This is a genomic window from Acidaminococcus sp. BV3L6 (assembly GCF_000468835.1).
GTDB lineage: Bacteria > Bacillota > Negativicutes > Acidaminococcales > Acidaminococcaceae > Acidaminococcus > Acidaminococcus intestini.
Map to the genome: position 1 here is coordinate 1 of NZ_AWUR01000009.1, position 49,599 is coordinate 49,599.

The 49,599-nt window shown below is 50.5% G+C and carries 48 protein-coding genes and 2 riboswitches; of the genes, 3 read left to right on the top strand and 45 right to left on the bottom strand.

Annotated elements, in window-relative coordinates; all coding sequences use genetic code 11:
- Positions 1–701: 701 nt before the first annotated feature.
- From hcp to udp, 4 genes are all read right to left on the bottom strand, one after another.
- Positions 702–2,324 carry a hydroxylamine reductase gene (gene hcp, locus HMPREF1246_RS02595; RefSeq protein ID WP_035224212.1) on the bottom strand — a complete coding sequence of 541 codons (1,623 nt, stop codon included), beginning with the start codon at positions 2,322–2,324 and terminating at the stop codon, positions 702–704.
- A gap of 159 nt (positions 2,325–2,483) precedes the next feature.
- Positions 2,484–3,089 (bottom strand): hypothetical protein, encoded by a 606-nt coding sequence (locus HMPREF1246_RS02600; RefSeq protein WP_009015868.1) that lies wholly within the window; start codon positions 3,087–3,089, stop codon positions 2,484–2,486.
- Positions 3,076–4,296: a phosphopentomutase gene (locus tag HMPREF1246_RS02605; protein WP_009015869.1), complete on the bottom strand. Its 1,221-nt coding sequence runs from the start codon at positions 4,294–4,296 to the stop codon at positions 3,076–3,078. Before HMPREF1246_RS02605 ends, HMPREF1246_RS02600 begins: the two co-directional genes overlap by 14 nt.
- Before the next feature lie 5 nt (positions 4,297–4,301).
- A complete protein-coding gene (udp, locus tag HMPREF1246_RS02610; protein ID WP_021736613.1) occupies positions 4,302–5,090 on the bottom strand; it encodes a uridine phosphorylase in 789 nt (262 codons plus the stop codon).
- A gap of 232 nt (positions 5,091–5,322) precedes the next feature.
- Between udp and HMPREF1246_RS02615 the strand changes: the two genes are divergently transcribed.
- Positions 5,323–5,889, top strand: coding sequence for an ECF transporter S component (locus HMPREF1246_RS02615; protein ID WP_009015871.1), 567 nt, complete (start codon positions 5,323–5,325; stop codon positions 5,887–5,889).
- Between the two features lie 70 nt (positions 5,890–5,959).
- Here HMPREF1246_RS02615 and HMPREF1246_RS02620 read toward each other — a convergent pair whose 3' ends face one another.
- The 34 genes from HMPREF1246_RS02620 to HMPREF1246_RS02785 form a co-directional block, all read right to left on the bottom strand.
- On the bottom strand, positions 5,960–6,544 hold the full coding sequence (locus HMPREF1246_RS02620) for a hydrolase (protein ID WP_009015872.1): 585 nt from the start codon (positions 6,542–6,544) through the stop codon (positions 5,960–5,962).
- Positions 6,545–7,234: 690 nt separating this feature from the next.
- Complete coding sequence (gene rny / locus HMPREF1246_RS02625; RefSeq protein WP_071586257.1) at positions 7,235–8,764, bottom strand: ribonuclease Y; 1,530 nt, start codon at positions 8,762–8,764, stop codon at positions 7,235–7,237.
- Between the two features lie 199 nt (positions 8,765–8,963).
- Entirely contained in the window at positions 8,964–9,497 is a 534-nt protein-coding gene (locus HMPREF1246_RS02635) for a regulatory protein RecX (protein WP_016459968.1), read from the bottom strand.
- On the bottom strand, positions 9,487–10,551 hold the full coding sequence (recA, locus tag HMPREF1246_RS02640) for a recombinase RecA (RefSeq protein WP_014128112.1): 1,065 nt from the start codon (positions 10,549–10,551) through the stop codon (positions 9,487–9,489). The genes HMPREF1246_RS02635 and recA overlap by 11 nt, the downstream gene beginning before the upstream one ends.
- A 45-nt stretch (positions 10,552–10,596) precedes the next feature.
- Positions 10,597–11,484, bottom strand: coding sequence for an Hsp33 family molecular chaperone HslO (gene hslO / locus HMPREF1246_RS02645; RefSeq protein ID WP_021736614.1), 888 nt, complete (start codon positions 11,482–11,484; stop codon positions 10,597–10,599).
- Between the two features lies 1 nt (position 11,485).
- Complete coding sequence (gene ribE, locus HMPREF1246_RS02650; RefSeq protein ID WP_009015877.1) at positions 11,486–11,947, bottom strand: 6,7-dimethyl-8-ribityllumazine synthase; 462 nt, start codon at positions 11,945–11,947, stop codon at positions 11,486–11,488.
- Positions 11,944–13,176, bottom strand: a complete 1,233-nt coding sequence (locus tag HMPREF1246_RS02655) for a bifunctional 3,4-dihydroxy-2-butanone-4-phosphate synthase/GTP cyclohydrolase II (RefSeq protein ID WP_009015878.1) — start codon at positions 13,174–13,176, stop codon at positions 11,944–11,946. Before HMPREF1246_RS02655 ends, ribE begins: the two co-directional genes overlap by 4 nt.
- 13 nt (positions 13,177–13,189) lie before the next feature.
- On the bottom strand, positions 13,190–13,828 hold the full coding sequence (locus HMPREF1246_RS02660; RefSeq protein ID WP_021736627.1) for a riboflavin synthase: 639 nt from the start codon (positions 13,826–13,828) through the stop codon (positions 13,190–13,192).
- Positions 13,829–13,831: 3 nt separating this feature from the next.
- Complete coding sequence (ribD, locus tag HMPREF1246_RS02665; RefSeq protein ID WP_009015880.1) at positions 13,832–14,932, bottom strand: bifunctional diaminohydroxyphosphoribosylaminopyrimidine deaminase/5-amino-6-(5-phosphoribosylamino)uracil reductase RibD; 1,101 nt, start codon at positions 14,930–14,932, stop codon at positions 13,832–13,834.
- A 75-nt stretch (positions 14,933–15,007) separates the two neighbouring features.
- Positions 15,008–15,122: riboswitch (FMN riboswitch) on the bottom strand.
- 91 nt (positions 15,123–15,213) lie between these two features.
- The gene (locus HMPREF1246_RS02670; RefSeq protein ID WP_009015881.1) at positions 15,214–16,545 is read right to left on the bottom strand and encodes a hypothetical protein; all 1,332 of its coding nucleotides are present in this window, start codon (positions 16,543–16,545) and stop codon (positions 15,214–15,216) included.
- A 2-nt stretch (positions 16,546–16,547) separates the two neighbouring features.
- Positions 16,548–17,189, bottom strand: a complete 642-nt coding sequence (gene rpe, locus HMPREF1246_RS02675) for a ribulose-phosphate 3-epimerase (RefSeq protein WP_021736628.1) — start codon at positions 17,187–17,189, stop codon at positions 16,548–16,550.
- Entirely contained in the window at positions 17,186–18,073 is an 888-nt protein-coding gene (gene rsgA / locus HMPREF1246_RS02680) for a ribosome small subunit-dependent GTPase A (protein ID WP_009015883.1), read from the bottom strand. The genes rpe and rsgA overlap by 4 nt, the downstream gene beginning before the upstream one ends.
- Entirely contained in the window at positions 18,070–20,019 is a 1,950-nt protein-coding gene (gene pknB, locus HMPREF1246_RS02685; protein WP_009015884.1) for a Stk1 family PASTA domain-containing Ser/Thr kinase, read from the bottom strand. Before pknB ends, rsgA begins: the two co-directional genes overlap by 4 nt.
- Positions 20,004–20,735 carry a Stp1/IreP family PP2C-type Ser/Thr phosphatase gene (locus HMPREF1246_RS02690; protein ID WP_009015885.1) on the bottom strand — a complete coding sequence of 244 codons (732 nt, stop codon included), beginning with the start codon at positions 20,733–20,735 and terminating at the stop codon, positions 20,004–20,006. The genes pknB and HMPREF1246_RS02690 overlap by 16 nt, the downstream gene beginning before the upstream one ends.
- The gene (gene rlmN / locus HMPREF1246_RS02695; RefSeq protein ID WP_009015886.1) at positions 20,732–21,790 is read right to left on the bottom strand and encodes a 23S rRNA (adenine(2503)-C(2))-methyltransferase RlmN; all 1,059 of its coding nucleotides are present in this window, start codon (positions 21,788–21,790) and stop codon (positions 20,732–20,734) included. The genes HMPREF1246_RS02690 and rlmN overlap by 4 nt, the downstream gene beginning before the upstream one ends.
- A gap of 1 nt (position 21,791) precedes the next feature.
- Positions 21,792–23,129: a 16S rRNA (cytosine(967)-C(5))-methyltransferase RsmB gene (rsmB, locus tag HMPREF1246_RS02700; RefSeq protein WP_009015887.1), complete on the bottom strand. Its 1,338-nt coding sequence runs from the start codon at positions 23,127–23,129 to the stop codon at positions 21,792–21,794.
- On the bottom strand, positions 23,122–23,901 hold the full coding sequence (locus HMPREF1246_RS02705) for a DUF116 domain-containing protein (protein ID WP_009015888.1): 780 nt from the start codon (positions 23,899–23,901) through the stop codon (positions 23,122–23,124). The genes rsmB and HMPREF1246_RS02705 overlap by 8 nt, the downstream gene beginning before the upstream one ends.
- Positions 23,902–23,904: 3 nt before the next feature.
- Complete coding sequence (gene fmt / locus HMPREF1246_RS02710) at positions 23,905–24,843, bottom strand: methionyl-tRNA formyltransferase (protein WP_021736612.1); 939 nt, start codon at positions 24,841–24,843, stop codon at positions 23,905–23,907.
- 3 nt (positions 24,844–24,846) lie between these two features.
- A complete protein-coding gene (def, locus tag HMPREF1246_RS02715) occupies positions 24,847–25,317 on the bottom strand; it encodes a peptide deformylase (RefSeq protein WP_016459963.1) in 471 nt (156 codons plus the stop codon).
- 174 nt (positions 25,318–25,491) lie between these two features.
- Entirely contained in the window at positions 25,492–27,390 is a 1,899-nt protein-coding gene (gene priA, locus HMPREF1246_RS02720; protein ID WP_021736616.1) for a primosomal protein N', read from the bottom strand.
- A gap of 20 nt (positions 27,391–27,410) precedes the next feature.
- A complete protein-coding gene (locus HMPREF1246_RS10730; protein WP_021736629.1) occupies positions 27,411–27,887 on the bottom strand; it encodes a hypothetical protein in 477 nt (158 codons plus the stop codon).
- A gap of 1 nt (position 27,888) precedes the next feature.
- Complete coding sequence (gene metK, locus HMPREF1246_RS02725) at positions 27,889–29,070, bottom strand: methionine adenosyltransferase (protein ID WP_367281724.1); 1,182 nt, start codon at positions 29,068–29,070, stop codon at positions 27,889–27,891.
- A gap of 49 nt (positions 29,071–29,119) precedes the next feature.
- Positions 29,120–29,224, bottom strand: a riboswitch (SAM riboswitch).
- Between the two features lie 344 nt (positions 29,225–29,568).
- Positions 29,569–30,621 carry a [citrate (pro-3S)-lyase] ligase gene (citC, locus tag HMPREF1246_RS02730; RefSeq protein WP_021736620.1) on the bottom strand — a complete coding sequence of 351 codons (1,053 nt, stop codon included), beginning with the start codon at positions 30,619–30,621 and terminating at the stop codon, positions 29,569–29,571.
- Positions 30,622–30,630: 9 nt separating this feature from the next.
- Positions 30,631–31,758, bottom strand: a complete 1,128-nt coding sequence (locus HMPREF1246_RS02735) for a DUF362 domain-containing protein (RefSeq protein WP_021736623.1) — start codon at positions 31,756–31,758, stop codon at positions 30,631–30,633.
- A gap of 98 nt (positions 31,759–31,856) precedes the next feature.
- The gene (locus tag HMPREF1246_RS02740) at positions 31,857–32,669 is read right to left on the bottom strand and encodes a PHP domain-containing protein (protein WP_021736617.1); all 813 of its coding nucleotides are present in this window, start codon (positions 32,667–32,669) and stop codon (positions 31,857–31,859) included.
- Positions 32,670–32,681: 12 nt separating this feature from the next.
- A complete protein-coding gene (rlmH, locus tag HMPREF1246_RS02745) occupies positions 32,682–33,164 on the bottom strand; it encodes a 23S rRNA (pseudouridine(1915)-N(3))-methyltransferase RlmH (RefSeq protein WP_009016268.1) in 483 nt (160 codons plus the stop codon).
- Entirely contained in the window at positions 33,161–34,303 is a 1,143-nt protein-coding gene (locus HMPREF1246_RS02750; RefSeq protein ID WP_009016269.1) for a S1C family serine protease, read from the bottom strand. Before HMPREF1246_RS02750 ends, rlmH begins: the two co-directional genes overlap by 4 nt.
- Before the next feature lie 21 nt (positions 34,304–34,324).
- A complete protein-coding gene (locus HMPREF1246_RS02755; protein ID WP_021736625.1) occupies positions 34,325–35,047 on the bottom strand; it encodes a hypothetical protein in 723 nt (240 codons plus the stop codon).
- A gap of 9 nt (positions 35,048–35,056) precedes the next feature.
- Complete coding sequence (locus tag HMPREF1246_RS02760; RefSeq protein ID WP_009016271.1) at positions 35,057–35,845, bottom strand: MBL fold metallo-hydrolase; 789 nt, start codon at positions 35,843–35,845, stop codon at positions 35,057–35,059.
- A gap of 183 nt (positions 35,846–36,028) precedes the next feature.
- Complete coding sequence (locus tag HMPREF1246_RS02765; protein ID WP_009016272.1) at positions 36,029–36,451, bottom strand: Fur family transcriptional regulator; 423 nt, start codon at positions 36,449–36,451, stop codon at positions 36,029–36,031.
- A 220-nt stretch (positions 36,452–36,671) separates the two neighbouring features.
- Entirely contained in the window at positions 36,672–38,045 is a 1,374-nt protein-coding gene (locus tag HMPREF1246_RS02770; protein WP_014128104.1) for an MATE family efflux transporter, read from the bottom strand.
- An 83-nt stretch (positions 38,046–38,128) separates the two neighbouring features.
- A complete protein-coding gene (locus HMPREF1246_RS02775; RefSeq protein ID WP_021736615.1) occupies positions 38,129–38,803 on the bottom strand; it encodes a L,D-transpeptidase in 675 nt (224 codons plus the stop codon).
- A gap of 17 nt (positions 38,804–38,820) precedes the next feature.
- The gene (locus HMPREF1246_RS02780) at positions 38,821–39,285 is read right to left on the bottom strand and encodes a DUF441 domain-containing protein (protein ID WP_009016275.1); all 465 of its coding nucleotides are present in this window, start codon (positions 39,283–39,285) and stop codon (positions 38,821–38,823) included.
- 13 nt (positions 39,286–39,298) lie between these two features.
- Positions 39,299–40,084, bottom strand: coding sequence for an HAD hydrolase family protein (locus tag HMPREF1246_RS02785; RefSeq protein WP_009016276.1), 786 nt, complete (start codon positions 40,082–40,084; stop codon positions 39,299–39,301).
- Between the two features lie 283 nt (positions 40,085–40,367).
- On the opposite strand from HMPREF1246_RS02785, the gene HMPREF1246_RS02790 reads away from it, so the two are divergent.
- Both HMPREF1246_RS02790 and HMPREF1246_RS02795 read left to right on the top strand, forming a co-directional pair.
- Positions 40,368–40,748 carry a hypothetical protein gene (locus tag HMPREF1246_RS02790; protein WP_009016277.1) on the top strand — a complete coding sequence of 127 codons (381 nt, stop codon included), beginning with the start codon at positions 40,368–40,370 and terminating at the stop codon, positions 40,746–40,748.
- Positions 40,749–40,781: 33 nt separating this feature from the next.
- On the top strand, positions 40,782–42,257 hold the full coding sequence (locus HMPREF1246_RS02795) for a sodium-dependent transporter (protein ID WP_021736621.1): 1,476 nt from the start codon (positions 40,782–40,784) through the stop codon (positions 42,255–42,257).
- Positions 42,258–42,307: 50 nt separating this feature from the next.
- Here HMPREF1246_RS02795 and HMPREF1246_RS02800 read toward each other — a convergent pair whose 3' ends face one another.
- The 7 genes from HMPREF1246_RS02800 to nrdD form a co-directional block, all read right to left on the bottom strand.
- The gene (locus HMPREF1246_RS02800) at positions 42,308–43,051 is read right to left on the bottom strand and encodes an EFR1 family ferrodoxin (protein WP_009016279.1); all 744 of its coding nucleotides are present in this window, start codon (positions 43,049–43,051) and stop codon (positions 42,308–42,310) included.
- The gene (locus HMPREF1246_RS02805; protein WP_021736611.1) at positions 43,048–43,440 is read right to left on the bottom strand and encodes an acyl-CoA thioesterase; all 393 of its coding nucleotides are present in this window, start codon (positions 43,438–43,440) and stop codon (positions 43,048–43,050) included. Before HMPREF1246_RS02805 ends, HMPREF1246_RS02800 begins: the two co-directional genes overlap by 4 nt.
- Positions 43,437–44,030 (bottom strand): GDSL-type esterase/lipase family protein, encoded by a 594-nt coding sequence (locus HMPREF1246_RS02810; RefSeq protein WP_009016281.1) that lies wholly within the window; start codon positions 44,028–44,030, stop codon positions 43,437–43,439. The genes HMPREF1246_RS02805 and HMPREF1246_RS02810 overlap by 4 nt, the downstream gene beginning before the upstream one ends.
- Entirely contained in the window at positions 44,027–44,959 is a 933-nt protein-coding gene (locus HMPREF1246_RS02815; RefSeq protein ID WP_227077598.1) for a ketopantoate reductase family protein, read from the bottom strand. The genes HMPREF1246_RS02810 and HMPREF1246_RS02815 overlap by 4 nt, the downstream gene beginning before the upstream one ends.
- 36 nt (positions 44,960–44,995) lie before the next feature.
- Positions 44,996–46,216 (bottom strand): M20 family metallopeptidase, encoded by a 1,221-nt coding sequence (locus HMPREF1246_RS02820; protein ID WP_021736622.1) that lies wholly within the window; start codon positions 46,214–46,216, stop codon positions 44,996–44,998.
- A gap of 171 nt (positions 46,217–46,387) precedes the next feature.
- Positions 46,388–46,921 carry an anaerobic ribonucleoside-triphosphate reductase activating protein gene (gene nrdG / locus HMPREF1246_RS02825; protein WP_021736626.1) on the bottom strand — a complete coding sequence of 178 codons (534 nt, stop codon included), beginning with the start codon at positions 46,919–46,921 and terminating at the stop codon, positions 46,388–46,390.
- Between the two features lie 12 nt (positions 46,922–46,933).
- Complete coding sequence (gene nrdD / locus HMPREF1246_RS02830; protein ID WP_026385659.1) at positions 46,934–49,060, bottom strand: anaerobic ribonucleoside-triphosphate reductase; 2,127 nt, start codon at positions 49,058–49,060, stop codon at positions 46,934–46,936.
- Positions 49,061–49,599: the final 539 nt, after the last annotated feature.

Genomic DNA, 49,599 nt, shown 5'->3' on the forward strand with positions numbered 1-49,599 from the left:
CAGTTCTCAAGGTTCGTTCCTCGCTGTCATCCTCATCGGTGACAGCTTATTCAGTTTATCACTTTTCGAACATCTTGTCAACACTTTTTTTCGTTGCTCCTAGAAGTTCTTTTTGTGAGCCTCACCCCTTCGGGAGAGTGCTTGATTATAATAGCACAGATGGGGCTTTTAGGCAAAACTCATATTATCCGTTTTATTTGGAATAATTAGGTTTATTTCGTAAAAATTTCTTCTATACTCTTGATTTTTCATTAATTTCCATCTTTTTACTCTTTATTCTTTGTATTTTGCATTATTGTTTTTTATGTTCGCTTTATCCCGAACTAATTTTTTTATTCTTTTATTTCCATCCGGTTACATCGAATTTTTTTCCTTCCTGGCTCCCTGTTTCTTTGGAATTTACTTTTTGAGGATAAGGGAATCGCGTATTATCCTTTCTTCCCAGCTGTACATAGCAGCCTTTAGATGGGAGCAGAGTTGGCGCTTAGGCATCGATGGACAGGAGGCACAGTCTATTTTCCTGATGGCTTCCAATGATCTTCTCACAGCCCTTACTGTGACTAAGGGTCCCCACTTTCTTTGATCAAGTCTTTCTCGCTGAGGCTTACAGCCTCATAGGAATACTCGATTTTTACCATGAAAAAAAACTCCCATCCAAATGCTAGGTTCAGATAGGAGCTTTCTTCTATTCTTTCTCGATTCTATTTCATCATGAGGGCCAAGTCATCTTCTACATTCGAGATGGTGCCAATGCCAAAGTTTTCAACAAGAACATTAGCAACATTCCTGCTGAGGAAGGCAGGCAGTGTGGGTCCCAGGTGAATATTCTTGACGCCTAGGCTCAGGAGGGCAAGCAGAACGATAACAGCCTTTTGTTCATACCAGGCAATGTTGTAGACAATAGGAAGCTTGTTTACGTCATCGAGGCCAAAGACTTCCTTCAGCTTCAGGGCAATGAGAGCCAAGGAGTAGGAGTCGTTGCATTGACCGGCATCAAGGACGCGGGGAATGCCGCCAATATCGCCGAGTTTCAGTTTATTGTAGCGATATTTTGCGCAGCCAGCCGTGAGGATAACCGTATCTTTCGGCAGTGCCTTGGCAAATTGGGTGTAATAATCGCGGGTCGTATGACGGCCATCACAACCTGCCATGACAATAAATTTCTTGATGGCGCCGTTCTTAACAGCGTCTACGACCTTATCAGCCAGAGCAAGGACCTGATTATGAGCAAATCCGCCGACGATCTTGCCGCTTTCAATCTCTGTCGGGGCACTGCAGGATTTAGCCTGCTCGATGATGGCACTGAAATCTTTCGATCCATCGGCAGCCCCTTCGATATGACGGCAGCCCGGATACTGGGCAGCCCCGGTCGTCCACAGACGCCCCTTGTAGCTGTCTTTCGGAGGTACGATGCAGTTTGTTGTCATCAGGATCGGACCATTGAAGCTTTCGAATTCATCGCGCTGCTTCCACCAAGCATTGCCATAGTTGCCGGCAAAATGCGGATACTTCTTGAAGAAGGGATAGTAATGGCCCGGCAGCATCTCACCATGGGTATAAACATCGACGCCCGTTCCAGCCGTCTGGTCCAGAAGCATTTCCAGGTCCTTCAGATCATGACCGGAAATAAGGATCCCCGGATTGCTGCGGGTACCAAGGTCCACTTCCGTGATTTCTGGCTGCCCGTAAGTATCCGTGTTAGCCGTATCAAGAAGAGCCATGCCCTGAACACCGTATTTACCCGTTTCAAGGGTCAGGGCGACAAGACCATCAACACTAATGTCTTTTTTCTGGATATCGGAAAGGGCACGCTGAATAAAAGCATCAACGTCTTCATCTTCATGATTCAGGACATTTGCATGATGAAGATAAGCAGCAAGACCTTTGAGGCCATAGGTGATGGTTTCCTTAAGAGAACGGATATCTTCATTGGATTCGGAAAGGACGCCGACTTCGGCAGCCTTTGCTGCATAGTCCGTTTCCGGTGCAGACCAGAGGGCCGCTTCAGAAAGCCCGGATACATCCTGCAGCTGTGCACGCAGTTCTGCCGTTTTCTTAAGGGTTTCCGTCACACGGGTGCGGATGGAGACCTCATCAAAGTTGGCATTCGTAATGGTCGTGAAAAGGTTCAGCGTGACCATATGGTTGACATCAATAGCCACGTCCTTTCCCTCTTTACGAAGAGCTGTCGTGACACTGCTCAACCCTTTGGTTGCATAGACCAAAAGATCCTGAAGCGCTGCAACTTCGGGGCGTTTCCCGCAGACACCGCTGACGGTGCAGCCTTTGCACCCTGCTGTTTCCTGGCACTGATAACAAAACATATTCAAATCCTCTCTTTCTGGGCCACAGCCCACTTATTTGAATGGAATGGTTCATCAATTGATGCTTTTATTGTAAGCGGAGAAGCTTCAGGAATCCGTTGTTTCAACAACATAAAGAAAAAACATCCCCACTTTTTTGCAGGGATGTCATGAACGATTTTAGATGAGCGGCAAGCCTTCGAAAGAACGGGCAAAATCGCTCAGGGCATACTGAATTTCCTTTTCCGGTGCAGTGGCAAGGGCTGCATCCTTAGTTTCCGCCTTGCGCAGGAATTTTTTCTTAAATTTTCCATCTTCCTTGCGATAAAGGTAAAAATCAGCAGCGGACAGGGTCCTCACATAGGTTTCAGGGCCATCTTCCCAAAAGGGGAACAGGGCCTCAACATAGTAAGATTCCATCGTATGGACAACCATGACAGCCACGACATCCGCTTCCGTTGCAGCAGTGACCCGTTCGAGATCACCTGCCGTGAGCTCATCGCCGCCTTGAATTAAGGAAAGGAGTCCAGCCCGCCCCTTTTGCAGGATGGTTGGGTCATCTAGGAAGGTATAGGAAACGCGCGGATACGCCTGCCGCACTTGCCGCTGCCATAGGTTCCTTAGGGACGGCGTCACTTTTCCCGTCCCGTCAAAGCAATAAAAAGCAATGACTTTGCGGGACAGAGCGTCTTTCGATGCTGAAGGTGCGGCAAAAGCAAGATTTCCGGCAAGCAAGGCCACAAGGAAAAAAAGAAGTGCCATAAGCGTTTTCTTAGCGTGCCTCATGATCCATCACCTCCTGAAAAGTTCCCCGCTTAAGCGTAAGTCCCAAATGATGGGCAAGGATCTGTCCTCCATCACTGTAGGTTTTCATCGGTGCCAAAGGCCCCGGTTTTACCCCCTTTCCAAAAAAGAGCATCGGAACATGTTCCCGTGTGTGGTCCGAACCTTTGAAAGTGGGATCACAGCCATGATCAGCTGTCACAAGAACGAGGTCGCCAGGGGTTAGGCGGGCTTCAAGTTCAGGGAGACGGCTGTCAATCAGCATCAGTCCTTTCCCGTACCCTTCTGCGTCACGACGGTGCCCATACGAAGAATCAAAATCAACAAAATTCGTGAAAATGAGGCTGCGGTCCCCAGCGTCTTCAAGGGCCTCCAAGGTCGCATCAAAAAGAGCGGATAGACCAGTGGCCTTGTATTGTTTTGTAATTCCACGATGAGCAAAGATATCTGCAATCTTGCCAATGGCATAGGTTCCACCGGCCTCTTCATAGGCCCGGTCCACCAAGGTCTTTTCCGGTGCAGCCACGGCATAGTCATGACGATTGCCGGTCCGGGTAAAGTTCTCCGGTGCCGTTCCCACAAAAGGACGGGCAATGACACGGGCAATATGATAGGGTCTTACCAAGTCAAATGCCTTTTCACAAAGGGTATAGAGCCGTTCGAGGCCAAAGGTCTCTTCATGAGCGGCAATCTGGAGAACACTATCAGCGGAGGTATAGATGATAGGTTTGCCCGTCCTCATATGTTCGCATCCCAGTTCCTTGATGATTTCCGTTCCTGACGCATGTTTTTCCCCCAATACACCGGGCAGGTTGCCTCCAGTAATAAGTCCATCAACGATATCTTTAGGAAAACAATGGGGAACATCGGGGAAATAACCCCAATCAAAATCAACAGGCACACCGGTCAGTTCCCAGTGTCCGCTCAGCGTATCCTTACCGCGGCTGATTTCCTTGGCATATGTATAAGCTCCTTTGATTGGTCCTGTTCCTATGGAATATGGCAAGGGATGACCTGTACTGAGGGTATGGGCATTAACAAGGCCAATACTTGTCAAATGAGGCAGATGAAAAGGAATGGAAGGACAATGCTTTCCGTACCATTCCACAATGTGGCCCAACGTATCGGCCCCGCTGTCGCCAAACGCGGCAGCGTCAGAAGCTGCCCCGATACCAAAGGAATCCATCATCAAGATGATGCAGCGTTTCATGATTCTCACTCCCTTTGCAGCAGTTCCTCAAGTCCTCGCTTAACAATTTTCTGGAAACGCACTTCTGCCCGATGGTAGATTTCAGGCGGAGCGATTTCCTCGCTTTCCGTTCTTTTGGCAACAACGCCGCAGATGCTCGCCGCCTTAAGGCCCAAGGCCTGACTGGTCACAAAAACAGCGGCCGTTTCCATTTCATAGTTGGTCACGCCCAGCTGCTGCCACTCTTTCATGCTCCCTTGGAAGCGCCGCAGGACGTAGCCGGTAAAACTATCATAGCGCTCCTGACCTGGCCAGAAGGTATCACTCGAAACGCAGATGCCCACTTCATAAGGAATATGTTCCATTTCAGCCGCATAGACCAAAAGCTGTGTCAAATCAAGATCAGCGACAGCGGGAAACTCAATAGGGGCATAATGGGTGCTTGTGCCTTCAAGACGGACAGCTCCCTTGATAATGACAACATCGCCCAGATCAAGAGAGTCCTTGATGGATCCTGTCGTTCCTACGCGAATGACCCGCTTAATGCCAAGACGGGCCAGTTCCTCAAGACAAATTGCCGTTGAAGGACCACCCATGCCTGTTGAAATAACAAGAATGGGCTGACTGGCCACTTGAGCCAAATAACTTGTATACTCCCGATGGCTCACGAGCTCCACAGCAGGTCCCATAGCCTCTGCCAATGATTGTACACGTCCAGGGTCACCTGGCAGAAGCGCAATTTTTGCGCCCATGAGCATGTTTTGGGAAAGGTGGGTATGATAGAGGATTTCCTCCGGTCTAGCATAGTAAGCCATAACAGTGCCTCCCTATATTTTCATCCGCCATTGCGGTCATGTTATTCTGTTCATATTATACCACAGCAAAGCGATCTTTTCGTGAATCAAGAGACAGGATTGTCTTGTTTTTTCTTGCCCATATGGAACGAACCGGTACACTTTTTCCTTATTTTTTCTCAAACCGTCCATTACATTTCAATCGCTTTCAACCTATAATGATTCCAATCATGTAATGAGGATGTGACCTTTTATGACCAAAGAACAAGTCCATAAGCTTACCTTGGCGGGTCTTTTTGCCGCCATGGCCTTTGCCTGTTTTTCCTACCTGCGCATTGAGATTCCCATGGGCATGGGTCTTACTGGAAAGATTTACGTGGGCCACGCCTTCATCATGGTTTCTGCCCTCCTCTTAGGCGCCAAATATGGGGCCCTTTCAGGAGCCGTGGGGCTCTTTCTTGCCGATGTCCTTGCGGGCTACACTACATCAGCACCGCCCACGTTCCTTGCAAAGTTTCTTCTGGGATGGGCGGTAGCCGAAGCAGGAAAACATCTATTTTCTGCTAAGCTAAATGCTTCTGCCACCTTGGGACGCGGCGTGCTCTTTGCCTGCCTGGTCGGATCCCTTGTGAACGTCGTGACAGAACCGGTCATCCGTTTTTCCTTCAAATACTTTATCCTTGGCGTTCCTTATGCCGTGAGCTATGCCTCTGCCATCAACTGCGCTGTCAGCATGGCTGTCAGCAACGTTGTTTCCAGTCTTCTTGCCGTAGTGCTCTGTAAGGCCACGGTGCCCATGATGGGATTCAAGAAAGCCTAAGAACAAGTGCATCAAAAAAGACCGATGAAGCAAAGGGACTTATCCCCTTCATCGGTCTTTTTTATTTTTCTTAGGCCTCAGCCTTTTTCATGGCCTCGGCCACAGCAGCTTCACAGCTTCTCATGGCAAGGATGGATTCCTCAAAAAGTTTATTGAGGTCCCAGCCCAGCATGTCAGCGCCTTCCTTAATAACGTCACGGCTGCAGCCCGCAGCAAAATGCTTGTCCTTGAACTTTTTCTTGAGGGATTTCACCTCCATGTCCTGGACACTCTTGGAAGGACGCATGAGAGCCGCAGCCCCAATAAGTCCAGAAAGTTCGTCCACGGCATAAAGGACCTTTTCCATCTCAAGTTCCGGCGCCACATCGCTGCAGCGAGGATAACCATGGCTGACGACAGCGTGGATGAGTTTTTCATCCCAGCCTTTTTTCCTGAGAATCTTGTCTTCTACGCGGCAATGTTCTTCCGGATATTTTTCATAGTCCAGATCATGGAGCAATCCTACAAGCCCCCAAAACTCCTCTTCATCCCCATAGCCCAAGGATTTTGCAAAATACCGCATGCAGCCTTCGACGGTCAGGGCATGCTGCCGATGAAAAGGTTCCTTATTGTATTCCTTGATGAGGTCCCATGCCTCTTGTCTTGTATTTGCCATCGTCTCTGCTCCTTCCTGGAAGTGTGGCTTCCTCACAATTCTACTTACCAGTATAGCACAGAAAGACCGTTTTACAGCCAAAAATGCCATACTGGATTATTGTTTCCTTTGTCCTATGTTCATCATTTTGCGTTCAATCAGAATCCAATCCTACGTTACTTCGTGGCCATGGACCACTACCTTACAGAGTTCATCATTTTGCGTTCAATCAGAATCCAATCCTACAGCTCCTCAATCGTTCAATTCCTCGTTCCTTAACTTTTCATAGTCAACATTAATGGTGCAGCTAAAAGAATTTTACTTATTTTGATGGCTTTCACTTTTAACTAGATGGAAATCGAATGAACAACCAAGATACGAAAATAGGCCATACGGAAAAAACACCGTGCTTTCAAAATACCCCTTAGCCAATAGTCCCACGACAGGACCGGAATTGCAAGAGGCTTAACAGGTGAACGGCATTAAGTAAGCGACCTGATTTACATCACCATGCCTTAAAAGGCTATAAAAATTGCTCCCTTGCCTTTCATATCCACCGCCAAACAATCCGTTTTCAATTCGAATATGTAAGCCCTTTTGTTTCGTTTCCTTGCCTTGGCAAGGCGAATTGACTCCATGAAGTGAATTCAGAGAGAAAAGACCAGACATAGAAAAGCCCGCATCCACAAAGGATGCAGGCTTCTTTTTTCGTTATTTGGCGTAATCGACGGCCCGGGTCTCGCGAACGATGACCACTTTGATCTGGCCAGGGTATTCCATATCCTCTTCGATACGTTTTGCCACATCGTGAGCGAGGATAACGGATGCATCATCATCAACCTTGTCCGGTTTGACCATGATACGGATTTCACGTCCGGCTTGGACAGCATAGCATTTTTCTACGCCATCGAAGGATTCTGCGATTTCTTCAAGCCGCGTCAAACGCTTGAGGTAAGTTTCCAGCGTTTCCCGACGGGCACCTGGACGGGCAGCGGAAATCGCATCCGCAGCCGAGACAAGGACGGCTTGGACAGAACTCGGTTCCACGTCTCCATGATGGCTCATGATGGTATTGATGACAATATCCGATTCATGGTAACGTTTGGCCACTTCTGCACCAAGATCGACATGAGAGCCTTCCACTTCGTGGTCAACAGCCTTGCCAATGTCATGGAGCAAACCAGCCCGTTTGGCTGAATTGACGTCAACGCCTAATTCAGCAGCCATGAGGCCAGCCAAATGCGCTACTTCCGTTGAATGTTTGAGGGCATTTTGACCGTAGCTCGTACGATACTTCATGCGTCCCAAGAGCTTGATCAGTTCAGGATGAAGGCCATGGACACCGGTCTCAAAGGTAGCCTGTTCGCCTGCTTCCTTGATTTTCTGATCCAGCTCCTTCTGAGCTTTTTCTACCATTTCCTCAATGCGGGCCGGATGGATACGACCATCATTGATGAGTTTTTCGAGGGCCACACGGGCCACTTCCCGACGAACAGGATCGAATCCGGAAATGATGACCGCTTCCGGCGTATCGTCGATGATGAGATCAATCCCAGTGAGGGTTTCCAACGTACGGATATTGCGGCCTTCGCGGCCAATGATCCGGCCTTTCATCTCATCGTTGGGGAGAGGAACAACAGTGACCGTCGTTTCAGCAACCTGATCGGCAGCACAGCGCTGGATAGCAAGGGAAATAATTTCCCGTGCCTTGGTCTCAGCTGTATCGCGGGCTTCTTGTTCCATGTCCTTGATGAGTTTGGCCTTATCGTGCTTGACTTCTTCTTGGACACTGTCAAGCAGTTCCTTTTTGGCTTCGTCACTGGTCAGTCCCGAAATTCGTTCGAGTTCCCCTACCTGTTTGGTATAAAGGGCATCGACACGTTCTTGGGATTCGCGCAGACGGTTGCTTTGTTCCAAAAGTTTTTCTTCCTTTTTCTCATAGGCATCCATCTTGCGGTCGACATTTTCTTCCTTTTGGACGAGGCGGCGTTCGCTCTTGGCCAGTTCTGCCCGGCGCTCCTTGTTTTCCCGTTCCATATCAGAACGCATGCGATGGATTTCTTCCTTGGCTTCAACAAGAAGTTCCTTCTTTTTGGCATCACCGGCTTTTTCTGCTTCTGCAACGATTTGGCGTGCCTGTTCTTCTGCTTTGCCGATTTTGGTTTCCGCAATGTTCTTACGTCCAAAATAACCGGCACCAGCACCGAGGACACAGGCAGCAATTACAATAAATACAGTAATGGGATCTATGATAGTACACCTCCTTTTTAGAGAATTTTCCTTCCATTTTTAAGACACAAACAAAGAAGGCAACCCTGAGGTTACCTCTTGACCCAATAATATGGATAGGAATATTTTATAGTATTTTGCAGGGAGTGTCAATCAAATGGCGTCTCCGGTCCCTTTTCCTTCTTGTAGCAGAAAAAGGAAGGGTCCCTATTTAAAAGGATCCTTCCTCTTCTTTATTTGGGATTTCCTCTTCCATCTCATCATAAACAGCAAGTGCCGCATAAAGACAGACCCCTGTAAAGCCACGGCTGGCAAGCTTTCTTGAAAGGGCCGCTTTGCCTTTGCGAGGTTCCGTTTGATATTTTTTTAGAAGCTTAGGAACTTCTTTCCGCGCAAACTCCTCCGCCCGCTCCCGTTCTTCCTCTTCGGAAACACCATCCAGCATATCTTTCACGACAGATGCCGGGATCTGCCGTTTTTCAAGCATGAGCCGAAGGTAATTTCGTCCATAGATGCCTTTTCTTCGCCAAGCATCAACGACATATCCGGCACAGCGAACATCATCAACAAAATGGCGCTCCCTAAGGGCCGCAAGGACCCTGTCCTGAAGCTCTTTATCACAGCCTCTTTCCGCAAGTTTATCCCGCAGTTCAAGGGAACTATGGTCCCGCATGGCAAGCCGGTCCAAGGCAAAATTATAGGCGTCGGCATAGGTGAGGAGCATTTTCTTGGGCTTAGCCCACACTGTCCGGATCTCCCTCCGGTTTTAAGATGTCTTCTGTTTGCGGGGCTGCTTCAAGGGCTGTCAGTCCGGCCGCTTCGCGGATACGATTTTCAATTTCAAAGGCCATTTCTGGGTGGTTCTTAAGAAACTCTTTCGTGTTTTCACGGCCCTGACCAATGCGTTCGTCCCCATAGGAGTACCACGCGCCGCTCTTACCAACGATGTTGTAAAGTACCCCCAAATCAACGAGGCATCCTTCGTGGGAAATCCCTTCTCCATACATGATATCGAATTCGGCCTGTTTGAAGGGAGGAGCTACCTTGTTCTTGACAACTTTGACACGGGTCCGGTTGCCGATGATGTCGTTGCCACTCTTGAGGCTCTCAATACGCCGTACATCCATACGAACCGTCGAATAGAACTTCAGGGCACGGCCACCCGTCGTTGTTTCCGGATTTCCGAACATGACACCCACTTTTTCACGGATCTGGTTGATAAAGACCGTCGCCGTACGGCTCTTGGAAATGATTCCCGTCAGTTTGCGCAGGGCCTGACTCATGAGACGAGCTTGAAGGCCAACGTGGGAATCGCCCATATCTCCCTCAATTTCCGCTTTTGGAACAAGGGCAGCAACGGAGTCGATGACAATGATGTCAATAGCGCCGCTGCGGACCAGGGCATCGCAAATTTCAAGGGCTTGTTCGCCCGTATCAGGCTGGGAAATCAAGAGGTTATCGATATCAACACCGAGATGGCGGGCATATTCCGGATCAAGGGCATGTTCAGCATCGATGAAGGCAGCGTAGCCTCCCCGTTTTTGCGCCTCAGCAATCATATGAAGGGCGACCGTCGTCTTACCAGAAGACTCTGGTCCATAGATTTCAATGATACGGCCACGGGGAATCCCGCCTACACCAAGGGCAATATCAAGGGACAACGCTCCTGTGGGAATGGTTTCAATATTCATCTTGGCACTGGCTGCCCCCAATTTCATGATGGAGCCTTTGCCAAAGTCCTTTTCAATTTGTTTGACTGCCGCGTCAAGGGCTTTGCCCTTTTCCGTTTCCATGCTCATTCCTTCATCTCCTTGTCAGTAATTACACATTCTATTATACAAACATTAGTTTGCGTCGTCAAGTTTTGCGTGTTTCCGGGGAAGAGCCTTCAGCTCTTCCGGCGTAAAGAGATATTTTTTACCACAGTAATGGCAGCGGACTTCGGTCTGGGGATCATCCAGCATGGAAGAAAACTCTGCTTCCGGCAGTCCTTCCAGCATGTGGGCGACCTTATCCCGACTGCAGCTGCAGTGAAAGGAAACAGGATGACAGTCAAGGATTTCCACGGCCATACCTTTTCCGATAAGCCGGATCATGTCTTCCGGACTGTGGCCAGAACGAAGCAGTTCTGTCACGTATGGCAAGGTAATGCAGTTATTTTCAAGCGTTTCGAGGAACTCATCGCTCGCGCTGGGAAGAGGCTGAACAAAATAACCTCCTGAAACGGCAATGGAGCCATCTTTATCGACAAGGACACCCAAAGCCACGACAGAAGGGGTCTGTTCCGAATCAAAGAGATACTTTGTCAGGTCTTCGGCAATCTCGCCGCTCTTTAAAAGGGCATAGCCGTTGAAGGGCATGCCCTTTTCCGGGCAGCGCGTCACAATAACGACGCCTTCATGACCTACACCGCCGCCAACATCAAGTTTGCCCTTTTTAAGGGGCAGCATGACTTCTGGATGTTCCACAAAGCCGCGAACCGTATAATTTGTGGCATCGGCCATGACCTCACCCAAGGGTCCATTGCCCTTGAAGCGGATGGTCACGCCTTCACCGTCCTTCATCGTGGCTGCAAGCAGCAGTGCGCCAGCTGCCGTGCGGCCCAGAGCGGCTGCGGCGACAGGACTCAGTCCGTGGATTTTATTCATATATTGTGTCAGGTGGGTTGTCGTCACGGCATAGACCCGGGCATCCCCGACAGTCGCCCGAATCAGGACATCTTCCTGGGTCATTTTAGAGCTGCCTCATAAGATTGATCATTTCAATCATGGATGCGGCCGTATCAGAGCCCTTGTTGCCGGCTTTGGTGCCAGCCCGTTCAACGGCTTGTTCGATATTTTCCGTGGTCAGGACGCCAAATCCGCAGGGAACACCCGTTTCCATATTGACAAGGGCAATTCCTTTGGAAACTTCATTGCAGACATAATCATAGTGACTTGTTGCGCCGCGGATAACAGCACCAAGGCAGATGATTCCATCATATTTACCGCTTTGGGCCATTTTCTTTGCGACCAGGGGAATCTCAAAAGCACCGGGCACCCAGGCAACCGTGATATCTTCCTCACGGGCCCCATGACGGACAAGGGTATCTTCTGCACCGGAAAGGAGCTTACTCGTAATGAATTCGTTGAAACGAGCGACGACAATCCCGAATTTGAGGCCTTGAGCCAGCAGTTTTCCTTCTACAATGTTCATTTCTTTTCTACCTCCACATCTTTTTCATGAAGCACATGGCCCATACGAACCTGCTTAGTGACCATATATTTATGATTGTAACAATTATCTTCCATAATGATTGGCACCGTTTCCGTAATGGTAATGCCGTACCCGGAAAGGCCGGCCCGTTTGGCGGGGTTATTCGTCATAAGACGGATGCTCGTCAGTCCCAGGTCGGAAAGGATCTGTGCACCGATACCATAGTCACGCTGATCCGGTTTAAAGCCCAGTTTTACATTGGCATCAACCGTATCAAGTCCCTGATCCTGCAAGGCATAGGCCCGGAGTTTATTGGCAAGCCCGATGCCTCGGCCTTCCTGACGCATATAAAGAACGACACCGCAGCCTTCTTTTTCAATCATGCGCAGAGCCGTACCCAGCTGGTCGCCGCAATCACAGCGCATGGAGCCCAAGGCATCCCCCGTAAGGCATTCGGAGTGGACACGGACAAGAACGTTCTTTTTGCCGGCCACATCGCCCTTGATAACAGCAACATGACACAGATCATCCAAATCGTTTTCGTAGCCAATGGCCCGGAAACTTCCGTACTTACTAGGCAGGGCGACATCTGCAATCCGGTGGACCATCTTTTCATTCTTTTTGCGATAGGCTACCAGATCAGCCACCGTGATGAACGTAAGGCCAAATCTTTCAGCAAAACGGGCCAGTTCTGGCGTACGGGCCATGGTTCCATCTTCGCTCATGATTTCGCAGCAGATTCCGGCTGGGGTAAGACCGGCAAGGCGGCACAGGTCCGTCGTGGTTTCTGTGTGCCCCGTACGGCGCATGACGCCGCCAATGACACTGCGCAGGGGGAAGACATGGCCAGGGCGTCGGAAGTCAGCCGGCAGGGCCTTAGGATCGGTTAATTTCTTGATGGTATAGGCCCGTTCTGCAGCCGAAATTCCTGTCGTGGTATCGACATGATCAATGGAAACCGTAAAGGCCGTTTCATGATTATCCGTGTTGTTGGCCACCATAGGTTCCAGTTGGAGGCGATCCAAAATCTTCCCGTCACAGGGGGCACAGATGAGGCCCTTGGCGTGGGTCGCCATGAAGTTGATGGCTTCCGGCGTCACAAAGTCAGCAGCCATGATCAGATCACCTTCATTTTCACGGTCTGGATCATCGGTCACAAGAACCATTTTACCGGCTTTGATGTCGGCAATGGCTTGTTCGATGGTCCCAAATTGATATTCTTTTTCCATATCCTTCATCTCCTTAGAGGAATCCATTTTCAAGAAGGGATGCCTTTGTAAGGCCCCCATCTAATTTATGATTAATGAGTTTTTCCACATATTTTCCGAGGATGTCCGTTTCCAGGTTCACCGCGTCACCAACCTTCTTTTTCCCCAAGGTCGTATCCTTAACAGTCAAAGGGATCAGGGACACGGAAAAGGCAGTTTCCGTCACATCCGTTAGCGTAAGACTGATGCCGTCAATGGCAATGGAGCCTTTTTTCACCATATAATGCAGGAGCTCCTTAGGTGCCGTTATGGTTGTCACCTTAGCAATCCCTTCAGGTACAATACGAGAAATTGTACCGACTCCGTCCACGTGGCCGAGAACCAGGTGTCCATCAAGGCCGGCTCCCAGTTTCAGGGTCTGTTCAAGATTGATGGGATCGCCTTTCTTTAACAAACCAATGGTCGTATGGCGGACCGTTTCAGGCATGACATCTACAGTAAAGCAGTGGGCATCATAATGGGTCACTGTCAGGCAAGCCCCATTGCAGCATACACTTTCACCAACAAAAAGGGTCAGCGGAATCTTTTTTGCTTCAATGGTCAGACGATAAGAACTGCCTTCCCGACGAAGGGCATCCACACGACCCATTTCAGCAATCAGACCGGTAAACATCTGTCACACCCCCTTACGGGTAAGGCCCGTAACCAAAAGATCAGGTTCAAGGGGCAAAGTGGTCACTTCCTGAAGCGTCACTTTCTGCTCCATCGTGCTCGCGCCTTGACCGCCAATGGCAGGACGGCTTTTATTCCCGCCAATGAGGCTCGGTGCAATGAAAGCATAGACCCGTTCAACCAAGCCTGCATCAAAGAAAGCTCCATGGATATCGCTGCCTCCTTCGACAAGGACGCTGGTCACATCTTTTTTGGCAAGTTGCTGCAGGAGGTCAGAAAGATCCACATGCCCGTCCCTTTCCGCAGCCGTGAGGACCGAAACACCCGGCAGGTCAGCAAAGGCCCTGACCTTTTCCTGAAGGGCCTGCGGCGTGACGACAAGAAGCGTGTCTGCCGCCCCATCCGTAAAGACCTTACGTTCCAAGGGAAGGGACGCCTTGCTGTCAAGGATGATACGCAGGGGATTTTTTCCTTCCACGAGACGTACGGTAAGGGATGGATCATCCTGGGCCACGGTTTCTCGGCCCACCAGGATGGCGTCATACCAGCTGCGCAGGCGATGCGCATACGTTCTTGCCTTGACCCCGGTAATCCACTTGGAATCGCCAGAAACCGTAGCAATCTTGCCATCAAGGGTCATGGCGTACTTTAGAGCCACAAACGGACGGCCCGTCTTCATATAATGCATGAAGATCTCGTTTTGCCTGTAGGCTTTGTCTGCAAGGACACCGCTTACGACCTCAACACCTGCTTCTTCAAGGCGGCGAAAGCCGCGCCCCGATACACGGGGATTGGGGTCTGTGGCCGCGGCAACAACTTTTTTGATACCGGCCTTGATCAAGGCCTCACAACAGGGACCCGTCCTGCCATAGTGGGAACAGGGCTCCAAAGTCACATAAGCCGTAGCGCCTGCAGTCTTCTCGCCTGCGTCGTCCATGGCATTGATTTCGGCATGGGGCTCACCGGCCTTGTGATGATACCCTTTTCCCACCACGTGTCCATCAGGACTTACAATGACACATCCGACGAGCGGATTGGGACTTGTCGCCCCGCGGGCCTTTTCAGCAAGATCCAGGGCCATCTGCATATATTCCTCATCAGTCAAATTTGTTCACCTTCCTTAAAAAAGGCCATGCCTTCTCCTCGGGGAGATAGCACGGCCTTTACGGTTCTGTGGCTACACTGTCTTTTCTCATCCAGACTCTACTGTCGGTATTGGAATCTCACCAATTCATGCCCGAAGGCTCGCGGACTGTACCGCCGGTTGGGAATCTCACCCTGCCCCAAAGACAATTCCTATGAAATTGCGTCCTTATTATAACACAAGTCCCGACGCAAGAAAAGGGGGGGCCGGAGAGGCAATGTGCCTCCGGTCCCCCGCTCCCATCAGGAAAACAAGCTGATCTTGGTGCGTGTTCCATTTTCTGATACATAATAGAGATCGCCCATGTGAAGCTTTCCATCCAGAAGCTCAAACTGAGGCGCCACAATATCGCCGGATACGGATTTAATGGTCACATCATCAAACTTCAGCCGCTTATATTGATTGGAAAAAGCGCCACTGATTGAATCAAACTTTACAAGGGCATAGATTCCCTTGCCTGAAGTGAAGGTCCCATAGGTCACCGTGGACCGATTGTCCCCGTTGCAGCTCATGGTCAGATCCAGCTGGACCAGGGTCCTGAAGAAGGGAACCCCAGCGGCATCTTCACTATGAAGGTCGTGACCTTTGACATAGACATCATAGGCCTTGGTATCGATATTAAAACCGCCCGAGGCATCACAGGTGCCCCCAAAAACGTCAGCCGTCACGTTTTGGGCTCCAATATAACCGTCCTTGTACTTGAAATCGCCTCTTACATTGGTAAATTTAAGACCGGGCAAGTTCAGATTCTTCATATACAGCTGACCGATAATGATGGGTTCAGGCAATTTCCCTGTGACGGCTGCACTGGCCGTCACAGTTTCATGGATGTTGAGTCCAGTCCCCAGACTCGACGGATTGAGTTCACGGATGCCAAGATTGAGGTCATAAGTCGATACGGCAGGTTTCAAATCCACCGATCCTTGAATATCGACACCGCCCCCTTCCAGGGTTCCGCCCAGTTCCCCCGTGGAAAAGTCAATATCGATGCGGTCCTTGCTGTCATAATGGATGGCTGCATTGACATCCTTGAAGGTATGGACACGTTCCTTATAATATGCGGTAACCCTACAATGATTAAGGATGAGGTCCACATCAAGATTCTTTACTTTGACATCAAAATTCGGTTTCTTTTTTCCCTTTCCCTTTTTTTCTTTCTTCGGTTCCACCATATGGAAGCCGCGTATATGCATCTTATTGTCAAAGGAGAGCTCGATGCTGGCTCCGTTCAGTTCTACATTTGTGATGGTCGATGTCGAAGGACGGCGCATGATCAGATCCAAGGGTTTTACATGGAAATGACCATCAGGAACCGTTACTTTCGTACCGCTTTCATCCAAGGTCCAGACAAGATCCTCAAAGTGAACATGACCCAAAGGGGTTGCCGTAAGGCGCCCTACGGTAATGGTGCCTTCCAAGAAGTGCTGACGGGCGGCAATCATATTAAAGATGGCAGCCGCCTGGAGACTCAAGGCGTAAGCCACGGCAAAAAGGCCCACGATAACAGCAAAGACAATCCCGAGCGTATACTTGACCTTCCTTTTATGGCAGGACCAAAATTCGTGTCTATTCATGATTAGCGCAGATAACTAATTGCCTTTTTCATGTCAGGGGAGCCAAAAATATAGGACCCAGCAACAAGGACATCCGCGCCAGCCTCCCGCACAGCCTTGCCGGTTTCCTTATTGATTCCCCCATCCACTTCAATCAGGGTCTTATAACCGCCTTGTTTGATGCGTTCTTTCAAGCGGTGAATCTTATCAATGCTCGTTTCAATGAACTTCTGTCCTCCAAAACCAGGATTCACGGACATAATAAGAACCATATCCGCATAAGGGAGGACTTCTTCCACAAAGCAAAGAGGAGAAGCAGGGTTCAGGGCGACACCAGCCTTGATGCCCTTGCCATGAATGGCTTCCAGGACACGATGAAGGTGTTTCGTTGCTTCGGTGTGGATGACAATCATGTCAGCGCCAGCAGCTGCAAAAGCATCCACATAATTTTCCGGCTGTTCCACCATGAGATGACAGTCAAAGAACATATCGGTCTTCTTACGCAGACATTTTACTACAGGCGCTCCAAAGGTCAGGTTGGGTACAAAGCGTCCGTCCATGACGTCAATATGGACCCAGTCGGCACCGGCCGCCTTGATGCGGGCCGTTTCGTCGGCAAGACAGGAAAAATCAGACGATAGGATGGAAGGTGCTATAAGCGTCATCGTTTTTTACCTCTTTTCTTTTGTTCCGCCAATTCCTGACGGATCATGATACTGGAATCATACCGACTTTGGGCAATCTTTCCTTCTTGAAGTGCGGCTTTGACGGCACAATCCGGTTCATGGGTGTGAGTGCAGCCCGTAAAGCGGCACTGTCCTGCATAAGGGGCCAATTCGCGAAAACCCGCTTCGACAGAAGGCAATTCTAATTCTCGCAGGTCAATATTGCCAAAACCCGGCGTATCGACAATGAAGCCCCCTGCAAAAGGAAGAAGCTGCGCAAAACGCGTTGTGTGACGGCCTCGGCCAATCTTTTCACTGACGGCGCCTGTTTCAAGCGTCAAAGACGGGTCCAAATGGTTGAGGAGGGTCGACTTTCCTGCCCCGGAAGGGCCGCCGAAAGCCGATGTGAGACCGGTCATCTTTGCTCGAATGGGGTCAAGACCCTTTCCCTTTCGAGCTTCGACAAAATAGACAGGATAGCCTAACGGTTCATAGATGGCTCGTATCTGTTCAAGAAAGCCTTCCGCTGCCAGATCACACTTATTGATAACAAGGGCGGCAGGGATGTCATAGGCTTCAGCCAGGGCCAGGAGCTTATCAATGAGAAGGAAACTTGGGGCAGGATCTTTAGCAGCAAAGACGGCAAAAAGCCAATCCAGGTTTGCAACCAAGGGGCGCTGAAGGAGGTTCCTGCGCGGCAGGATAGTTTCAATCATGCCTTCTTCGCCCCTTGTCTCCAAGGTCACCCAGTCTCCGGCGGCAAGAAGGAAGCGAGCTTTTTTGAGCCGCCCCCGAACCTTTGCGGTATAAGTAACACCGTCACGCCCCAGGACGTAATAGTATCCGTTATAGGTCTTGATGATTCTGCCTGTAATCTCACTCAAAGGGAACGATCCTCCACTAGCGCGCCATTGACATAGAACTGGACACTGGCATCCTGTCCCAACGTTACGGTTTCCCTAAGGCGGGTTCCTGGCGCAGCGGACCCCGAATAAAGGACGCGGGAACTTGTGGCATCACTGGCCACGATTTTCACCTGTTTGGCACTGCCGCTGCCAGGAACCGTAAAGGAAACGGTATAGGTCTTTGCGGCTTGGGAAGGAGTCCCACTAGTTTCCTTCTGTTTCTTTTCTTCTTTTTTACCGCCGGAAACAATGAGAGTAACCACACTGCCTTCGGAAAGAACTTTGCCAAATTCCGGTTCAGCTCCTATGACGGTACCCTTAGGGGCGCTGTCTTCCTTGGTCGTGACACTGCCTACCATAAGGCCCATGGAAGACAGCCGTTCCCGGGCATCCGAAAGGGTAAGGCCCTTAAGGTCCGGTACGACGCTCTGTCCCTTGGAGATATTGACCACCAAGTCCACTTTGGTTCCAGCAGCCACTTTCTTCCCGGCTTCGATATCCTGACTGAGTACGGCTCCTTGAGCAGCCCCCTCCTTGTATTGAACGGTCACTTTCCCAACAGCAAGCTTTGCTGCATGGAGCATTTCGGTTGCCTCGGCCAGGTTCTTGCCTTTTAGGTCGGGAACCACACCAGGTTCAGCTCCCTTGCTGACCGTCAGCTGGATCTTCCGGCCAGCTTTGACATGGCTTCCAGCACCAGGGCTCTGTTTGATGACTGTTCCGGTTGGCACCTTGGCATCAAATTCTTCCTTCAAGGTAAAATCAAGGTTATTGTCCTTAAGGATGGCTTCCGCTTCCACAAGGGTCTTTCCCTTGACGTCCGGCACGGCAATATCCCCGCTGGAATATCCGACAAGGCCATAAATAAGGGCCGACAGCAAAAAGATGGCGCCAATGAAAAGGCCCAGCATCTTCTTGGTTTTATTCTTCTTGGGCGGCTCCTTTTCACCCGCGGCAGCTCCGTTGTCTGGATTTTCATCCCGCAGCGGCGTTTTATGCAAAAGGCCGTCCCCCATTTCCTCGCTGCGAATAATGATGGTTTCGTCACTCACCCCTTTATGGTGAGGGGAAAGCGATTCTTCCGCAGCCGTTTCCGCCTTACGCAGACGCGTCTCCACGCGGCGAAGGTCACTTAGGAAATCATCATCCGTCTTATAGCGAAGCAGGGGATTTTTGGCAAGGGCCTTGGTTACAATAGCGTCTAGGTCATAGGGAATTTCCGGGTCATAGCGACGGGCCGAGGGCGTCGGTGAAGTCAGGTGCTGCCGCGCCACTTCAGCCGGCGTATCCCCGTCATAGGGAAGCTGCCCGGTAAGCATCTCAAAAAGGACGACGCCAAGGGAATAAAGATCTGACTGAGCCGTTACCGGTTTTCCTGCGGCCTGTTCCGGCGATAGATAATAGACGGAACCAATGACGCCCCGTTCTTCGGACTCTGAGGGCTGCCCAAAGGCACGGGCAATCCCAAAGTCAGTAATCTTGGCGACCCCTTTCGTATCAATGAGGATATTCTGGCTCTTGACGTCACAATGAACGATGGCATGGTCATGGGCCTGCTTCAGGGCTGATGCAATGCCAATGGCATATTTGACAGCCGTTTGGTAATCAAGGGCACCGCTATCGGTAATGACTTCCTTGAGGGTCCTGCCTACGACATATTCCATAACGATGTAGTTGATGTCGTGTTCACTGCCAAAATCATAGATATTGACAATATTGGGGTGAGAAAGACCGGCTGCATTGCAGGCTTCCTGCCGGAAACGAGCGACAAAGTCCTTGTCCTGAATGAACTGATCCCGCAGGATCTTGATGCCCACGTCACGATGAAGAACCGTATCATATCCATGGAACACTTCGGCCATACCGCCGCCGCCCACTTTATCAATGATTTCATAACGATGATTGAGGGTTATTCTTTCTTCCATTCCGCAGCCTCCAGATCAATGATGATAAAGGAAATATTATCGTCACCGCCGGCCGTCATGGCCCCATTCATAAGGCCATCAGCCAGCCGGTCAAGATTCCGGTCTCCCATGATCCGTTCAATCTCGGCTTCGGAAATCATATTGGTGAGTCCATCGGAACACAGGAGCAGCTTCTGGGCACTGCCCAAGAGGATTTCAAAGGTATCGACAGCCACAGTTGGCTCCACCCCCACAGCACGGGTAATGACGTGCTTCTGGGAAGAGGTCCGTGCCTCCTCAGCCGTAATTTTCTTATGGCGCAGGAGTTCTGCCACATAGCTGTGGTCGCTCGTGACCTGCCGGAGCAGTCCCTCTCCATAAAGATAGATTCGGCTGTCTCCTACATGGGCCACATAGGCCGTTTCCCGGTTCGGCAGGTAAAGGGCCGTCAAGGTAGTCCCCATACCGGAAAGTGCTTTTTTTTCACTGGCAAGGTCGAAAATCTTTTTATTGATCCGAATGATTGCCGTTTCCAGGGAGGAAAGAATGTTTGTACGGTCCACCTGGGAAAGATCGAGGCTTTCCAAAAGATGGACGGCCTCATAACTTGCTACTTCCCCGGCATCGGCCCCACCCATGCCATCGGCAATGGCAAAAAGGTCTGGTTCCCGGACAAGGACACTGTCCTCATTGTTATGACGCACAAGACCGCGATTGGTCCGGCTGACTGCAATCATGCTTGTTCCTCCTTCAACTGGCTGGCCCGGAGCTGTCCACAGGCGGCATTGATATCCTTGCCCATTTCCTTCCGGACCGTCACATTGATATGACGCTTCTTGAGGTACTGGAAAAAGCGGTCCACATCCCGGTCTTCTGGGCGTCTAAAGCCTTTTTCCGGGACGGGATTGGCCGGAATGAGATTGACAACGCATTCCTTGCCCGAAAGGGCCTCAGCAAGAGCCCGGGCGTCTTCCTCACGATCATTGATACCCGCAAGGAGGATATATTCATACATGACCTGACGGCCATTCATCTTTTCATAACGGCTGGCTGCGTCAATCACCTCAGGAAAAGGATACTTCCCGTTGATAGGCATAAGGCGGTCCCTCAAAGCGCCAGTTGCCGCATGGAGGGAAACCGCAAGATTGATGGTCCGTCCCTGCCGCGTCATTTCTTCAATGCCGGGAACAATACCGCAGGTCGAAATCGTCATATTGCGGTAGCTGATGCATTGTCCCTTGTCATGATGCATCAAGTCAAGAGCAGCCAACACATTGTCAAGGTTCAGCATGGGCTCTCCGCTCCCCATGATGACGATACGGCTGACACGTTCTCCCTTGGGGAGGAGAACATGATCGAAATAGTAAAGCTGGGCGAGGATTTCTCCAGCCGTAAGATTACGCATGAAACCATGAAGACCGCTGGCGCAGAAGGTACAGTTCATGGCGCAGCCCACTTGACTGGAAAGACACGCGCTGTAACCATAGTCATGATGCATAAGGACCGTCTCGACCGACGCCCCGTCAGAAAGACCAAGAAGGACCTTGTGAGTGAGCCTGTCCGCAGAATCATACGTGCGAAGAACTTTCACCGCGCCGGAAAGGATGCTATAGGTTCCTTCAAGAAGGGACCGATTCTCCTTGGAAAGGTTCGTCATTTCTTCAAAGGTCGTCGCCCCTTTTTCATAGATCCAACGGAAAACTTGCTCCGCCCGAAACTTCTTGAGTCCTAAAGCAAGGAATTCATCCTGCATCTGCTCAAGGGTAAGGCCCAAGATTTCTTTTTTTGTCATTTCATTCCACCTTCTCAAACAGGGCCAGATAGAACCCATCAATACCATCCCGCCAGGGAAGGATCTGGAGTTCTTCCACCCGCTCTCCCGTCACAGGATGGAGGAAGGCCTTGCTGCGAAATTCAGGATGGCTTTCCAGAAAGGCCGTGCGGACACGGCTGTTCTCATCCCGTTCCAAGGTACAGGTACTGTATAGGAGCCTGCCGCCGGGCTTCACACAAGCCGCGGCCTGGGCAAGGATCTTTTTCTGGAGGGGTGGGAACTGACTGAGGGTCCGTTCCTTTTTGGTCCAGCGCGCTTCTGCCCGACGGTTAAGGACACCGAGCCCCGAACAAGGCGCATCGACAAGAACCGCGTCAGCCCGATTTTCAAAACCAGGAAGGGGCTTTGTTCCATCATGAAGCAGGGCACGGATATTCGTGATCCCAAGACGAGTCGCATTTTCTTCAATAAGGGTAAGACGATGGTCATGGATATCCATGGCAATGATTTTCCCCTTGTTTTCCATCTTTTGCGCCAGATGGGTTGTCTTGCCGCCTGGGGCAGCACAAAAATCAAGGACCAAGTCCCCCGGTTTAGGGGCAAGCACATCTGCATCCAGCATGGAACTTTCATCTTGGATGTAAAGGAAGCGTCCCCATTCCTTCATGAGGGTTTCAAGGCTGGGTAAATGCCGGCAAACAATCCCGTCAGGTGACCATTTGGAAGGTTCCACCTCACAGCCATCAGCCTGGAGCCGCTCCAAGAGGGTCTTTCTGGATATGAAAAGGGTATTGACGCGCAGGCAAAGGGACGGAACTGCATTATCATAAGCACACATAGCCTCCGCTTCGGGAAGTCCAAAGCGGAACTTCCAGCGTCGCACGAGCCACTCAGGATGATAATAAGTAAGGGCCAGACGCAGTGTCGCGTCCTCTTCTTTCTGCGGGAACTGCCATGTAGCCTTGGTCCGTGACAGTTGGCGCAGGACCCCATTCACGAGCTTGACACTGTTTTCATTCACATAATAACGGGCCAGGTTGGCACACTCATTGACAGCGGCCGAATCTGGGATACGTTCGAGATAAAGGATCTGATAAGCCCCCATACGGAGGATGGTGCGCAGACGAGGTGCCATCTTCCGAAAGGGACGGTTGATGACCCTGCACAGGTACCAATCAAGGGTCCCCGTTGTCTTCACGGTTCCGTAGACAAGTTCCGTACACAGTTTACGGTCGAGCGAAGACAACCCATTTCCCCTCAGGGCCTTATTCAGAGCAAGATTTGCATAGGCACCGCGTTCATAGATCTCATCGAGGACAAGCAGGGCCAGTTCCCTTGGATTTTGGGCATCATGCATGGTCATTATCCTTTCCACTGATAAAGGTCTTGATTTCTTCTTCGATGGCATCAATATCTACACTGGTGTTGAAACAGGGCCCATTGGGACGCCGGTTCAAGACGCCAATGACGGGCATGGGAAAGACATCTTGAATACCGCTTGTAAGGTCGCGCTCACAGGCCACGGCTAGGATAGCCTTCGGACGCACCTTCTTTACGGCCTGCCGGGCAAGGGTTCCGCCGGTTACGATATAGACATGAACGCCATATTTCTGGGATAGATGAAGCAGGTCCCCAACGCCGCAGCGACCGCATTGATGACAGTTATGGATGTCCCGTGTAACCTTGTAGGGACAGGTATCCAGCTGCAGGCAGTGAGGCGTGAGAATCATGAGACGGTCCGCAGGCACTTTGATGTGCTGGCGCCGGACCAAATGGTTGCTCACTTCGATAAAAGACTGCTCTATCCGCATCTTTGAAATGTGCATCATCTCCCCAAGGAAGATAGCAATGGGGTAAATCAGGTTGATGACATTCCACGCCCAGAAATAAAAGAACCGGATCGTAGGGAATCCCAGAATGGCCAGGACAATCCCACCAATCCCCACAAAAAGGCTGAGGGCAAGAAAAAGAACTGCAAGACCCACAACAAGGGGCAAGGCGGGATGTAATGCGGCAAGACCGGGAACCATGATGTGCCACAGGCCATACGCTGCTCCGCCCATAAGAAGGGCGGCAAGGGAAATAAGCACAATAAAAAGCCGTTTCTTAGGTCTACTCACGATTATCATTCCTTACGAAAGGATCTCTCCAACTGCAATCTGCTGACCATTTACAAATGACTGGGCCGCCATTGCCCGTTTGCCTTCAGGCTGACATTCAAGGACAGCAAGGACGCCCGTGCCGCAGGCAATGTGAAAGCCCTTGCTGTCTGCCTCGAGGATCTGTCCTGGTTGAGCTTGCTCAGCCGATCCGGGAAGAACATGGCTCTTCCAAACCTTCAGTCGTTTGCCGTCCGGCAGAATCGTATACGTGCCCGGCCAGGGGTTAAAGGCACGAATCTGATTGTGAAGGGCATCTGCAGAAAGCGTCCAGTCAAGATGTTCCATATCCCGCGTGATCAGCGATGCGTACGTTGCTTTGGTCTCTTCTTGGGGTTCTGCGGTCACGGTCCCTGCTGATAGGTCATCAATGGTCTGAAGAAGCAGGGCAGCGCCCTTTTCCTTTAATTCATCATGAAGTTCACCCTGCGTCATTTCCGGCCCAATGGGCACGGAAACTTTTTCCAGCATGGCGCCTGTATCCATTCCGGTATCCATCTGCATAATGGTCACGCCAGCTTTTTTCTCGCCCTTTAAGATTGCATAATGAATAGGTGCGGCGCCGCGGTAGGCCGGCAGCAGGGAAGCATGGACATTGATGCAGCCAAAAGGCGGCAGGTCCAATAGAGCCTTGGGCAGGAACTGTCCAAAAGCCGCTACGACGATCAAATCAGGGGAAAGGCGCTTCATTTCTTCCATAAAGGCCGGATCTTTCACCCGTTCCGGTTGAAGGACCGGCAGATTCACGGCAAGGGCATATTCCTTGACCGCACTCATCATCAGCTTATGGCCCCGTCCCTTGGGACGGTCCGGCTGGGTCACAACAGCAAGAATCTCATGTTTTTGCTGTTTCACTAAGGCCCGGAGACTGGAGGCAGCAAATTCCGGGGTTCCCATAAATACAAGCTTCACGATTTATTCCGCCTTCCTTTTGGGGCTCAGGCTCAAGGCCCGATCAATGAAGAGGATCCCATCCAAATGATCACATTCATGCTGCAGGGCACGAGCTAGGAGCCCGCTTGCTGTAAGGCGCCAATGACCGCCTTTGCGGTCCTGGAACCGGACCGTCACTTCAGCCGCGCGTTTAACTTCCCCTTCATAATCATCCACGCTGAGGCATCCTTCCGTATCGATTTCCTCGCCTTTGAATTCAGAAAGGACAGGATTTACAAACTCCCGGATGCCTGCCCCATCGTCGGCATCAATGACAATCATACGCTTGGAAAGGCCAATTTGGGGAGCAGCCAGGCCGCAGCCGTTGTTGGCATACATGGATTCAGCCATGGCTTTCAGGGTCTTTTCCAATTTCTTATCAAAACGGGTAACGGCTTCTGCCTTCTCGCGAAGGATTGGAGCCCCAACTTTTACAATCGGTAATAGGGACATGGTTCTCTCCTTTTTATCATTCATGCGGTCTTTTTCTTCCCACTCAGGAAAAGTGGGCCTTGACGCAGTTATTTTACCCTTTATTCTATCACATATGACCAGGGGAATGCACGTTTTTAGACGGCAATGCCGCAAAGCCAAAAAGGGCCATTGCAGATGGCCCTGCAATGGCCTCTAGATAACGCTGATGGGATCGACATCAAAATATAGGTTTCCATTTTCCAGAAATCCAGAAGCCCGGATCCAGTCCTTGATTGGCTTCATATGCTGGCTCTTGATGAGGACATTGACGCGCCAGACCCTGTTAACAACGGGCACAAGGGCCGGAAAGGGCCCAAGGATCTGGTATGGCACCTTAGACTCCAACTGAAAGGCTTCCAAGGCATTAACAAAGCGCTGGGCAAGTTCCAAGGCTTTTGTCTCACTTTCATGATGAACCGTCATCTTCAGCATGGTCACAAACGGCGGATATTGAAGATCCTGACGCTGCTTCAGCTCATCCCGGGCAAAGGATACGTAATCTTGTTCGGCCGCCATGCGCAGGATAGGATTTTCCGCATCGTAGGCCTGAAAAATAACACGTCCCGGCTTATCCCCCCGCCCGGCTCGGCCAGCCGCCTGTGTCAAAAGGGCAAAACAGCGCTCACCGCTGCGAAAGTCAGGCAAGTTGAGGGTGGAATCAGCAGAAAGGATTCCGACAAGAGTCACATTGGGCACATCATGTCCCTTGGCAACCATCTGTGTTCCCAAAAGGACGTTGTACTCGCCGCTGCGAAAAGCGCGCATGATCTTTTCATGGGAAAATTTCCTTGCCGTCGTATCCTGATCCATCCGCAAGGGACGGATGCCTTCGCAGAGGGTCCTGAGACTCTCTTCTGCCTTTTCCGTTCCCGTTCCAAAAAAACGGATCCGTTTGCTCCCGCATTTGGGACAGACCTTAGGTACCGGTTCTGTGTGACCGCAGTAATGACAGACAAGCTGTGCCTGTTTGGCATGATACACAAGGGCGACGGCACAATTGGGACACTGGATTGATTCACCGCAGTCACGACACATGACAAAAGTCGAAAAACCGCGGCGGTTAAGCAGGATAATAGCCTGCTCACCGGACTTGACCGTCTCTTCAATGGCATCACGGAGCGTATCGGAAAAGACGCTTTTATTGCCTTTTTGCAGCTCTTCCCGCATATCGACAATGGAAACGGCCGGCAGATGAGCCCCCTTATGGGCACGCTCATTCATGATAAGTTCCGTATAGCGTCCTTTTTGGGCCCAGTAGTACGTTTCCAGATCCGGCGTTGCGCTACCCAAGACGACAGGCGCACCGTGAGCGTTGGCCCTTACTTGGGCAACAAGGCGGGCGTTGTAGCCCGGCCGTTCTTCCTGCTTGTAGGTACTTTCGTGTTCTTCATCGATGATGACAAGTCCCAAATCCTTGAAAGGACAAAAAACGGCACTCCGAACCCCAATCAGGACGCGGGCCTTTCCGTTTCTCATCCGGTCCCAGACATCAGCCCGTTCCGAGGCCGATAATTTGGAATGGGCCACGGCGACAGCATTGCCAAACCAGGACTTGAAGCGTTTCACAATCTGATCCGTAAGGGCAATTTCAGGTACCAGGACCATGACTTGTTTTCCATCCCGCAGAGCCTTATCGGTCAGGCGCAGATAGACCTCGGTCTTACCGCTTCCGGTCACCCCACGCAAAAGAAACGTATGGAACGTTCCCCTCTTGCGGCAGATTTCGACGGCATTGATGGCCGCTTGCTGCTCATCGGTAAGGATCATTTCATCCCTGGGAGCAGCGTCCGCATGGTAGCTGTCACGCAGGACCCGCTGCTTTCCTTCGGTAAGGATGCCTTTTGACACAAGGTTCCGGATGACGCCAGCTGATACGCCGCGGTCCTCAAGGACACGCACAGGAAGCGGATTCGTTCCTTGCAGAAGGGAAAGAACAAGGAGCTGTCCTTTCCCGCGCAGAATCCCCGCTTCTTTCTGGGCGAGACCATCTGTCGAAAGAGCAACGGTCCGTTCGAATTTTTCCTTAAGTTTATAGGTAACTTCATAGGTCAAGGAAACCGCTTTCTTGGTGATCAGGCCTTTAAGGGCCCCTTCCCCCCCTCAAGACGGGCAATCTCTCGGCGTGTCATGGCCCCTTCTTGGGCTAAATAGGTGTAAAGGCTCCTTTCCCTTTCGGAAAGGAGCCCTTCTGCACCGGGCTCAGCATAGTAGCGTCCTACGGCAGCAATGCTTTTTTTGCCAGGAATAAAAAGCCGCAGGGCCTCTGCCAAAGGACAGAGGTAGTACTGGGCAATCCAGTGGGCAGTTCCCAGCATCTCCTCATCAAACCAAGGTTCCGTCCCGACGACGTCGACAATGGATTTGATTGCAAGGCTGGCATCAGGAGCTTCATCTGCCTCTACGATGAAGCCTTCCAGGAGCTGCCGTCCGAAAGGCACCACGACCCGCCAGCCTTCACCAATAAAGTCCAGGCTGGGAGGAACCTTGTAGGTAAATTGCCGGAAGAGGTTCTTAAGGGGCAGGTTGACAGCAACCTTTGCATAATCCATATCAATTCAACGCCTTTTTCAGTTCATCCACTTTATCAAGCCGCTCCCAAGGCAAGTCTACGTCTGTCCGGCCAAAATGTCCGTAAGTCGCGGTCTGTTTGTAAATCGGGCGGCGCAGGTCAAGGCTGCGAATGATTCCTGCCGGCGTCAGGGAGAAGGTCTCTTCGATGAGATCTGCAATTTGGGCATCATCGATGACCCCTGTTCCATACGTATTGACGCTGATGGAAACGGGCCGAGCCACACCAATGGCATAGGCAAGCTGGATTTCGCAGCGTTTGGCAAGTCCAGCTGCAACAACATTCTTTGCTACATAACGGGCTGCATAAGCAGCGGAACGATCCACCTTCGTTGGATCTTTACCGGAGAACGCACCACCGCCGTGACGGGCCATGCCGCCATAGGTATCAACAATGATCTTCCGGCCTGTCAGTCCGGAGTCACCTTGGGGGCCGCCGATTACAAAACGGCCTGTCGGATTGATATGGTATTTGGTTTTTTCATCGAGGAACCCCTCGGGAACAATGGGACGGATGACCTGTTCCATGATATCCCGACGCAGGGTTTCCTGACTGACCTCTTCGCTGTGCTGGGCCGACACAACAATCGTATCGACGCGGATAGGACAATCGCCGTCATACTCTACGGTCACCTGTGTCTTTCCATCAGGACGCAGGTAAGGCAGGGTTCCATTCTTGCGAACCTCAGCCAAGCGACGGGCCAAACGGTGGGCCAGCGAAATGGGAAGCGGCATATATTCCGGCGTTTCATCCGTGGCATAGCCAAACATCATGCCCTGATCACCGGCACCGATCTTGTCATCACTGTCCTCTTTACCCTGCTTGGCTTCATCCGATTCATTGATGCCCTGAGCAATATCCGGGGACTGTTCATCAATGGAGATGAGGACGCCGCAGGTCGATCCATCAAACCCGTATTTGGCACGGTCATAGCCGATATCAATAACGGTCTGGCGGGCAATCTTGGCAATATCAACATAGCAGTCCGTGGAAATTTCCCCAACCACATGGATCTGACCGGTTGCCACAAGCGTTTCACAGGCAACGCGGGCATAGGGATCTTTGGCAAGGATAGCATCCAGGACAGCGTCAGAGATCTGATCGGCAATTTTGTCAGGATGTCCCTCGGTTACGGATTCTGACGTAAAGAATTTTCTCATGATTCCTCCTTTGGGTAAGAAAAAAGGCTCTCACGATGAGAGTCCTTATCTTCTCTCATCTTACAATCATTACATTGCAGGATTTAGCACCGTTGGCCATGAGGCCATGGTTGCTGTGGGTTCATAGGGCCATTCCCTCCGCCACTCTTGATGAGCATATGGAATTTTGACAATTTATTATACCCGAAAACAGTAGGAATAGCAAGGGGCACACTGGTCATTCCTCAGACCAGGAATCAGGCCGAATGGATACAGAGTGTGAACCCATAGCTTAAGAAAGATGACTTGGAAACCGTGGATCCATGCCTCATCGTACAAGGATTCGTTTCACGTAGGAGAGCCTTGCCTGGGGGCTTTTCCTTCTACCCACGTGCCGTTACCTCCCACGTCCTGCCATCAAGACAGCCATGTCCACCTTGCCAAGGAAAAATCAAATTACCAAGAAAAGAAAAAAGAGGCCGCAAAAAATGAATCCATCATTTCTTCACAGCCTCTTTGATATCAGTAATGAACAATATTTTTGAGGTCATCCTTGCAGATGCGGGCTAGGATAGGACGAGCTTCGTCACTTTGTAGAAATGCAAGGGTGACTTCCGGAACCATGCGGGCCACGGTCTCCCAATCCCCGTCATGCAGGGCTCGGCGGACCGTTGAGGCACTCACTGTTTCCCCGCCTTTTACATTGCGGGGAATGATGCGGCAGCAGATACCCGCTTCAGGAAGGCGCTGGGCCATGATTTCATTATAGCGTCGCGTGACGGTACTTGTCGGTTCCTCCCCCACATAGCGAGCCTTGATGCCGAGCCGCTCGGCAATCTTTACAAAAATAGCAAGGTCCAGGTTGGCATGACTTTCTATGACCGCCAAATCATCTTTTTGAAAGTAGCTGGGGAACGTGGCACTGCTGATAATATAGGGACCGCTGTCATGATAAATGATATTCTTAAGGTCGGCAGTTCCCTCTTTGATGAGCCGCTTACGGACCGCATAGGGAAAATAGCTGGCATCTTCACTGACCATGAAAAGATGGAGCCAATCATTTTCCTTACAGGCCTGCTCCACCAAATAACGGTGTCCCAAGGTAAAGGGATTGGCATTCATTACAATAGCAGCAATGCGCCCTTGGGGCGTCTTTTTTCCCGCCAGGTGATCCAAATAGCAGGTAAAGCCATTCGGGTCCTTTTCCATAAAAACAACCTGATCTGGCACCCGGGCAACTTCATGGAAACCCAGATCTCCAAAAAAGAGGGCTGATGAACATTTTGTATAAAGGAAGAGGTGGATGATTCCTCGGTCATATTCATACTGGATGAGATGGGACACAATCTCATTCATGAGGCTTTCACCCTGATGGTCATGGCTAACAGCCAGGCAGCGCAGGGTATTGCCAAAGCAGCTGCCCGTGGCGATAGCATGGTACTCTTCATCGTACATGACGCAAGTGTAATCCACATGGGGATCAAGGCGAATTCCTTCCTGCTGCAGCAAAGCCTTAACATCTGCCAAGGTACGGGTATCGCCGGGATAGACGGGGCTGATTTGATAATCGGACATAACTTCTCCTTATTTCATGACCACAAGTTCATAGTCGCGGGTACCAAGACCGATCTTTTCTGCATGCTCCAGCGTCGTTTTCCAATCGACACGGGGATTGCTATCAAGAAAATGATCTTGATGGTTCTCCCATCCCTTCTCGGCCAGATGATCAGAAAGTTGACTGTTCATCAAGGGAGAAGCGGCAAGGCAGGCGTCCGCACAGGCCTGATCCAAGGCGACAGGATCAAAGGACGCAAACATGCCGAGGTTAGGCAGGATAGGCGCGTCATTTTCCCCATGGCAGTCACAATTGGGCGACACGTCGACAATGAGGTTCACATGGAAAGCAGGCCGGCCATGAACGACGGCCAAGGCATATTCCGCCATCTTACGGTCAAGCAGCTCGTTGGCATCCCACTCCACGGTTTCAATGGCATCAAAGGAACACGCCCCGATACAGCGGCCGCAGCCAGTGCATCGCGTCTTATCGATGTGGGCCTTGCCCTTTTCGTAAGTGATGGCATCCGAACCGCATTCCTTGGCGCAGCGTTTGCAGTCACGGCAGAGCGACTCATCGACAACAGGTTTTCCAGAAGAGTGCTGCTCCATCTTGCCGGCCCGGCTTCCGCAGCCCATGCCGATATTCTTGATGGCACCGCCAAAACCCGTTGATTCGTGGCCCTTGAAATGCGCCAAACTGATGAAGACGTCAGCATCCATGATAGCGCGGCCGATCTTTGCCTTCTTGATATACTCCCCTCCTGGAACCGGGACCTCCACTTCATCGGTGCCTCGCAGCCCATCACCAATGAGGACCTGACAGCCCGTTGTAATCGGGTTGTAGCCATTTAGGGCTGCACATTCAAGATGTTCCAGCGCATTTTTACGGCTGCCGGGATACAGGGTATTGCAGTCTGTCAAAAAGGGCAGGCCGCCGGCTTCCTTTACAAGGTCTGCCAGCGCATGGACGTACTGGGGTCTCAGGGATGCCAGATTGCCCAGTTCCCCAAAATGCATCTTAATGGCCGTATACTTTCCTTCAAAATCAATTTCCTTTTCCATACCCGCACGACGACACAGGCGCTTGAGCTTTTCCGGCAGGCTAAGTCCCACAGGAACACGAAAATCCGTCATATAAACCTTAGCTTTTGTCATGTTGTTCTCCCCTTTTCTTGACAGTGCTAAAGAAAAAGGCGCTCCACAAAAGGCGCGCCATGTCCGCTCTAATTATTTTACCATAGGTCCGTTCCTCTTTAGAAGAGGCGGATTTCCGATTCATGGATATCCGGATGACCGATGATGCGCCCGTCAACAAAACGGCCGTGACAGTCGCTGCCGCCGCTGATGAGCTTATGGTGCTGCTGACAGTAGGCAAGGAGGGTCTTTGTATCTTCCTTGCTGTGGGCAGGATGATAGCATTCAAAGCCATCAAGAGGCTTTTCCCCTACTGCCTCCAAAGTCCTAGCAAGCCCCGGGCCATGAAAGTGGCTTGCCGCATGGGCCAAAAGGGCCACCCCGCCAGCTTTGTGAAGGGTCGCCACGGTCTCTTCGATAGAGGGAAAAACAGGAAAATCAAGGCCCCGCTTCTTAATGAAGATGCGGCTGAAAAAGTCCTTTACATCCCGGCATAGCCCCTTATCGATGAGATAAAAGAGGGCCTTGAAACCGCCGCGGCGCGGATCATAGACATAGGCCCGATACTCCTTGATGGAAACGGGCCAACCTTCTTCAGATAGGATTCCAATGGCCCTTTCATCCGTTTCTTCCAAAAGACGGCGGTTATGGGCAAGATGTGCTAGAAGAATAGGGTTCGAGCAATCAAACCCATAGCCTAGGATATGAAAGCAGCGCCCTTCATAAGTACTGCACATCTCAACGCCGGCAATCACCTCGATGCCCTCTTTGGGGGCAAGTTTCATGACAGGAGCCACGCTTCCAAGAGAATCATGATCGGTCACAGCCATGATTCCGAGTCCTGCCTTTTTGGCGGCAAGAACCGCTTCCCGGGGCGTCCAGCTACCATCCGACGCAATGGTATGAAGATGTAGGTCAACTTTTCGATTCATACGGTAGGTTCCTTAGTGATGATATTTTTCGTTTCGCATAATCTTGAAGGCACGATAAACCTGCTCCAAAAGAAGGATACGAATCATTTGATGGGTAAAAGTAAGCGGTGAAAAGGACCAACGAAAATCGGCCCTTTTCCGCAGTTCATCGGTATACCCAAAAGGACCGCCAATGACAAAAGTCAGGTGGCTGACACCTTGGACCATAAGAGCTTCCAATTTCTGCGAAAACTGAGGGGAAGAAAGTTCCTTTCCCCTAAGATCAAGGAGAATGACGAAAGAATGCTCCGGGATGATCCGTAAAAGACGGTCTGTTTCCTTTTGAAGGATCTGCCTTTCTTCTTGGGAAGATACCCGATCCGGCATCTTTTCCTCCATGATGACTTTGGTCTCAAGCTGACAATAGGCGCCGAGACGTTTTACAAACTCCGCTTCGGCACGTTTTAGATAGTCTTCCTTGAGGCGCCCTACACAGGCAAGGGTGATGCGAATCACGAGTTGGTCCTCGGGATTTCCGTCAGCGTCACGGATTTATCCACTTCATCATCGCCGCGAAGGATCGTGACAGGCACCGTGTCACCGACCTTGCAGGCATTCAGGGCATCCCGAAGGGCGGCCACGGTCTTCACAGCCTTTCCATTAAACTTAAGAATAATGTCATTAGGTCTGATCCCGCCTTGATAAGCAGGTCCGCCGGCCACCAGTTTCGCAACAAAGAGACCGCCCCGAAGATCGAGTCCAAACCCCAGTCGCTGAGCTGTTTCTTCATCGATGAGGCTGGCACCGAGAAAGGGACGGGCAACCCGCCCATTTTTTGCCAGCGCTTCCAGGATTGGCTTTGCTTCGTTGATGGGAATGGCAAAACCAATGCCTTCGACACCGCTTACGGCGACTTTGGCACTGTTGATTCCAATGACCTGCCCATCGGCGTTGACAAGGGCTCCGCCTGAATTGCCCGGATTAATGGCAGCATCGGTCTGGATCAATTTAAAATTTCGTTCCCCCACATCGACAGAACGGTTGAGAGCACTGATGACGCCCGTTGTAACCGAACCGCGGAATTCAAGACCCAGGGGATTGCCAATGGCAATGGCAGGCTCACCGACCATCAGACTGTCGGAATCGCCAAATTCAGCAACAGGCAGATCTTCCTTGGCATCAATCTTTACAACAGCAAGATCCGTCGTTGGATCCGTCCCCAACACGCGGCCCGGATAAGTCCTTCCGTCCGGCAGACTGACTACAAGTTCCTTGGCGCCTTCGACGACATGGTTATTGGTCGCGATAAGCCCATCCTTACTGTAGATGACACCTGACCCGACGCCCTTTTCAACAAGCTGGGTCCTGTTGAAATAATCCCGTACCAAGGCCTTGTTTGTGATTCCAACAACCGTAGGACCAACCTTCTTGGCGGCCTTCACAATCGGCGTATTGCGCGCCGAGCTCATATTCTTTTCGACTTCCTGCATTTTCTGTTCTTGCGTGACAGCGGGCTTGGACGTCGAGTTCTCCTTTTCCGGAGCTTTTCCCGCAAAGCCGCAGCCGGCAGCAAAGATGCTCATGCTGACACTCATGGCAGCAAGGGCAAGCAAGGTCTTTTTCATCAGGGTTTTCTCAGTAATATGCTTTTTCATAGATGGCTTCCCCCTCTATTGTTATTGCAGAGCAGCTGCCTTGGAAGGAGCTGCTGCAGATTCTTGCTTCATTGCAAATAGAAGGCCTGCGATGGCCTCATCACGGCTTTCCTTAGCAATTTTTGTCCGACGCGCTTTCACTAGGTCCTTCGTTTCCTTGAGGGCGCCGAGTTCCTTTGTACTGTAATGTTCAAAATCAAGCAGAGCATAGGTTTTCTTCCCATTCCTATCTTCTTCCAGATAGCCAAGCGGAACGAGGCTCAAAGCCTTTTCCGCATCCTTTCGATGAAGAACGATGAACTCCACGGGTATGGCAACGCGCCGATTCTTTCCAAGCTCAACAATCTTATAATCCGACAGGTCGACCGCTCGGAAAAAGAGGGTCGGATTCCCAATGGTAACCTTTCCCTCATCTTTTGCTACGCGAAGGGTACGGACCTTCAAGTCAAGATTCTCCTTTTTCAGCATACTGCTAAAAAGAGCGTTGAGAACATCCATTTTCTCTGTAAGGGGAGGCATCTTACCATCTTTATAGAGACGATTGTCTTCGACGAGCTTACTGCCTTCTGTTACGCTGACGCCATAGCGCAATGTATTTTCGTGGATTTCCTTGGCATGAGCCTTAAGGGCGGCCTCTGCCTCTTGTTTTGTTTGGTATACCTCCGGCGCGGCTTGGACTGGCGATACCCCCACTAAGAGCAGGGCCGAAAGCAAGCCGCTGAGAAACAAGCACTTCTTTTTCATGGATTCACCTTATTTCAAGGAAAAATTGCTGACCGCCTCTTTTTGACTGGCTACATATAGGGTCACATCCCGCGTCCTGGGATTGTCTTCCAAGACGCTTTTCACCGTATCATAGGCAAGGCGCGGTGAGTTATTCATTTCGCTCAGATGAGCCAAAAAGACAACCTCAGGCGGCACATCCACCTTCTCCAGGAGATCTGCCGCGGCACGATTTGATAAATGGCCTTCCTGCCCGAGGATTCGGGCCTTTAACGGTGCTGGATAAGGACCACCCCGCACCATATCCTCATCATGGTTTGCCTCAAGGATCAAGGCTTCTGCTCCATCAACGGCCTGTTCACAGGTCTTTGTCACAAAGCCGCAGTCTGTAAGATAAGTGCATTTGCGTTCATTATAGAAAATCTCATAACCGACAGGGTCAATGGCATCATGGGGAATTGAAAAAGGTTGGATCCGGAGGCCGCCTACCACGCAGCTTCTAGGAAGGACACGCATCTGGTCACGGTTCATGGTACGCCGAAAAGGAAGGCGGGTCCAGGTTTTTTCGCTAGCAAAGATGGGAACCTCTCCATAGGTCCGTGCAAAAACCTCAAGACCTGCAATATGGTCCTTATGCTCATGAGTGAGAAAAATCCCGCCGAGATCACGCGGCGAAAGGTTCCTCTCTTTGAGTCCTTGGACAATCCGCCGGCAGGAAATCCCGGCATCGATGAGGATTGCCGTCGGGCCAACTTGGATAAGGGCGGCATTCCCCCTACTTCCACTGGCAAGAACAGAAATTTTGAACGATGTTTTCATAGAAAATACCTGGTTTTCTCTCAATTGACCCAGGATCATGTCCTAGGCCTTATGTATCACCATTGGAAGCAGCCTTGATAAAAATGGGTCTTACCCCAACAGTATACGCCTAATTATAACAAATTCGTGGCGGAGATGTAAAAAAACACCGAACTTTAATAGTCCGGTGTTTTCTCATCACCCTTATTTCTTCTGACAATCCGGGCAGATTCCGTAGAAATAGAACTGATGACCATTGACTTTGAAGCCCGTCTCATTTTCAACAAGGCTTTCCACAGCTCTTGCATCCAGATGGGAAACGTCGTTGACGCGTCCACATTTCGTGCATTTGATGTGAGGATGTTCACTCGTCTTGGCATCGTAGCGGAAGCTGTCCTCCCCTGTGTTGAGCACTTGGATAACACCAAGCTTGCTGAAGATTTCTACAGATTTATAAACTGTAGCAAAACTCATCGTCGGATATTGTTCCTTGACCTTCTGGTAAATCATTTCTGCGGTCGGATGCTCCGTCGTATGGGAAAGCATGTCATACACAGCCAGTCGCTGCGGCGTGACCTTGCACCCATTATCCCGAAGGATCTTGGCAAGTTCGGAGGCAGTATACATAATCAATCATCTCCCGTAAAAAATATCGTCTGCGCCCTTTCCTCCAAAAGATGCGCTCATCACTAAACCCATTTTAATAGTTAATAATGATTATCTGACTATATTTTAATCATTACCTTTAAATTAGTCAAGGTTATTTTTTTAAAGTACTAGGCGCCATGCCACATTAAAGCTTTGATTTATTTTTAATAAGTATTATTAGAATTAATAATCGCGATTATTAGGCTCGTGAGTCAAGTCGTTTAGCTTCTTTCCATACAAACAGGATGATGACCAAGGTGGAAATGAAATCAGCAGCAAGTCCGGCATAAAGGATTCCATACAGCCCATAGTAAAGAGGCATAATCAGCGTTAAAGGAACGAGCAGGAAAAATTGACGCAGCATGGAAAGGATGGACGCTTTAAGCGGCTGACCGGTCGCCTGGAAATAGCTTGTTGAAATAATCTGGAATCCTGCCGTAAAGACGCCACCCAAGAAAATCCGCATGGCATCCTGGGCAAAGTGGAGGAAAAGCGGCGCATCCGAGCTCCCAAAGAACTGAAGCAGCACATGAGGAATGGTTTCGCACGCAATCCAGCCTACAGTCGTTACCAAAAGGGCATATCGGACGGCCAGAAAATATGCCTTGCGCACGCGGTCGTAGTGTTTCGCACCTGTATTGAACCCGATAATGGGCCCAGCCCCAATCCCAATGCCGACAGAAATGGAGATAAAGATCATATTGACCTTCATGACAATCCCCATGGCTCCAATGGCTGCATCCCCACCGACAGCCGCCTGATTGCCATAGTAAAGGAGGGAATTGTTGAGGATAATCTGCATGATGGTGGCACTCACCTGGACCAGGCAGCTGGAAGCGCCAATGGCGACAGCACGGCGCAGTTTTAAAAAATCCGGATGACAGAGCTTTGCTTTTTTTAAGCGCAGCGTGCCATGGTGCCAAAAATATTGGAAAAGCAGCAGCGCTGAAACAATCTGTCCGGTCACGGTGGCAATCCCGGCACCAAGGACGCCCCATCCAAGCAGGAAAATCATGACCGGATCAAGGATGCAGTTCAAAAAGACCCCTGAAAGCAGGGCCTTCATGGAAAATAAAGGTGCACCATCTGTACGGGCCATATTGGACCATCCAATCATGAGCATCGTCACAGGAAGGCCCAAGATATAGACCCCACCCAGATCACGGCTATAAGCAAGCGTAGCATCAGTAGCACCAAAAACGCGCAGCAGCGGGTCCAGATAAAAAAGTCCCAAAACCATAAGAACGATTCCCACAAAAAGACCAGCTGTCGTTTGGGTATTGAGAACCGTTTCCGCGTCCTCACGACGGCCCTCACCCAAGAGAATCGCCGCGTAAGCGGAAGACCCAATCCCGATAAGACCGCTGACTGCAATGCTGATGGTCACAATGGGGAAAGTAACGGTCGCTGCCGTAATGCCTTGATAACCAACGGCATTGCCAATGAAGATCTGATCGACCACATTATATAAAGCATTGGCCACCATGGATATGATGGCAGGCCAAGCAAACGATTTAAGAAGTTTTCCAATGGGAGCATAGCCCAAAATATTCTGCTGTGAAGTTTCTGCCATATGAGTTTCTCCTTTCCCTTTGAAATGACCGCAAGGCAGATTCCTTTCAGGGAATCTGCCTTGCCAGCAACAAAGCGCAATCCTTAGTCTTTAATTTCAACGACAGTGCCCACCTTGACGACGGAACGCAATTCCTGAAGGTCTTCGTTGTGAAGACGGATACATCCTTCAGATGCATCCGTCCCAATACTTTGAGGATCATGGGTTCCATGGATCCCAATGCCATCCCAAGCGCCTCCGCTAAGGGCCTCTGTATCGAGGCTGATGAACCAAGGGCCATAAGCCCCGGCAATTTCACCCCGTCCATCGCCAAAGTCATGGGTCCAGGAAGAAGCATCATCAATTTCATCAACCGTAAAAGTCCCAACGGGGGTCATATTGTCACCGCGCCGCTGTTTCTGTCCGAGGCCGCCCTTACCAATGGCACAGCCATAGGAACGGACCACGGTATCCCCCAACAGAAGGGACAGTCGATGGGCCTTCTTTTCGACTATAATATGGTAGCTTTTTGACGCGTCAAGGCTAATAGACTCCTTGCGGTCGGCTTCCTTTGCCTTTTCCGGGGAAATAGCCGGTTCCGGTGCCTTTTGAGGCATTTGTTTTTGTGTCTCCGTCAGGGCTGCGGTTTCCTTTCCTTTTTTAGCTGCCGCATCAGGCAAATGATAGCCCGCAGCAAAGGCCACAGCAAGAATGACAGCAACCATGGCAAGTGCCCCTGCAAGTCCCTTATGGCGAAAGAACCGGTTCTGCTTATTCATATTTAAGACTTCCTTTCTTAGGAACCCATGAATCCCAGCATCTTCAAGACGGTCAGGATCACATAGGTTATACCCCCGGCAATCAGAGGTCCTACGGCAACTCCCTTGAAGAAAATAACGCCAAGGACAGTTCCAATCATAAGGGTCAGGGTAATCTGGGGATCGGTCGTCATCATGGCGATTCCCCACCGACCCAGTAGGGCGACAAGCAGACCAATAAAAAGCGCCAAGATAGCAACGCCGCCTGAAAGACTGGCTTTCATTTCCGCCGGACCGATCCGGCCGTCAATAATAGGAACCAAGATGGCAACAGTAAGGATAATCACTCCCCAGTTGATCCCGTGACCAGCGACATACTCAAGAGCGCTGTGGGGCAGCAGGAAACGCAGGGCCAATAGGATCAGGCAGGAATAGACCATGCTCATATTATGACCAATGAAGCTTACAGCCAAAAGTGCAAGGATGAGACCAATTCCGAGCATAACGACTCCTTTCCTAAAACGGTGCAGCAGGATCCTCCGGCAGCCAGCCAAAATGGCGGCAGGCATAGAGGATGCCCCCTTTGTCAACGTCTTTGGTGATATAATCAGCTCGCTTTTTGAGGATTGGGCGAGCATTCCCCATAGCTATGGAAAAAAAAGGCTTACGGAACATGGCAAGATCATTGAGGCCATCACCAAAAACCACGGCATCATGCGGATTGGCATGCAGCAGGGCCATCATTTTCTCAATCCCCTTCCCCTTATCAACAGGTTCCACAAGATAGGTATCGTCGATAAAAGGTAAATGAGGCAAGCCATGGGTTGGCGCAGGGGACTTTCCTGCCTTTTCCCGCGCATAAGTCACTTTATAGACGTTCTGCAGGGACTCGATATCTACCGGCCCAACAAGAGTATTCATATAGTTGTGCGGATCATCCCGCGGATAATCCGCATAGGGCGTATAACGGTCATAGGTGTTGTCAATCACCACCGCCCAAGGCTGACGGCGCTGCTCCAAATCGCGAAGAAGGGCCTTTACCGGCTCAAGGGGAAGGCCTTCCATCTGGAGGAGCCTGCCGTCTACAGTAAGGCTGTTCCCGCCATCGGCAACGAGACTGCCAATACCATGAGCAGAAGCAAACTGCGCCGCATCATACTGGAGCCGTCCCGTAGCAAGGGCCACAAAATGACCGCATCGCTGAAGTTCATCAAGGCAGTACTGTGTATCAGGAGGAACCACTTTAGTAATGCCTACCCCCAAGGTCTGATCGATATCAAAGAAGAAGTATTTTTTATGCATCGGTCGAAAAGGCTCCTTCCCGCTTCAATAAAAGCGAATCCCTGTTATTATAACATAAAATAAGGGCCTCTAAAAATGACAGATTTCAAGAAATCGTGTCCTCAAAATAGGCATTACGTACCGCAGCAAGGGCATTTCCTTAGTCTGAGCTGTTTCAAAAGAAGCAATGTTATCAAAACGTCCCTTTTTCCCACACTTTTTTCACATTTCCTATTTCACTTTTCTTCAATGAATAGTAAAATAATGGAATCATGTTATTCCAAACAAAAAAGGAGGTTTCCCCATGGTCTTTCCTTTCCATAGGGCATCCCAAAAAACGGACAGCCCACGTTCCCACGGCAGGATCACAACCGTCATTGCTCTTTTCTTAATGGCACTCCTTGCAGGGGGCCTCTTTTTCCAAAATACAGCCCTAAAAGCAAAAGAACGGGAAAAAGCCCGCCAGGAAGAAATGGTCAAACGCCAGCAGGCGGATAAGGCCCGCGCCCTGAAAAAAGCGAAAAAAGAGACCGGCGTGCGTCAGCCCATGAGTCCGGGCCTTCCTCAGTCGGGGCAAAAATCCCTTCCCAAGGGATCCACGCCGTCTACCCCGCCTCAGTCTCCCGTGCAGCAGCCCCTTCACGCAGCTCCGCCTACGCCGATCAAACCGATAAAACCACGCTGATTCCACTCTTTATAAAGAAAGCAGGTGTCTAGCATGAACGACAGCAATAATCCTATGGACTCTTTTGCCACCCGCATTGGTTTCATCCTTGTATCCGCTGGATGCGCCATTGGCATCGGGAATGTCTGGAAATTTCCCTATCTCTGCGGCCAGTTTGGCGGTGCCGCATTTATCCTCATCTATCTTTTTTTCCTGCTGATCATGGGCATTCCGGTGATGATCTGTGAATTCGGTATTGGCCGCGGCAGCCGGCGCAGTGCGGCCCGCAGCTTTGATATCCTGGAACCAAAGGGAACCCGCTGGCATCATTTCAAATGGATCAGCATTATAGGATGCTATATGCTCATGATGTACTACACGACCGTCACGGGTTGGATGCTCTATTACTGTTATCTCCATTTCATCGGAACTTTTGTAGGCGCCGCGCCGCAGACCGTCGTCGCAACCTTTGGAGCCATGCTCCAAAGCCCCAGGACCATGGGGTTTTGGATGATTCTTGCCTGCCTATTTGGTTTTGTGGTCTGCTTCTTCGGAATCCAAAATGGAGTGGAGCGCATTACCAAATTTATGATGGTCCTTCTCCTAGGCCTCATGGTCATCCTTGCCGTCCATTCCCTCTTCCTTGAGGGAGCCGAAGCGGGGATCCGTTTTTATCTGGTACCGAACATTGATGCCCTTGCAAAAATTGGCTGGGGCAATGTCATCTTCGCCGCAATGAGCCAGGCATTTTTCACCCTCTCCATCGGAATCGGAGCCATGCTGATCTTTGGGGCCTATCTTCCCCATGGCCGCAGTCTCCTCGGAGAAGCGGTCACCATTACGGCACTTGATACCTTTGTTGCCCTCATGGCAGGATTCATCATCATCCCGGCCTGCTTTGCCTATGGCATCAAGCCTGATGCAGGACCAAGCCTGATCTTTCTCACCATTCCAAACCTCTTTGTAAAGATGCCCGGCGGACAGATTTGGGGCATGCTCTTTTTCATCTTCCTCTCCTTTGCTGCACTGTCAACCGTCATTGCTGTCTTCGAAAACATCATTGCCTTTGGCATGAACCTCAAGGGATGGACCCGTCGCAAGAGCGTCCTCATCAACATTGTCCTCATTATTGCCCTATCGCTTCCCTGCGTTCTGGGTTTCAACCTCTGGTCGGACTTCCAGCCTCTAGGACCGGGATCCGGCGTCCTTGACTTAGAAGACTTCATCGTATCAAATAACCTGCTTCCACTAGGAAGCCTTGTTTTTGTCCTCTTCTGCACAAAGAAAAATGGCTGGGGCTGGGAACGATTCCTGGCAGAAGCCAATGAAGGAACGGGCATGAATGTCCCTTCCGGCATCAAGAATTACCTCATGTACGGCCTGCCGTTCTTTATCCTGGTCATCTACCTCAAGGGGTATTACGATATGTTCATGCCCCAAGGGCTCGCCGTCTTTGTAAAATGGCTCTTCATGGCAGCCTGCTTCCTCGGTTTCATCATCTATGGAAGTACGGGCCGCAAAACAGAGTAACGACATCAAAAAAGGATCTCTCTCCATTTTGGGAAAGGGATCCTCTTTTTTTACCGTCCTGTAAATGGGACATTGGGATGATGGTACTGATCTTCCTTCAGGATGTGCCGCTCCCGAATAGTAATGGCCTGTTTGGGGCAGGCGTGAAGGCAGGCAAGGCAGTACGTACAGGTTTTCCCCATATGAACCGCATCCATGCCCAAGGATAGGTTCCCTACCGGACAAAGGCGCACGCAAAGACCACACTTGACGCAGCGCGCCGCATCCACACCAAGACGGAACCAGCGTCTGCCCAGGGACTTTCCCAAGGAAGTCCGGAAAAAGGAAGCCATGAGGGAGCCCTTGATGAGGGACCGGTCAGAGGTCCTGTCCTTGATCTTTTGGACAAGTTGGGGCAGGGCTTTCTCCGCCGTCACGAGTTTTTCATAAGCATAGGCAATATGCTGGCGCACGGCAGGCGTACTATTTGCCACCATGGCAAGATGGGCAGCGAAGGCAAGGTGTTGCCCCTTTTTTTGCAGGGCATTGTCAATACTCTGAAAAGCCGCACCGAAACTCGTTCCACTTGTGGCTACAGCAAAAAGATAAGGGGTCCCGGGAAACGTGAGACCTTCCAACGCGTCTGTCACAAAGTCCGGTGCATCCCCAAAATAGACGGGAAAGACGATTCCCACAACAGGATCCCGATCCTCTACAGGGCCCTCTTTCAGGGCGTGAAGGGAAAGGTTCAGGGATGTTGCCAGTTGGGAGGCAATAAAATAGGAATTGCCAGTCCCTGTAAAGTAATGAATCATGGTTCTTCTCCTTCCAGATGCCGCCGAATGGGAAGGGGGCGGCCCGTTTCACTGATGGACACATAGACAAAAACGGCGTCAGCGGCAAGAACCCGCTCACCTCCTTCTTCCACGGGTTCCAGATAGGCCTTGATTTCCACATCCAAAGAAGAGCGGCCCACATGAACAACACGGCCTTCAAGTTCAAGGACACGGCCATAGTGAATAGGCACATAGAAATTCATGCCCTTTACAGCAGCCGTTGTCACCCTTGTCCAGACAAAACGATGTGCTGTTATGCCCGAAAGTTCATCCATCCAGGCCATCAGGGTACCGCCAAAAAGATGACCCGCTGAATTGGCCATCTTGAGCATGACAGACCTTGTCATGACGGATACATCACGGCTCATACACGATCTCCCATAAGAGGACGGAAAAAGTCCACAAACGCATCGGCAAGCGCGGCATATCCTTTTTCATTTGGATGGATACCATCAACAAGGAGATTTTCACTGGCTTTTTCTTGGATTGCTTCAAATACGGCCTCCATATCAAAGAAAGGAAGGTCACGGCGTGCAGCCTCTTGTTTGAGGAACTGCCGGTAGGCCTTTAGGGCTGCATCATGTTTGGCAAATTCACTGGGAAGCTGCCATCCCTTTTCCGTGCTTTCCGGCCGCGCCAAGATAGGGCTTCCCAGCATAATGAGGGGGATGCCGCCTTCTTTTGCCGTATCAAGGGTCACGCAGATATTTTCTTTCATCTTTTCCAGGGGTTCATCAAGCAGAACATCATTGATGCCGCATTGAATAAAGACGCCGTCCGGGGCTTCTGCCAAGGCATCGCTGCAAAACATCCCCCGCATAAGGATGGTCAGGCGACCGCCGGCAGCATGATTGACAGCCGTAAAGCCAAGCTTTTTGGCGGCAATTTCCGGCCACGTGGCGGCAAGGGCAACATTGGTGCAGCTGACGAGGCTGTCTCCGACGAATACGATTTTCATCTTGTTTTCTCCTTTTGGACGGTCTCAAGTCTTTGACGAATGGCTTCATCTATTTTTTTGGTCACAGGGACAGGAACTGCATATTTTTTAGCCATATCAATAAGAAATCCGGAAAACAGTTCCAGTTCACCGGCTCGCCCCAAGACGATATCCCGGGAAAGAGAGGTCGTCTCCATTCGGTCTTCTTTTTGGGTGATACGTTCAAAATGGGCCCGTTTGAGATCATTAGGCAGGATAACACCCATCGCGCCAGCAACAGCCGCACTTTCTGCAAGCAGGCCCTGGATCAGGTTCTTACTTTCTGGTTCAGCAAGGACGCTGCCCAAAGGTTTTCCATAATAAGCCGTAATAAGGTTCAGTGCACAGTTAAAAATATACTTTTCCCACGTCTCAAGGCGGATATCCAAGGTTTCATAACAGCGAAACCCCGGATGGATGAACAGGTTATGGACAGCGGTTACCGCTTCTTCATCATCGCCGCCTATATAAAGACGCACCACCTTGCCTCGTTCATGGATTCCATAGTGTTCATCCATTTCACTGTTGATGTACAGGGCCGTATCCACGATACGCCCCACAGGAAGGATGCGGCGCAGCCACGTTTTGTGCTCAGCTCCATTCATGATGGGAACGAGGATGGTTCCATCTGTCACAATGGGTTTGATGTTTTCCAGTGCTTCCGTCAATTGGTCAGCCTTGACGCAAATAAAGATGACGTCCTGTGCTGGAAGCTGGGAAGCATCTTCGACGACAGGCAGCTGCAGATGAAGCGTTCCCAAGGCATCACTTTCCACATAAAGTCCCTGCTCAATAAGGGCCTTTTTGTGATCTTTCCGAGCAATCAAGGTCAGATTCCCTGATTCATATTTTTTTAGGTATCCGGCAAGGTAACCTCCGACCCCGCCGATCCCAATAATGGATATTTTCACAAAATCACCTCTTTGCATTTTGGTACTCCGGCGCCTCTAAGAAAGGCTTCCATCTTTTTGGAAAAAGTCATGATCTGCTGAAAGGGCGGCGAGGGCCTTGATGGCTACGCCAGCCATCAGCCGAGATCCCACTTCAAGAGCCTTTTCATCAGGGCAGCAACGAGCATTATGAAGCCCGGCAGCCGGTGTACCAGGGGTACTGCAGCCTAGCCACAAAAAGGCCCCTGGCACTTTTTGAAGATAAAAGCCAAAGTCTTCGGCCGTAAGATCCGGTTCCACATGAGCCATGACAGCCTCTTCGCCCAGTGTTTCCTGAGCCGTCTGCCTGACAAGTTCAGCCGGCTTGGGCCAGTTCATCAGGACCGGATAACCTCGAAAATAGTTAAATTCATAAGTGATGCCTGCGCTTTGTTCAAGTCCCTTCAGGATGCCCTCAAGCCACTGGGGGATATGGTCCCTCGTTGTTTCGTTAAGGGTCCGGATGGTTCCCTCTAAGATACAGGAACCGGGCACTACATTGTAACGGCTCCCGCCGGAAATGGTTCCCACATTGATGGTTGCTGTATCAAGGGGGCTCACACGCCGTGAAACAATATGGCTGACTTCCTGCAGAAAATCAGCGGCAGCCAAAATGGCATCAACCCCCTCATGGGGATGCCCCGCGTGGGCCGTACGCCCCTTGATAGTGACACGGAACCGGTCAGAAGCAGCCATGAGGGGACCACCTTTGATGCCAATCCTACCTACGGGATAGCTAGGCCAGACATGAAGGCCAAATACACCGGAGACCCCGTCAAGGAATCCATCCTTCATCATGAGCCGGGCGCCGCCTGTAGGTGACAGTTCCTCCGAGGGCTGAAAGAGGATACGAACCGATCCAAACAGGTCATCGCGGCGCTGCAGAAGCCGCAGGACGGTTTCAAGCAGGATTGCCATATGGACATCGTGACCGCAGGCATGCATGACGCCTTCATTTTGGGAAGCAAAGGGCAGCCCTGTTTCTTCCCTTACAGACAGGGCATCCATATCGGCGCGAAGGGCAATCAGCGGGCCCTCTGACTTTCCTTTGAGGGTCGCCGCCACTCCATAGTGGCCCGTTCCCCTTACAGGGGAGAGCCCCCACTCTTCAAGAAGCGAAAAAATCTTGGCACTGGTTTCCGCTTCCTGGGTGCTTATCTCTGGGTGAGCATGAAAATAACGACGGCATTCCCGCCCTATTTCTACGATTTTCTCTTCAGACAGCGCAGCTGGGTTCATTTCAATCCACCTTCCTTTATAAAAAAAAGAAGCGCATACTCGTATTGTATCACGGATAGGGCCCATGCGTAAGAGGCAAGTCCCTATTCCAAGAACGCCTTTGGCTTTTCATCATCCGGAGATAGAAAACAGACCGCGAAGAGGGAGCATCTCTTCACGGTCTGTTTTGCCTTAGGCAAATTCCGCACCGTCCCAAAGGATAATCTTCTTTTCCTTGAGAGAGCGGGGTACATCAATGATTCGCTGGTTCCTGCTGCCCTTGAAGCGCAGGTTGATGTCCTTTTCAGAAAGGACGAATTCCCCGTCAACAAGAACGTCCAAATAGCCCAGCATTTCCATCGTAATGGATGGGTCACCCAAGCGCCCTTTCAGCATATCTTCATCAAAGAGATAGCCGCTGTAGCACCAAATGGTCTTTTGAGGATAGTGCTCACGCACATGGCGCAGGACGCCAACAAGAACCGCTTGATTTTCCGGTTCAAAGGGCTCCCCACCCAAAAGGGAGAAGCCCCTGATATAGTCAGGTTCCAAGGCTTCCATGATTTCCTTGACGGCATGTTGGTCAAAAGGCTTGCCATAAGAAAAATCCCAAGCTTCCTCATTGAAACAGCCTTTACAGTGATGGGTACAGCCGCTTACGAAAAGGGAGACACGGACACCCGGTCCATTGGCGACATCTGTTTTTTTGATAGCGGCATAATTCACGGTGCGGCCCCCTTACAGATGAAGGACGCGGGACTTGATTTCCTTCGTTTTCCCGACGTTCCAGAAGTTTTCGCCCAAATAGCCACAGGTCCGGCGCACAACATTCATCTTACTCTGGTCCTTATTATGACATTGGGGGCATTCCCATTCCAAGTTGTCATTGACCTTGATTTCTCCGTCAAATCCGCAGACCTGGCAGTAGTCGGACTTTGTGTTAAATTCGGCATACTGGATATTGTCGTAAATAAAGCGAACAAGGTCTTCCACAGCTGTCGGATTCTTCTTCATATTAGGAATCTCGACATAGGAGATGCAGCCTCCTGTAGAAATGGGCTGGAACTGATTTTCGAACTTGAATTTGCTGAAAGCATCGATATGTTCACGGACATCAACATGATAGGAATTGGTATAGTATCCTTTGTCCGTAATATCCTTGATAGTGCCGAAGCGTTCCTTGTCGATGCGGGCAAACCGGTAGCACAGGGATTCAGCCGGGGTTCCATACAGAGAGAATCCCAGTCCCGATTCAGCACGCCACTTCTTGCAGGCCGCGTTGAGGTGCTTCATGACACGCATAGCAAATTCCTCGCCTTCCGGTGTCGTGTGGCTGCATCCCTTCATGGCCACCGTGCATTCATAAAGGCCGATATACCCCAACGACAGCGTGGAGTAGCCATTTTCCAAGAGCTTATCAATGGTTTCGCCCTTCTTTAGACGGGCAATGGCCCCGTTTTGCCAATGGATTGGGCTGACATCGCTGCGAATCCCCTTGAGGGCATTATGACGGACCATAAGTGCTTCACGGCAGAGTTCCAAGCGTTCGTCAAGGAGTTTCCAGAACTTATCCTCATCGCCCTTGGCAATGATGCCAATCTGGGGCAGGTTGATGGAAACAACCCCTTGATTGAAGCGGCCTTCAAATTTATAGTGTCCATCCTTATCCTTCCAAGGTACGAGGAAGCTTCGGCATCCCATGGGGGAAAAGACATTGCCTTCATAGTTTTCGCGCATCTTCTTGGCCGAAATATAGTCCGGATACATCCGTTTGATGGAGCAGCGTACAGCAAGCTCAGTCAAGTAATCATACTTACCACCCTTGAGGCAGTTATTTTCATCAAGGACATAAACCAGTTTCGGGAAGGCCGGAGTAACGTAGACACCGGCTTCATTCTTGATGCCTTCCAAACGTTGCTTGAGGATTTCCTCGATGATTTGAGCATTTTCTTCAATGTACTCGTCCTTGGGATCCAAATGAAGGAAAAGGGTTACGAAAGGAGACTGTCCATTAGTCGTCATCAAGGTATTGATCTGGTACTGGATTGTCTGGACACCGCTTGCCAGTTCTTCCTTCATGCGGGCATCGAGGATTTCGTTGAGTTCCTTTTCACTCAGTGAACCTTGGGTGGATTCCACAAGGCGTTTACGGAACTTATCCCGGCTGCGGCGGAGATATTTGCCCAGGTGGGAAATATCAACGGACTGTCCGCCATATTGGGCAGACGCGACAGACGCAATGATCTGGGTCATGACCGTGCAGGCAACTTGGAAGCTCTTTGGGCTTTCAATGAGTTTGCCATGCATGACCGTTCCATTATCCAGCATATCCCCAATATTGATAAGGCAGCAATTGAACATGGGCTGGATAAAATAGTCCGAATCATGAAAGTGAAGGATACCTTCATCATGAGCACGGGAAATCTTTTCCGGCAGCACAATCCGGCGCGTCAAATCACGGGATACTTCTCCGGCAATAAGGTCACGCTGGGTGGAAACCATAACGGCGTTCTTGTTGGAATTTTCTTCCATGACATCCTTGTTCTTGTTGCTGATCAGAGACAGGATGGATTCATCCGTCGTATTGGCTTTACGGACAAGGGCCCGGTTGTAGCGATAAATAATGTAGGCTTTGGCCAGTTCGTAACGGCCGCGGTTCATGATCTGCTTTTCGACCATATCCTGGATATCTTCCACAAGGAAGCGTTTCCTTTTCTTTCCTTCTACGAAGGAGGCGATGGTATCAATATCAGATTCCGGAAGTCGTTCTCCCTCCTCCACTGCTTTATTGGCCTTTTGAATGGCAACCACGATCTTATGCCGATCAAAGGATACAGTTGACCCATCCCGCTTTATGACTTGCATTCCCATCGCACTCATCCTTTCTTGATTTTTCTCTTATAGAAGGTGAAAGAACACGCTGTCCTAACGTGCCCTTTGCTGACCAAACATAAAAACATCCGCTCCCTTTCCTTAAAAAAGCGGTGGAATAAAAAGCGAATCCGCCCAGAGCGATTACGCATATAGAATACACCATATTGGGTCGGAGCGCAAGAAAAATATCAACATATAGTGCTATTTGGGTAATTTTTCACGGCTACTACACAACACCTAGTTTGCACATTTGTCATGGACAGAGGTTACGATTGAGCATAAAAAGAAAGGACTGGACAATTTTCCAATGAGAAGATTTTGCTTCACAAAGTCACGCTAACATGCCATTCTCATCATAGAATGGCAGGAGGAAACAGGATTACACTTTTTAAACACGATTAATAGACAAAGAGGAGAAAAATCCACTGAAATATCATGAGAATTTTTTTCCTTCCTTTATCCGTTAGTAATGTTTGTAATAATTATTACCTCTTGATAAAAGCAGCCAGAAACATCCCCATATGAAAAAG

Bases quoted from the DNA above. Each gene is read 5' to 3' on its own strand.
- udp (WP_021736613.1), bottom strand. From the start codon at position 5,090: ATGGCTTACTATGCTAGACCGGAGGAAATCCTCTATCATACCCACCTT.
- HMPREF1246_RS02805 (WP_021736611.1), bottom strand. From the start codon at position 43,440: ATGAGCCGTGATGTATCCGTCATGACAAGGTCTGTCATGCTCAAGATG.
- citC (WP_021736620.1), bottom strand. From the start codon at position 30,621: ATGTCCGATTATCAAATCAGCCCCGTCTATCCCGGCGATACCCGTACC.
- rpe (WP_021736628.1), bottom strand. From the start codon at position 17,189: ATGACGCTTATAGCACCTTCCATCCTATCGTCTGATTTTTCCTGTCTT.
- HMPREF1246_RS02605 (WP_009015869.1), bottom strand. From the start codon at position 4,296: ATGAAACGCTGCATCATCTTGATGATGGATTCCTTTGGTATCGGGGCA.
- HMPREF1246_RS02660 (WP_021736627.1), bottom strand. From the start codon at position 13,828: ATGTTTACCGGTCTGATTGCTGAAATGGGTCGTGTGGATGCCCTTCGT.
- hslO (WP_021736614.1), bottom strand. From the start codon at position 11,484: ATGACCCAGGAAGATGTCCTGATTCGGGCGACTGTCGGGGATGCCCGG.
- nrdD (WP_026385659.1), bottom strand. From the start codon at position 49,060: ATGCAAGTCATAAAGCGGGATGGGTCAACTGTATCCTTTGATCGGCAT.
- HMPREF1246_RS02615 (WP_009015871.1), top strand. From the start codon at position 5,323: ATGACCAAAGAACAAGTCCATAAGCTTACCTTGGCGGGTCTTTTTGCC.
- HMPREF1246_RS10730 (WP_021736629.1), bottom strand. From the start codon at position 27,887: ATGGATTATGCAAAGGTTGCTGTCAACCTGCCCCTTAAGAACCTCTTC.
- HMPREF1246_RS02800 (WP_009016279.1), bottom strand. From the start codon at position 43,051: ATGATTCATTACTTTACAGGGACTGGCAATTCCTATTTTATTGCCTCC.
- HMPREF1246_RS02740 (WP_021736617.1), bottom strand. From the start codon at position 32,669: ATGAATCGAAAAGTTGACCTACATCTTCATACCATTGCGTCGGATGGT.
- HMPREF1246_RS02670 (WP_009015881.1), bottom strand. From the start codon at position 16,545: ATGAATAGACACGAATTTTGGTCCTGCCATAAAAGGAAGGTCAAGTAT.
- HMPREF1246_RS02765 (WP_009016272.1), bottom strand. From the start codon at position 36,451: ATGTATACTGCCTCCGAACTTGCCAAGATCCTTCGGGATAATGGGTGC.
- HMPREF1246_RS02690 (WP_009015885.1), bottom strand. From the start codon at position 20,735: ATGATTGCAGTCAGCCGGACCAATCGCGGTCTTGTGCGTCATAACAAT.
- recA (WP_014128112.1), bottom strand. From the start codon at position 10,551: ATGAGCATGGAAACGGAAAAGGGCAAAGCCCTTGACGCGGCAGTCAAA.
- HMPREF1246_RS02770 (WP_014128104.1), bottom strand. From the start codon at position 38,045: ATGGCAGAAACTTCACAGCAGAATATTTTGGGCTATGCTCCCATTGGA.
- HMPREF1246_RS02775 (WP_021736615.1), bottom strand. From the start codon at position 38,803: ATGAATAAGCAGAACCGGTTCTTTCGCCATAAGGGACTTGCAGGGGCA.
- HMPREF1246_RS02600 (WP_009015868.1), bottom strand. From the start codon at position 3,089: ATGAGGCACGCTAAGAAAACGCTTATGGCACTTCTTTTTTTCCTTGTG.
- HMPREF1246_RS02780 (WP_009016275.1), bottom strand. From the start codon at position 39,285: ATGCTCGGAATTGGTCTCATCCTTGCACTTTTGGCTGTAAGCTTCATT.
- rsmB (WP_009015887.1), bottom strand. From the start codon at position 23,129: ATGCATGATGCCCAAAATCCAAGGGAACTGGCCCTGCTTGTCCTCGAT.
- ribE (WP_009015877.1), bottom strand. From the start codon at position 11,947: ATGAACATTGTAGAAGGAAAACTGCTGGCTCAAGGCCTCAAATTCGGG.
- HMPREF1246_RS02785 (WP_009016276.1), bottom strand. From the start codon at position 40,084: ATGCATAAAAAATACTTCTTCTTTGATATCGATCAGACCTTGGGGGTA.
- def (WP_016459963.1), bottom strand. From the start codon at position 25,317: ATGTCCCTATTACCGATTGTAAAAGTTGGGGCTCCAATCCTTCGCGAG.
- HMPREF1246_RS02755 (WP_021736625.1), bottom strand. From the start codon at position 35,047: ATGAAAAAGAAGTGCTTGTTTCTCAGCGGCTTGCTTTCGGCCCTGCTC.
- rlmN (WP_009015886.1), bottom strand. From the start codon at position 21,790: ATGACAAAAAAAGAAATCTTGGGCCTTACCCTTGAGCAGATGCAGGAT.
- HMPREF1246_RS02760 (WP_009016271.1), bottom strand. From the start codon at position 35,845: ATGAAAACATCGTTCAAAATTTCTGTTCTTGCCAGTGGAAGTAGGGGG.
- HMPREF1246_RS02735 (WP_021736623.1), bottom strand. From the start codon at position 31,758: ATGACAAAAGCTAAGGTTTATATGACGGATTTTCGTGTTCCTGTGGGA.
- HMPREF1246_RS02705 (WP_009015888.1), bottom strand. From the start codon at position 23,901: ATGATAATCGTGAGTAGACCTAAGAAACGGCTTTTTATTGTGCTTATT.
- HMPREF1246_RS02790 (WP_009016277.1), top strand. From the start codon at position 40,368: ATGGTCTTTCCTTTCCATAGGGCATCCCAAAAAACGGACAGCCCACGT.
- HMPREF1246_RS02810 (WP_009016281.1), bottom strand. From the start codon at position 44,030: ATGAAAATCGTATTCGTCGGAGACAGCCTCGTCAGCTGCACCAATGTT.
- pknB (WP_009015884.1), bottom strand. From the start codon at position 20,019: ATGGAAGAAAGAATAACCCTCAATCATCGTTATGAAATCATTGATAAA.
- hcp (WP_035224212.1), bottom strand. From the start codon at position 2,324: ATGTTTTGTTATCAGTGCCAGGAAACAGCAGGGTGCAAAGGCTGCACC.
- HMPREF1246_RS02620 (WP_009015872.1), bottom strand. From the start codon at position 6,544: ATGGCAAATACAAGACAAGAGGCATGGGACCTCATCAAGGAATACAAT.
- HMPREF1246_RS02820 (WP_021736622.1), bottom strand. From the start codon at position 46,216: ATGAACCCAGCTGCGCTGTCTGAAGAGAAAATCGTAGAAATAGGGCGG.
- HMPREF1246_RS02750 (WP_009016269.1), bottom strand. From the start codon at position 34,303: ATGAAAAAGCATATTACTGAGAAAACCCTGATGAAAAAGACCTTGCTT.
- HMPREF1246_RS02655 (WP_009015878.1), bottom strand. From the start codon at position 13,176: ATGGAAAAAGAATATCAATTTGGGACCATCGAACAAGCCATTGCCGAC.
- HMPREF1246_RS02795 (WP_021736621.1), top strand. From the start codon at position 40,782: ATGAACGACAGCAATAATCCTATGGACTCTTTTGCCACCCGCATTGGT.